Annotated in this window: 49 protein-coding genes, 3 tRNA genes and 1 pseudogene (1 of these 53 running past the window's edge); 28 read left to right on the top strand and 25 right to left on the bottom strand. The window is 39.3% G+C overall.

Annotated features, from left to right (window positions below; genetic code table 11):
* The 4 genes from J2T50_RS05775 to J2T50_RS05760 form a co-directional block, all read right to left on the bottom strand.
* Positions 1 to 882, bottom strand: the start of a protein-coding gene (locus J2T50_RS05775; RefSeq protein ID WP_253364630.1) for a glycoside hydrolase family 3 C-terminal domain-containing protein. It extends 1518 nt beyond the left edge of the window; the window shows 882 of its 2400 coding nt (coding positions 1–882); the start codon lies at positions 880 to 882; the stop codon falls past the left edge of the window.
* Between the two features lie 132 nt (positions 883 to 1014).
* Positions 1015 to 1827: a hypothetical protein gene (locus J2T50_RS05770; RefSeq protein ID WP_253364628.1), complete on the bottom strand. Its 813-nt coding sequence runs from the start codon at positions 1825 to 1827 to the stop codon at positions 1015 to 1017.
* An 85-nt stretch (positions 1828 to 1912) separates the two neighbouring features.
* Positions 1913 to 2392: a GtrA family protein gene (locus J2T50_RS05765; RefSeq protein WP_253364626.1), complete on the bottom strand. Its 480-nt coding sequence runs from the start codon at positions 2390 to 2392 to the stop codon at positions 1913 to 1915.
* Between the two features lie 178 nt (positions 2393 to 2570).
* Positions 2571 to 5471 (bottom strand): glycoside hydrolase family 3 C-terminal domain-containing protein, encoded by a 2901-nt coding sequence (locus tag J2T50_RS05760; protein WP_253364624.1) that lies wholly within the window; start codon positions 5469 to 5471, stop codon positions 2571 to 2573.
* A 179-nt stretch (positions 5472 to 5650) separates the two neighbouring features.
* On the opposite strand from J2T50_RS05760, the gene J2T50_RS05755 reads away from it, so the two are divergent.
* On the top strand, positions 5651 to 6364 hold the full coding sequence (locus J2T50_RS05755) for a LytR/AlgR family response regulator transcription factor (protein ID WP_253364622.1): 714 nt from the start codon (positions 5651 to 5653) through the stop codon (positions 6362 to 6364).
* On the top strand, positions 6361 to 7674 hold the full coding sequence (locus tag J2T50_RS05750; RefSeq protein WP_253364620.1) for a sensor histidine kinase: 1314 nt from the start codon (positions 6361 to 6363) through the stop codon (positions 7672 to 7674). Before J2T50_RS05755 ends, J2T50_RS05750 begins: the two co-directional genes overlap by 4 nt.
* 73 nt (positions 7675 to 7747) lie before the next feature.
* On the opposite strand, the gene rpsD is transcribed toward J2T50_RS05750, so the two are convergent.
* The 7 genes from rpsD to mnmA all read right to left on the bottom strand — a co-directional run bounded on the left by rpsD (position 7748) and on the right by mnmA (position 15899).
* Positions 7748 to 8359, bottom strand: a complete 612-nt coding sequence (rpsD, locus tag J2T50_RS05745) for a 30S ribosomal protein S4 (RefSeq protein WP_253364618.1) — start codon at positions 8357 to 8359, stop codon at positions 7748 to 7750.
* Between the two features lie 195 nt (positions 8360 to 8554).
* Positions 8555 to 8806 carry a Veg family protein gene (locus tag J2T50_RS05740; protein ID WP_253364616.1) on the bottom strand — a complete coding sequence of 84 codons (252 nt, stop codon included), beginning with the start codon at positions 8804 to 8806 and terminating at the stop codon, positions 8555 to 8557.
* A gap of 3 nt (positions 8807 to 8809) precedes the next feature.
* On the bottom strand, positions 8810 to 10165 hold the full coding sequence (gene dnaB, locus J2T50_RS05735) for a replicative DNA helicase (RefSeq protein ID WP_253364614.1): 1356 nt from the start codon (positions 10163 to 10165) through the stop codon (positions 8810 to 8812).
* A 32-nt stretch (positions 10166 to 10197) separates the two neighbouring features.
* Positions 10198 to 10650, bottom strand: a complete 453-nt coding sequence (rplI, locus tag J2T50_RS05730; protein WP_253364612.1) for a 50S ribosomal protein L9 — start codon at positions 10648 to 10650, stop codon at positions 10198 to 10200.
* A 1-nt stretch (position 10651) separates the two neighbouring features.
* The gene (locus J2T50_RS05725; protein WP_253364610.1) at positions 10652 to 12613 is read right to left on the bottom strand and encodes a DHH family phosphoesterase; all 1962 of its coding nucleotides are present in this window, start codon (positions 12611 to 12613) and stop codon (positions 10652 to 10654) included.
* 89 nt (positions 12614 to 12702) lie between these two features.
* On the bottom strand, positions 12703 to 14613 hold the full coding sequence (mnmG, locus tag J2T50_RS05720; protein ID WP_253364608.1) for a tRNA uridine-5-carboxymethylaminomethyl(34) synthesis enzyme MnmG: 1911 nt from the start codon (positions 14611 to 14613) through the stop codon (positions 12703 to 12705).
* A 164-nt stretch (positions 14614 to 14777) separates the two neighbouring features.
* Positions 14778 to 15899 (bottom strand): tRNA 2-thiouridine(34) synthase MnmA, encoded by a 1122-nt coding sequence (gene mnmA, locus J2T50_RS05715; RefSeq protein ID WP_253364606.1) that lies wholly within the window; start codon positions 15897 to 15899, stop codon positions 14778 to 14780.
* A gap of 261 nt (positions 15900 to 16160) precedes the next feature.
* On the opposite strand from mnmA, the gene sdaAB reads away from it, so the two are divergent.
* From sdaAB to J2T50_RS05695, 4 genes and pseudogenes are all read left to right on the top strand, one after another.
* Positions 16161 to 16832: an L-serine ammonia-lyase, iron-sulfur-dependent subunit beta gene (gene sdaAB, locus J2T50_RS05710; RefSeq protein ID WP_253364604.1), complete on the top strand. Its 672-nt coding sequence runs from the start codon at positions 16161 to 16163 to the stop codon at positions 16830 to 16832.
* An 11-nt stretch (positions 16833 to 16843) separates the two neighbouring features.
* Positions 16844 to 17716, top strand: coding sequence for an L-serine ammonia-lyase, iron-sulfur-dependent, subunit alpha (sdaAA, locus tag J2T50_RS05705; RefSeq protein ID WP_253364603.1), 873 nt, complete (start codon positions 16844 to 16846; stop codon positions 17714 to 17716).
* Between the two features lie 232 nt (positions 17717 to 17948).
* On the top strand, positions 17949 to 18551 hold the full coding sequence (locus J2T50_RS05700) for an NADPH-dependent FMN reductase (RefSeq protein WP_253364601.1): 603 nt from the start codon (positions 17949 to 17951) through the stop codon (positions 18549 to 18551).
* Positions 18552 to 18563: 12 nt separating this feature from the next.
* Positions 18564 to 20963 (top strand): annotated as a pseudogene (locus J2T50_RS05695) (FAD-dependent oxidoreductase).
* A gap of 49 nt (positions 20964 to 21012) precedes the next feature.
* Here J2T50_RS05695 and apf read toward each other — a convergent pair.
* From apf to yfmF, 8 genes are all read right to left on the bottom strand, one after another.
* Positions 21013 to 21564: an aggregation-promoting factor gene (apf, locus tag J2T50_RS05690; RefSeq protein WP_436300130.1), complete on the bottom strand. Its 552-nt coding sequence runs from the start codon at positions 21562 to 21564 to the stop codon at positions 21013 to 21015.
* 131 nt (positions 21565 to 21695) lie between these two features.
* On the bottom strand, positions 21696 to 22490 hold the full coding sequence (locus J2T50_RS05685) for an energy-coupling factor transporter transmembrane component T family protein (RefSeq protein WP_253364599.1): 795 nt from the start codon (positions 22488 to 22490) through the stop codon (positions 21696 to 21698).
* Positions 22483 to 23325 carry an energy-coupling factor transporter ATPase gene (locus tag J2T50_RS05680; RefSeq protein ID WP_253364597.1) on the bottom strand — a complete coding sequence of 281 codons (843 nt, stop codon included), beginning with the start codon at positions 23323 to 23325 and terminating at the stop codon, positions 22483 to 22485. Before J2T50_RS05680 ends, J2T50_RS05685 begins: the two co-directional genes overlap by 8 nt.
* Positions 23301 to 24137: an energy-coupling factor ABC transporter ATP-binding protein gene (locus tag J2T50_RS05675; protein WP_253364595.1), complete on the bottom strand. Its 837-nt coding sequence runs from the start codon at positions 24135 to 24137 to the stop codon at positions 23301 to 23303. Before J2T50_RS05675 ends, J2T50_RS05680 begins: the two co-directional genes overlap by 25 nt.
* A complete protein-coding gene (gene pgsA / locus J2T50_RS05670) occupies positions 24137 to 24676 on the bottom strand; it encodes a CDP-diacylglycerol--glycerol-3-phosphate 3-phosphatidyltransferase (protein WP_253364593.1) in 540 nt (179 codons plus the stop codon). The genes J2T50_RS05675 and pgsA overlap by 1 nt, the downstream gene beginning before the upstream one ends.
* Positions 24677 to 24688: 12 nt before the next feature.
* On the bottom strand, positions 24689 to 25522 hold the full coding sequence (gene rodZ / locus J2T50_RS05665) for a cytoskeleton protein RodZ (protein WP_253364591.1): 834 nt from the start codon (positions 25520 to 25522) through the stop codon (positions 24689 to 24691).
* 76 nt (positions 25523 to 25598) lie between these two features.
* On the bottom strand, positions 25599 to 26882 hold the full coding sequence (gene yfmH, locus J2T50_RS05660) for an EF-P 5-aminopentanol modification-associated protein YfmH (protein ID WP_253364589.1): 1284 nt from the start codon (positions 26880 to 26882) through the stop codon (positions 25599 to 25601).
* A 1-nt stretch (position 26883) separates the two neighbouring features.
* Positions 26884 to 28134, bottom strand: a complete 1251-nt coding sequence (gene yfmF / locus J2T50_RS05655; RefSeq protein ID WP_253364587.1) for an EF-P 5-aminopentanol modification-associated protein YfmF — start codon at positions 28132 to 28134, stop codon at positions 26884 to 26886.
* Positions 28135 to 28206: 72 nt separating this feature from the next.
* Here yfmF and yaaA point away from each other — a divergent pair, with 72 nt between their 5' ends.
* Positions 28207 to 28581, top strand: a complete 375-nt coding sequence (gene yaaA, locus J2T50_RS05650; RefSeq protein WP_253364585.1) for a S4 domain-containing protein YaaA — start codon at positions 28207 to 28209, stop codon at positions 28579 to 28581.
* A gap of 2 nt (positions 28582 to 28583) precedes the next feature.
* A complete protein-coding gene (recF, locus tag J2T50_RS05645; RefSeq protein WP_253364988.1) occupies positions 28584 to 29681 on the top strand; it encodes a DNA replication/repair protein RecF in 1098 nt (365 codons plus the stop codon).
* Between the two features lie 29 nt (positions 29682 to 29710).
* Here recF and guaB read toward each other — a convergent pair whose 3' ends face one another.
* The gene (gene guaB / locus J2T50_RS05640) at positions 29711 to 31192 is read right to left on the bottom strand and encodes an IMP dehydrogenase (protein ID WP_253364986.1); all 1482 of its coding nucleotides are present in this window, start codon (positions 31190 to 31192) and stop codon (positions 29711 to 29713) included.
* Positions 31193 to 31590: 398 nt separating this feature from the next.
* Positions 31591 to 32613, bottom strand: a complete 1023-nt coding sequence (gene trpS, locus J2T50_RS05635) for a tryptophan--tRNA ligase (RefSeq protein WP_253364583.1) — start codon at positions 32611 to 32613, stop codon at positions 31591 to 31593.
* 347 nt (positions 32614 to 32960) lie between these two features.
* Here trpS and J2T50_RS05630 point away from each other — a divergent pair, with 347 nt between their 5' ends.
* The 3 genes from J2T50_RS05630 (at position 32961) to J2T50_RS05620 (ending at position 38121) form a co-directional block, all read left to right on the top strand.
* A complete protein-coding gene (locus J2T50_RS05630; protein WP_253364581.1) occupies positions 32961 to 33830 on the top strand; it encodes a YitT family protein in 870 nt (289 codons plus the stop codon).
* Between the two features lie 67 nt (positions 33831 to 33897).
* Entirely contained in the window at positions 33898 to 35517 is a 1620-nt protein-coding gene (locus J2T50_RS05625; RefSeq protein WP_253364579.1) for an ABC-F family ATP-binding cassette domain-containing protein, read from the top strand.
* 51 nt (positions 35518 to 35568) lie between these two features.
* Positions 35569 to 38121, top strand: a complete 2553-nt coding sequence (locus J2T50_RS05620; protein WP_253364577.1) for a YfhO family protein — start codon at positions 35569 to 35571, stop codon at positions 38119 to 38121.
* Positions 38122 to 38196: 75 nt separating this feature from the next.
* Here the strand turns inward: J2T50_RS05620 and J2T50_RS05615 are convergent.
* Both J2T50_RS05615 and J2T50_RS05610 read right to left on the bottom strand, forming a co-directional pair.
* Positions 38197 to 38269, bottom strand: a tRNA-Asn gene (locus J2T50_RS05615).
* A 5-nt stretch (positions 38270 to 38274) separates the two neighbouring features.
* Positions 38275 to 38346 (bottom strand) — tRNA-Glu (locus tag J2T50_RS05610).
* A 118-nt stretch (positions 38347 to 38464) separates the two neighbouring features.
* Here J2T50_RS05610 and J2T50_RS05605 point away from each other — a divergent pair.
* Positions 38465 to 38538: transfer RNA gene (locus J2T50_RS05605), tRNA-Arg, on the top strand.
* A 71-nt stretch (positions 38539 to 38609) separates the two neighbouring features.
* Here J2T50_RS05605 and J2T50_RS05600 read toward each other — a convergent pair.
* Entirely contained in the window at positions 38610 to 39299 is a 690-nt protein-coding gene (locus J2T50_RS05600) for a YoaK family protein (RefSeq protein WP_253364575.1), read from the bottom strand.
* Between the two features lie 26 nt (positions 39300 to 39325).
* On the bottom strand, positions 39326 to 39805 hold the full coding sequence (gene rlmH / locus J2T50_RS05595) for a 23S rRNA (pseudouridine(1915)-N(3))-methyltransferase RlmH (RefSeq protein WP_253364573.1): 480 nt from the start codon (positions 39803 to 39805) through the stop codon (positions 39326 to 39328).
* A gap of 182 nt (positions 39806 to 39987) precedes the next feature.
* Between rlmH and J2T50_RS05590 the strand changes: the two genes are divergently transcribed.
* The 16 genes from J2T50_RS05590 to ftsH all read left to right on the top strand — a co-directional run bounded on the left by J2T50_RS05590 (position 39988) and on the right by ftsH (position 57581).
* On the top strand, positions 39988 to 41172 hold the full coding sequence (locus J2T50_RS05590) for a S1C family serine protease (RefSeq protein WP_301282815.1): 1185 nt from the start codon (positions 39988 to 39990) through the stop codon (positions 41170 to 41172).
* A gap of 67 nt (positions 41173 to 41239) precedes the next feature.
* Entirely contained in the window at positions 41240 to 41998 is a 759-nt protein-coding gene (locus tag J2T50_RS05585) for a ParB/RepB/Spo0J family partition protein (RefSeq protein WP_253364571.1), read from the top strand.
* Between the two features lie 203 nt (positions 41999 to 42201).
* On the top strand, positions 42202 to 43578 hold the full coding sequence (gene dnaA, locus J2T50_RS05580; RefSeq protein WP_253364569.1) for a chromosomal replication initiator protein DnaA: 1377 nt from the start codon (positions 42202 to 42204) through the stop codon (positions 43576 to 43578).
* A 152-nt stretch (positions 43579 to 43730) separates the two neighbouring features.
* Positions 43731 to 44867: a DNA polymerase III subunit beta gene (gene dnaN / locus J2T50_RS05575; protein WP_253364567.1), complete on the top strand. Its 1137-nt coding sequence runs from the start codon at positions 43731 to 43733 to the stop codon at positions 44865 to 44867.
* Between the two features lie 195 nt (positions 44868 to 45062).
* Positions 45063 to 45275 (top strand): DUF951 domain-containing protein, encoded by a 213-nt coding sequence (locus J2T50_RS05570; RefSeq protein WP_253364565.1) that lies wholly within the window; start codon positions 45063 to 45065, stop codon positions 45273 to 45275.
* 56 nt (positions 45276 to 45331) lie between these two features.
* On the top strand, positions 45332 to 46213 hold the full coding sequence (locus tag J2T50_RS05565) for a diacylglycerol/lipid kinase family protein (RefSeq protein WP_253364550.1): 882 nt from the start codon (positions 45332 to 45334) through the stop codon (positions 46211 to 46213).
* A 223-nt stretch (positions 46214 to 46436) separates the two neighbouring features.
* Complete coding sequence (gene ychF, locus J2T50_RS05560; RefSeq protein WP_253364548.1) at positions 46437 to 47552, top strand: redox-regulated ATPase YchF; 1116 nt, start codon at positions 46437 to 46439, stop codon at positions 47550 to 47552.
* A gap of 72 nt (positions 47553 to 47624) precedes the next feature.
* Positions 47625 to 48194, top strand: coding sequence for an aminoacyl-tRNA hydrolase (gene pth, locus J2T50_RS05555; RefSeq protein WP_253364546.1), 570 nt, complete (start codon positions 47625 to 47627; stop codon positions 48192 to 48194).
* Between the two features lie 2 nt (positions 48195 to 48196).
* The gene (mfd, locus tag J2T50_RS05550; RefSeq protein WP_253364544.1) at positions 48197 to 51697 is read left to right on the top strand and encodes a transcription-repair coupling factor; all 3501 of its coding nucleotides are present in this window, start codon (positions 48197 to 48199) and stop codon (positions 51695 to 51697) included.
* 42 nt (positions 51698 to 51739) lie between these two features.
* Positions 51740 to 52012, top strand: a complete 273-nt coding sequence (locus J2T50_RS05545) for an RNA-binding S4 domain-containing protein (RefSeq protein WP_253364542.1) — start codon at positions 51740 to 51742, stop codon at positions 52010 to 52012.
* Positions 51999 to 52370 carry an FtsB family cell division protein gene (locus J2T50_RS05540; RefSeq protein ID WP_253364540.1) on the top strand — a complete coding sequence of 124 codons (372 nt, stop codon included), beginning with the start codon at positions 51999 to 52001 and terminating at the stop codon, positions 52368 to 52370. Before J2T50_RS05545 ends, J2T50_RS05540 begins: the two co-directional genes overlap by 14 nt.
* Entirely contained in the window at positions 52367 to 52474 is a 108-nt protein-coding gene (locus J2T50_RS05535) for an SP_0009 family protein (protein ID WP_253364538.1), read from the top strand. The genes J2T50_RS05540 and J2T50_RS05535 overlap by 4 nt, the downstream gene beginning before the upstream one ends.
* 16 nt (positions 52475 to 52490) lie before the next feature.
* Entirely contained in the window at positions 52491 to 53774 is a 1284-nt protein-coding gene (locus J2T50_RS05530; protein WP_253364536.1) for a serine hydrolase, read from the top strand.
* Positions 53775 to 55046, top strand: a complete 1272-nt coding sequence (gene tilS, locus J2T50_RS05525) for a tRNA lysidine(34) synthetase TilS (RefSeq protein ID WP_253364534.1) — start codon at positions 53775 to 53777, stop codon at positions 55044 to 55046.
* 8 nt (positions 55047 to 55054) lie between these two features.
* On the top strand, positions 55055 to 55597 hold the full coding sequence (gene hpt, locus J2T50_RS05520; RefSeq protein WP_253364532.1) for a hypoxanthine phosphoribosyltransferase: 543 nt from the start codon (positions 55055 to 55057) through the stop codon (positions 55595 to 55597).
* A 19-nt stretch (positions 55598 to 55616) separates the two neighbouring features.
* Complete coding sequence (gene ftsH, locus J2T50_RS05515) at positions 55617 to 57581, top strand: ATP-dependent zinc metalloprotease FtsH (RefSeq protein WP_253364530.1); 1965 nt, start codon at positions 55617 to 55619, stop codon at positions 57579 to 57581.
* The last annotated feature ends 90 nt before the right edge of the window (positions 57582 to 57671 follow it).

Raw genomic sequence — 57671 nt, 5'->3', positions numbered from 1 at the left:
ACTTCGTTTTTCTTGTGCGGCTAGGTCCAAGACAACATTGAGCAATTCATCCACCCGCTCATCCAAAACGGCTTCTGACAGCTGACCATTTTTTACTGCGTCAATAATCTCTTTCTGCCCAACTGTCGTAGTCCCTGGCATTTCTAGATGACTTCCATTTTGTACACCGAGAACGTGGTCATTAGAGCCACCCCAGTCAGAGACGACAAATCCGGTAAAGCCCCATTCATCTCGCAAAATATCTCGTAGCAATCGCTTGTCTTCGTTGGCATAAATGCCATTGATTTTATTGTAGGCACTCATGATTGCCTTGGGATTACCCTCTTTGACAGCAATTTCAAATCCTGTCAGGTAGATTTCACGCAATGTCCGCTCATCCACAATCGAATCCGACGCCATTCGACGCAATTCTTGGCTATTGACCGCAAAATGTTTTGGTGTAGCAACCACACCTTGCGACTGGAGCCCACGAATCATAGCAGCAGCCATTTTCCCAGCCTGATAAGGGTCTTCTGAGTAATACTCAAAATTTCGCCCACAAAGTGGATTCCGCTTAATATTAAGTCCGGGGCCTAAGACCATGTTCACTCCCAAACTGCTGGCTTCCGCTCCAAGAGCGCTTCCTACCTCTTCGACCAAATCAGGATCCCAGCTATTGGCTAGAGTTGCAGCGGTTGGAAAGCAAGTAGCGGGAACAGAGGCGTTGAGCCCTAGATGGTCCCCTTCTCCCTCTTGCTTGCGAATACCATGCGGTCCGTCAGCCATAAAGATAGAAGGCACACCTTTTTCAAGGTAATCCTTGGTCTCCCAGACGGACTTACCAGTCATTAAAGCCGCCTTTTCTTCTAGACTTAATTGTTGAATAATCGCTTGATGTTTCATAAAAAATCTCCATTTATCCGATTCTGATAAGCTAATCATACCAAAGGAACTCGATAAATAAAACGCTTTCTTCATAACCTGCTCTATTCTTGACATAATTTGTAGAAAAAAGACTGACGACACGTCAGTCTATTAACTATGAGAATGTTTCCCAGACTTTCTACCGATAAGTTTTGGCAGTCTCGGATGTAGGTCCAACCCAAATACCATCCGCAACATCCAAAAGAAAAAGACGAAAACTAGGATTGGAATGACACAGGTCGTTACAATCAGCACTGCGACCGCATCCAACAAATTGCTCATGGTCACTTGCACCTTATCCATCGTATTTTCATAGGCATCTGTGACAAAACTCGTTGCCTTTGACCACCAATCTTCATTCTTTTCTGCTTCTTTTTGAAGTGATTTATTTTCCTTGGTAGCCTGCTTCACCGTCTGCTCAACTGAGATTTCATGCGTTTTTTCGATATGGTTGGAAATAGACACGCTCGTTGGAATCAAAGCAAAGGTCAAGAAGCCAAACAAGGCTAATTTGATTGCCAACTCTTTGACCTTATCTCGTGGAAAATACAGATTTCCGGCAAATAAAATAGCCGACAAAGGGAGACACAGTTTAAAGAAAAATTGTGCGGCAATCCCTACCAAGTACTTTTGTAGCCAGATTGCACCAAAAATCACCACAATATAGTTGGTCAAATCGGCAATGTTTTCTGCTACTGGCGAGCCGATATCGTTCGGTAGGAGTGTAATAGAAGTCGATGTCGCAACGGAAGTTGCTGCCAAAGCTGCAACCGTGTTTTTCTTGCCATCCAAAGAGCTAACTAGCCCTGCATTCAGCTCTCTTATAAAAGTAGAGTCCGCAATGACAAAGAAAGAAATTACCGCTAGTAAGACCAATAATCCTGCTTTCACCTCTTTTTTATATGTTTGAATAATTTGTTTCACGTGAAACCGTCCTTTCTAGATAAAATTATAAGGACATTTACACCCCATGTCAACTCGAAAAAGCTGGACATCCGCCCAGCCATTCTCACTTCATAATCACAAATTTCATCATTGGGTAGTTGACCGCTACTTGGACAAAGATATTGACCCAATTGGCACACGTCTGCGCCCAGCCCAGCCCCATTCCCAAAGATTGGAAAAGAGCCGTCGTATAGGGAGGCAGGACAATGGATAAAATCCCTGCCACAACTACCGTCAGCACATACCAGTGCAAGGTTTTTGAGATATCATTTTCCGCCCCAAAAACCAGCTTCCGCTGCACAATATAATTTACAACTTGAGCAGCTACATAGGCTAATAGGAATGACAAAAAGCCATTCAAGCCACCATTTTTTACAGGATAGTGAAAAATAAACCAGTCAAAGGCTTGTTTTGAAAAAGCGGTAAATAAAAAACTACTTCCCAACCACAAGACACAAAAATTAGTAATCGTTGCAATGTTTGACAAGACATTAAATTTGATAAATTCCCATAAATCAGGGTGTTCTTTGATCCATTCTTTCATGATTTCCTCCAAAAAATTCTTTTCTTTGGTCTTATTTTAACAAGAATACCAGCCAAAGAAAGCGTTTTTACACAATTTGTCTCTTTCCTTGCATAATTTGACAGATCAATCTTTTCATCAAAAGAAGCTACCTCAACGGAGGTAGCTTTATATCTAGGAGATCGATACTATTGGTTGATTAAGCTACTTCAGCTTCATCTTTCTTTTTACCTGTTAACTTAGCAAGTCCAAGACCAGCAAGGGCAATCAGTACCACATTGGCTACAAGGTAGACTACAAGCCACCATTTTGTCTTAGGTTTGTAAAGATCGAAGGCTGCAGAATGAGCAACTGTGTAGAGGATATTCTTAGTCGCACGACGGAGTGACTCGTTTCCTTCTTTAGTCGTTGAAGAAACTTGTGGCACGTCACCCAATGTTGACAACATCAAGTCACCACCGTTGCGAATTGATTGATCAGGATTCATGTATACTTGACCGTCATAGTCTGTTACAACCATACCCTTGAAGCCCCATTCGCCACGAAGAACATCGTTGAGAAGGTCACTATTTCCACCTGCCCAAAGTGTTCCAATACGGTTAAAGGATGACATAAGAGCAGTAGAGTTTCCATCTTTTACAGGAAGTTCAAACGCCTTCAAGTATACTTCACGGATAGCTTGTTCGTTTGACCATGTAGCTACCCCTTCGCGGTTGTCTTCTTGGTCGTTAAGAGCAAAGTGTTTTGTATAAGTGTAAACACCATTTTTCAATGTTGCTTGAGCCAATGCTGAAGCCATTTTCCCTGAAATGTATGGGTCTTCTGAGTAGTACTCAAAGTTACGTCCTGAAAATGGAGAACGGTGGATATTGACCGCTGGTCCATAAAGACCAACCACACCATGAGCAAGAGCTTCTTTAGCAAATGCATCACCCATTTTAGCTGCAAGGTCTGTGTTCCAAGTTGAGGCAACAACTACTTCTGAATTGTACTGAATCCCTTTAATACCTTGGAAGATACCATTGATACCTGCAGGGCCATCAATATCTAGGGTCGCTGGTTTGTCAATTGATTTGACAGCACCAGTTGCATAGCCACCAAATCCAATCAAGTTAGCCATTTCTTCTGATGTCATTTGGTCAATCAATTTTTCCCAACGTTCATCATCGTATTCTGCTCCGACAAGGTCTACTAAACGAAGGCCGTTATCAACTGCTTTTTGAGCTTTTGAAGCTGCTTCTGATTTTGTATCCAAGTGGAAGTTTGTGTCAGACATTTCATTAAGGATTTCCTTAGATGTCTTCTTGTCTGCTGTACGTTCTTTTGGAAGTGTACCTTCCCAATCCGCACGTGTCACGTAACCCACATCACCGATTGCATAGTCAAATTTGTTGGTTACTTCAGCTTTATCAGAAGAACGTTGATGAAGAACTTCTTTCTTAGCAACTGTATAGTCTTCTGAATCAAGTACGTCATGCGCATTGTTCATGAGTTTGATTTGGTATTTACCAGCATCAAGAACGTAGGCTTTTTCAGTCTTATAGTCGTATGAAGCCATGTCATCACGGTCATAAGAAATTGTCAATTCTTGGCTTTGACCAGGTTCTAGTTTATCTGTCTTATCAAATCCTGCAAGGACAACATGTGATTTTTCAACACCACCAACAGTATATGGCGCAGTGTAGTAAACTTGAGCAACCTCTTTACCAGCTACATCACCTGTATTTGTCACTTTAACCTTCACATCAATCTTGTCGCCATTTTCCTTAACAGACTCGATTTCTTGGCTGAAGTTCGTGTAGCTGAGACCATATCCAAACGGGTATTGAACTGTCTTATCATATGCAGCTTCATCAGTTGCACCAGTCTCATTGTTTACAAAACGAGTTTCGTAGTAACGGTAACCAACGTAAATACCTTCTTGGTAATTCACAAATTTTTGGAGACGAGTTTCTTTTCCTGCCCAACCTTGACGTTCAAATTCTGAATCAAGATAAGAGAAGTCACCTGTATTCCAGTACGTTGGATTTGATTCTAAATCATAGGCATAGGTGTCTACCAAGCGACCTGATGGGTTAACATCTCCTTTCAAGATTTCACCGATAGCTGTCAAACCTGACAAGCCAGATCCACCAATCCAAAGGGCTGCATCCACACCTTGGTCTTTCAAGAAGCCAAGTTCCATGGCATTTGATGAGTTAACGACAACGATGACTTTGCTGAAATTCTTTTCAACCATTGCCAACATTTCTTTTTCGACGTTTTGTAATTCGAGGTAATGTTTGTCTTTATCCCCTTTTTTATAATCCGCCATATTTTGTGGGAGATCTGCCCCTTCACCACCATTACGTGAGATGACAACGACCGCGGTATCTGAGAAGTCTTTTGCTTCTTTGATCAAATCATCTGAATATTTATCTTGTGTTGGCTCATAGATGTTGTAGTCACCACCATTAAGTGAGAAGACATTTCCACCTTCTTTTTTAGGAAGGTTTTTCTTGTAGAAATCTGTCAAGTCAGAGTTCAACTCAAAGCCTGCATCTTCTAAACCTTGTTGTAAAGTGACGTTTTTAGACTCGTCTGCCGCACCTGAACCTGAACCACCATAAGTGATGGATACAGATGAAATGCCAAAGACATTCAATTTTTTGGTGTCTTTCAAAGGAAGTGTCTTTTCCTTATTTTCAAGCAAAACAGAACCTTCACGTTGAATTTCTGATACCAACTCTTTTGAGTTTTTTTCAGCTTTAGCAATTTTTGCATCATCTGCATAGCTTGGTGCAAAGTAAGTATCAATTACTCCGACAAACATATTAACCGCATAATTAGCCCCGATGATAATCACACCGAGCAAGGCGAGCAAACCTGTCAAAATCTTACTTTTCTTGCCTGCAAAAGCTTTGTTTTTCACACCGCGGTAAATAAAATACGCAAACAAGGCTACGACGAGTACACTTGCGATGATGAGCGTATTTTTGACAATACTTGCTGCATCCCAAGATTGATACGAACTAGCATAATCATCTGCGAAAGCGGTAATCCCTGTGGATGCTACTGCTGCAGAAGCCAATGCTAGACCTGATTGTTTCCAAGTCTTCATAAGACCCCTCCTAAATTTTCCGAACAAGACTTTGTAAGCCTTTTCTTAATCATACACTTACTTTAGCAAAAGAAATTTTTTATGAAAACACTTTCTTCATAATTTGTCATTTTGAACACATAATCTGCAATCCTTTTCTTAAACTTCAATTTTTTCTGCAATTCTGCTATACTATCTATATGAAAATTGCAATCGTAGAAGACCAGAAGGTTGAACAAGAACGTCTAACATCCTATATCCAGTCCTATTGTCAGGAGCACGGTTTATCTGTCGATATTACCTGTTTCAACGATGGGATTGACATCACAAGCGACTACCAAAAGATGTTCGACGTGATTTATCTAGACGTGGAAATGGAAATCATGGACGGCATGACGACGGCTAAAAAAATTCGCCAAGTGGACCGCGACGTCCTCATCGTTTTTGTCACCAATCATTCACAAGTAGCCATCCAAGGCTATTCTGTTGAAGCCATCGACTTCCTCCTCAAACCATTGAGTCATTTCGTATTTGAAGAGCATTTCAAGAAAATTCTGCGAAAATTACCAAGTCCCGAAGAGGAAGAGGCCTACCTTTATATCAAAAACAAGGCTTCAACCTTTAAAATTGCACAAAAAGATATTTTTTACATTGAAAGCGAAGGCCACCACCTACATATCCATACCAAAGAAGAAACCATCACGACTAGCAATAGCTTGAAAAACATGGAAAGCTTGCTTGATAAGAAAAATTTCTTCCGATCAAATTCTGGCTATATTGTCAATCTCACTTATGTCGAGCGAATTGAAGGCAGCATCTCCTACGTCAACGGAGTTCCTCTCCAAATCAGCCGCCCTCGTAAAAAAGAATTCATGACCGCTCTGACCAACTATGTGGGAGATACTCTACTATGATCGTAACACATTTTCCAGACATCCCTCGGATTTATACAGCTCTTGCAGAATCCCTAGCCTGTCTCTTAGTCTGTCTCCCACTCATCCGAGAAATGGACTGGCTTCAGCGTCTCAAACGAATTCCTACTGTAATCCTTGGACAGCTCCTCCTACAATTACTAGCAGGACAACTCCCTCTCTTTTTCTGGACAATCGGCATGGCCATCAATGTAGCCTGGATGTTTTGTTCTATCCGCATCTTGGGCGTAACACATAAGAAAACAGCTCCCTACCTAACTGCCAAAGCCTTTATCTCAGCTGAACTAGCGGCCTCCATTTCCTGGCACCTCTACTGCCTGTTCATTCTGGGGACAAAAGCGGACTCCATGGTTAGTCAGGTGGCGACTATGGTCTTTATTTCCAGCCTTGTTTTCCTCGTTCTCTACTCTCAGGAAAGCAAACTCGATCTAGCAGACAGAGAAAAAAGTATTGAAAACCGCGATGTCTGGGTGGCTGCATTCACCTCTCTAACGATTTTTGTGCTCAGCAATATTGGTTTTATCTTCACAGGAACCCAGCCCTTTCAAGACTCGACCAGTATCTTCATCCTTCGAACAACGGTTAATCTCTCTGGTATTTTTCTCCTCTACGCACAGGAGTCTCAGCAGTACGACCGCTATTTACGGGACGAACTGTCCTCTATCAATAGTATTTTTCAGCTACAATACAAGCAATACCAAGCCTATCGTGAAAATAGCGAGCTAATTAGCCGCAAGGTACACGACCTCAAACATCAACTTTATATCATCCGCCAAGAAGCAGATAAAGAGAAGCAAAAGCAGTATCTAGACGAGATGACTCTGGCAATTCACAACTTTGAAGCAAAGATTGAGACTGGAAATCCTATCCTAGACACCATTTTGACACAAAAAAATCACTACTGCCTACAAAACGGTATCAACCTGACCTGCATCGTTCAAGGGGAGTTACTAAATTTTATGGATGTCATGGATATTTCCGCCCTTTTTGGAAATGCCATCGATAACGCCATCGAAGCCGTCGAAAAAATTACCGATCCAGAAAAACGACTGATTACCCTCAAAGTTTCTCAACACAGCCAATTCATCATGATTCGCTTGGATAATTATGACACGTCAGACCTTGACCTATACAGCACCGACTTCCCAAGAACATCCAAATCCGACAAAGACTACCATGGATTCGGCCTAAAAAGTATGGAATTTGTCGTGAAAAAATACAACGGAAATCTGCTGCTCAACAAAGAAAACAACTGGGTCCAGCTCAAAATTCTCTTACCACAAGCAAATTAAAAGAGCCGCTGGCTCTTTTTTATATATAAAAAAATACCTGCCGAGACAGGTACTTACAAAATGCAATAAAATATTACAACATTTTGTTGTAGAATTCAACGACAAGTGCTTCGTTGATTTCAGCGTTGATTTCATCACGTTCTGGCAAACGAGTCAATGAACCTTCCAATTTTTCAGCATCAAATGATACGAAAGCTGGACGTCCAACGATTGCTTCAACAGCTTCAAGGATAGCTGGAACTTTAAGTGATTTTTCACGAACTGAGATCACTTGACCTGGAGTTACGCGGTATGAAGGGATATCAACACGTTTTCCGTCAACAAGGATGTGACCGTGGTTTACGAATTGACGAGCTTGACGACGAGTAGTTGCCAAACCAAGACGGTAGACAACGTTATCCAAACGACGTTCCAACAAAAGCATGAAGTTGAAACCGAGTGTTCCTTCTTTGATTTTAGTTGCTTGCAAGAACAAGTTACGGAATTGTTTTTCACCCAAACCGTATGAGAAACGCAATTTTTGTTTCTCAGCCAATTGCAAACCGTATTCAGAAAGTTTGCTACGGTTGTTTGGACCGTGTTGACCTGGTACGTAGTTACGACGTGCCAATTCTTTACCTGAACCTGTAAGTGACAAGCCAAGACGACGTGATTGTTTCCATGACGGACCTGTATAACGTGACATTTTCATGTCCTCCTATAAATAAAATATATTTGTAGGAAATAACGGATTAGAAAACCCTGATTCGTGCAGAAACCCTTCGCCTAAACAGCCAAGGTTACTTGTTTTTCAAGGCCTCTGTTGACGAGTTTCATGTTTTCATGCTGTTATTTCACACAAAATTCAGTATAACATAAGAAAAAGGCATTGTAAAGCCTTTTAGTCTAAATAGTGAATCAAAATCTTCTCTGTTAGGATATCAGAGTAAGTGTAAGATTCTACAAAAGTGTTATTTGGATCTTCGTATTCCACGATAAAGAGAGATTGATAAACCTCAATAATGCGGCCTTGCTTATTTTTCTCACGTTTACGGCCGTTTTCAAGCGTTAACTCAACAACTTGACCTTCGTGCTCTTTGATTTCTTGTTTAATTTGTTTCATTTTGGCAACATCTGTAAATGCGTCACTCATAATTTATCCTTCCTCCATTTTGGAAATACTTGCAAATTTATTAAACTCTTTTTGGAACATGAGTTCCACGGTGCCACGCGCACCAGAACGGTTTTTTTCGATAATAACCTCAACTGTGTTATTAGGAATGCCGCCATCTTCTTGCTCCCCACGCTCATAGTAATCATCGCGGTAAAGGAAGGCTACGATATCCGCATCTTGCTCGATAGAACCCGACTCACGAATATCAGACAATACAGGACGTTTATCCTGACGCTGTTCCACTCCACGAGACAACTGACTTAAGGCAATAACCGGAACTTTTAACTCTTTAGCTAAGATTTTCAACTGACGAGAAATCTCAGAAACCTCTTGCTGACGGTTTTCACGACCCGTCCCTGTAATCAGCTGCAGGTAGTCAATGAGAATCAGTCCCAAATTACCCGTTTCCTGCGCTAATTTACGAGAACGAGAACGAATTTCCGTAATCTTAATACCTGGCGTGTCATCAATATAGATGCTAGCACGCGCTAGATTAGCCTGAGCAATCATAAGTTTTTGCCATTCTTCATCGTTCAATTGACCCGTACGAATGGCACGAGAATTGATGACCCCTTCTGAGGCCAACATCCGGTCCACAAGACTTTCTGCACCCATCTCCAAAGAAAAGATAGCTACGGTCTTGCCCAATTTGGTCCCAATATTTTGGGCAATATTAAGAGCAAAGGCCGTCTTACCAACCGCAGGACGGGCAGCAAGAATAATCAATTCTTCCTCATGAAGACCAGTTGTCATGGAATCCAAGGCTGGATAACCAGTCGCAATCCCCGTAATAGAAGACGTCTGCTGGGAACGGATTTCCAAATTCTCAAAGTTAAGATTGAGGACATCATCGATACGCTTAAAACCACTACGACTCGAACCTTCACTGACATCAATCAAGGCCTTCTCAGCCTGAGCAATAATGTCGTCAGAACCATCCGCACCTTCATAGGCTGCATTGACAGACTCTGTCAAACGGTCAATCAACTTGCGTAGATTAGCCTTTTCAGACACAATCTTGGCATAGTACTCAGCATTGGCTGACGTTGGAACAGAGTTGATGATTTCAGCTAAATAGCCCAAACCACCGACATTTTCTAAGTCCCCATGGCTAGCCAAGTAGTTCCGCATGGTGGTCGCATCGATGGCCTCGTTTCGATCCGCCAAGGCGATCATAGCTCGGAAAATGATCTTATGGGCATACTTGAAAAAGTCATCTGCCTCTATGTACTCTCGTACAAAGACCAGTTTCCCTTCGTCGATAAAAATTGCCCCCAAAACCGACTGTTCTGCTAAGATGTCTTGGGGTTGTACACGCAACTCATCAATTTCTGCCAAAATCTCACCTCCATTCCTTCTTCTTTTCTAGTTTAAGCTTCTTGTACGCTCAATTGAATCTTACCAACCACATCCTGATACAATTTCACAGTAACTTCCATCAAACCAATGGCACGCAAGGGATGATCCATCTGAATATGGCGTTTGTCCACTTTGATCCCAAATTGTTTTTCCAACCCTTCAGCAATTTTCTTGCTAGTAATTGAACCAAAAGTACGACCATCTGGGCCAACTTTTTCAATAAATTTTACAACAGTAGCTTCCTCAGCCAATTTTGCTTTCAAGGCCTCGGCTTCTGCAATCATCTCTGCATGTGCTTTTTCTTTTGATTTTTCTTGTCCACGCAAAGCACTAACGGCTTGATTTGTAGCTTCTTTTGCCAAGTTCTTTTTAATCAAAAAATTTTGTGCGTAACCAGTTGGTACTTCTTTGATTTCACCTTTTTTCCCTTGACCTTTAACATCTGCTAAAAAGATAACTTTCATCTTATTCTCCTTCTATTTCTGACAAAATTTTCTCACGTAATTGCAACTGTACCTGCTCAATAGATTTCCCTGAAATCTGCGCCGCGGCCAAGTTAAAGTGACCACCGCCGCCCATTTCTTCCATAATCCGCTGAACATTGACCTTGCTACGACTTCTTGCTGATATGGCCACATAGTCACTCGTCCGACGAGTAACGACAAAGGTCGCTTCTATACCAGCCATCTCTAAAATTGTATCTGCAGCCTTACTTGGCACAATATTGTCATAAAACTGATTTTCTTCGCCACAGACAATGACAATCTCTTCTGTCATCTTCTGACCTTTTAGAATCAATTCATTGACTTGCCGGTATTCTGCAAAATCCGTAGCCGCAATATGCTGAATTTCTAAACTATCACTACCTCTCGTTCTGAGATAACTAGCCACATCAAAGGTACGACTCGTTACCCGAGCTGTAAAGTTTTTCGTATCCAACATGATTCCCGCCATCAACAAACTGGCCTGTAGACGATTTAACTTATGGTGTTTGTCATTTTGGAACTGAATCAGTTCTGTCACCAATTCACTAGCCGAACTAGCACCACTCTCAATATAGGTCAAGATGGAATTGTTTGGAAAATCTGCATCCCGTCTATGGTGGTCAATGATGACAACCTGTGTAAACTTATCGTAAAGTTCTTTTGACAAGGTTAAGCCAATTTTTGAATGGTCAACCATGATTAACAAGGACTCATCACTAACCTCTTTCAAAGCCGCCTCAACAGTTATCAGGTTAGAGCAATTTTCCTCTGTCAACTTCTTAATCGCCCGCTCAATGTCCGGTCCCATTTCATCAGGATTATAGACTGTAAAGGCATTATTCATGACATTTTGAGCAAAATGCTGCATCCCAACAGCAGACCCAAGAGCATCCATGTCTAGGTTACGATGCCCAACTACAAACACTTTATCAACTGTTTTCAGTTTATCTGAAACAGCTGTCATCATGGCACGAGTACGAGTACGAGTACGTTTAACTGCAGACGCCGAACCGCCTCCAAAGAAGAGAGGTTGCTGTGTCTCGTTGTTTTCTTTCACAACAGCCTGGTCTCCACCGCGCACCTCAGCCATATTGAGATTTTGAAGAGCGACCTGACCAATTTGCTGATGGTTGTCATTTCCATAAGCAATCCCCATACTCAGCGTCAGTGGCAATTCTCGATTTTTTGCTTCTTCTCTAAACTTGTCAATAATCACAAATTTATTGTCAATTAGCAATTCTAGGATGGTGTAGTCTGTGAAAAAATAGAATCTGTCCATCGTTCCACGACGATAGTAAATCCCGTTTTCGTGAGCAAAATCAGATACAAACTGGGCCAAAAAACTATTGACCTGACTAATCTGTGAGTCTGTCAAACTATCTTCTAGCTCATCATAGTTATCAACGGAAATAATCCCAATAACCGGCCGACTACCAATCAAATTAGCTGTCGCATTGTATTCACTAGACGCATCAAAAAAGTAAAACAATCCTTGATTGTAGTCTACGTGAACCGCATACCGCTGTCCACCTAAAACTGCATAAGAGCGGTCATTATCTAGACCAACGTCAACGATTTCACGCAGCTTTTTCTGGTCAAATTCGCCATTTTCCTTAGCAAAAATCAACTCCGCATACGGATTAAACCACTCAACTTGATTATCCTCTTGTCGAATCTTAATTACACCGACTGGCATCTGATTCAGCAACTGCATCAAGCCAGAATTCGCCTCTTCATTGAGGCGTTCAATCTGCTCTAATTCGCTGATTTCATAGGATTTTTTTTGAAACAAAAACAAAGCCACAAGCAATGTTAACACTAAAAATAGTGAAATATGAATGATTGTTGAACCTTGAAATACGGTCGTAATGGCCGCTAAACTACCAAATAAGATGAGCCCAATCATTACAAAATGAAGGGTTGAAAATCGAAATTTTTTCATTATAAACCTCTGGTCGCCATTTTACCATAAAAAGGCTGAAAAATCCATTCTTTTTAGTCCTCAAACACCACAAAAAAGAGAGGCTAAGCCTACTCTTTTTCCTTATTTTTGGCAATTGAGCGACTACGTCCTTCCAGATAGACCATCAAAATTGAAATATCGGCCGGATTCACACCCGAAATCCGACTAGCCTGACCAATCGTTTCTGGATTGATTTTCTTAAATTTTTGTCTCGCTTCTGTCGCAATCGAGTCAATATCATCCCAGTCAATATCAGCTGGAATCCGCTTTTCTTCCATGCGTTTCATTTTAGCAACTTGGTCCAAAGCTTTTTCAATATAGCCCTCATATTTGACTTCCGTCTCAAGCAACTCAACAACCTTGCTATCCAGCTCTTCCGCTGCTGGTCCGATAAATTGCGTTATAACGGCGTGTGTGATATCTGGACGACGCATAAATTCTTTAGCTGTTAACGCATCCGTTAGTGGCTTAAAGCCCAATGAAACAACTTTTTCATTGACTTCCTTTACAGGTTTTAACTTAATAGTTGACAACCTTGTCAACTCGCTGTCAAACTGTTGCTTCTTGGCTTGAAACTTGTGGTAGCGCTCATCATCCACTAAGCCAACCTCGCGTCCGATCTCAGTCAAGCGCATATCTGCATTGTCATGTCGTAAAATCAGGCGGTATTCTGCTCGACTAGTCAATAAACGATAGGGCTCCAGGGTTCCCTTGGTAACCAAGTCATCAATCATTACCCCGATATAGGCATCGCTACGTTTTAAAATCAGTTCTGGCTTACCTTGAACTTTAAGCGCAGCGTTGATTCCCGCAACGATTCCTTGACCGGCTGCTTCTTCGTAACCAGAAGTACCATTGGTTTGCCCAGCTGTAAAGAGACCTGAAATTTTCTTAGTTTCAAGGGTTGCTCGCAACTGATGTGGCAAGACAATATCGTATTCAATAGCGTAGCCAGTCCGCATCATTTCTGCATTTTCAAGTCCTTTGATAGAATGAATCAAGCCAATTTGAACATCTTCGGGTAGACTCGTTGACAGACCTTGGATGTAAACTTCATTGGTTGTACGGCCTTCTGGTTCCAAGAATAATTGATGACGCTCCTTGTCTGCAAAACGAACGATTTTATCCTCAATAGATGGACAATAACGTGGTCCAACTCCCTTTACAATCCCGGAAAACATAGGCGCTCGGTGAAGATTCTGGTTAATGATATCATGACTTGATTGGTTTGTATAAGTTAGCCAACAAGGGATTTGATCTTTCAAATAATCTTCATCCTTAGACATGAAGGAGAAGTGGTTTGGCTTTTCATCCCCAGGTTGAATCTCAGTCTCATCATAATTGATTGACGACGCCTTTACACGAGGTGGTGTTCCAGTTTTGAAACGCCCAATCTCCAAGCCAAGATTTTTCAAGTTATCAGCTAGCCCGATTGAAGCCAAGCTATTATTTGGACCAGAAGAATACTTGAGTTCTCCTAGGATAATCTCCCCACGAAGAGCCGTTCCAGTCGTCACCACAACAGCTTTTGCCGCAAATTTTTGATTTGTAGCTGTACGGACACCGACAACTTTCCCGTCTTCTACTAAAATTTCTTCAATCATAGACTGACGAAGGGTAAGGTTTTCTTGATTTTCTACTGTTTGCTTCATTGTTTGCGAATAAAGGGCCTTGTCTGCTTGGGCACGCAAAGCACGTACAGCAGGCCCCTTACCAGTATTCAGCATCTTCATCTGAATATAGGTTTTATCAATATTTTTACCCATTTCACCACCCAAAGCATCGATCTCACGGACAACGATTCCTTTGGCGGATCCTCCGATTGAAGGATTACAAGGCATAAATGCCAGCATTTCCAGATTGATGGTCGCAAGCAAGGTCTTACAACCCATTCGGCTAGCAGCAAGGCTAGCTTCTACACCAGCATGTCCTGCACCGATGACAATAACGTCGTATTCTTCAGCAAATTGATGAGTCATCTTTTTCTTCCTTTATTTTTTTACATAAAAAATGGACAAAGCTAAGGACTGCATGCCAAAAAAGACCTGCAAGACCATGAGCTTTGACCATCATCGGTATTGTTACTGATATTCTATCATTTGTTGGTTAAAAGTCAAGAATTTTGCCAATCAAAACTGTCAACTTAGATGTACTGACAAAGTTCTTCATCACGGAAAGCCAAATCAATGATTCCTCCGCCCAAGCATTCTTGTTCATCATAGAAAACAACTGCTTGTCCTGGCGTAATAGCTCGTTGTGGCTCTGCAAAAATAACTTCTGCCTTGTCTCCTTTAACGTGGACTGTTACTTTACTATCTGGTTGACGATAGCGGAATTTAGCTGTACATTCTAAGGTAAACTCTTGCGGCATTTCACGGGTAAAATGAATTTCAGAAGCTGTCAAGCTAGTCGACATAAGGCTTTCATGGTAGAAACCTTGCCCAACATACAAAATATTTTGCGACAAGTCCTTACCAACAACAAACCACGGCTGGTTATCCCCTCCATGCTGTCCACCAATTCCAAGACCACCACGTTGCCCAATCGTATAGTACATAAGACCAGCATGTTCTCCCATATCACGACCGTCAACAGTCATCATACGTCCTGGTTTAGCTGGTAGATAATTACCCAAGAATTCTTTAAAATTCTTTTCGCCGATGAAGCAAATTCCTGTCGAGTCTTTTTTCTTAGCAGTAGCAAGACCAGCTTCCTCAGCTAGACGGCGTACTTCTGGCTTTTCCAAATGTCCTAGAGGAAACAGTGTTTTCTGTAATTGTTCTTGTGATAATTGGCTAAGGAAGTAGGTCTGATCCTTATTATTATCAGCACCACGAAGCATGTGTACGATCCCATCCTCATCGCGTGAAACTTGTGCGTAGTGACCAGTTGCCACGTAGTCGGCACCGAGTGTTAAAGCATAGTCTAGAAAGGCTTTAAACTTAATTTCCTTGTTACACATAACGTCTGGATTCGGCGTACGGCCGGCGCGATACTCTGCAAGAAAGTACTCAAACACACGGTCCCAGTACTCTTTTTCGAAGTTGACAGAGTAGTAAGGGATTCCAATTTGGTCCGCAACAGTAGCTACATCCTTGTAGTCCTCAGTTGCTGTACAATGACCAAATTCATCCGTGTCATCCCAGTTTTTCATAAAGACACCGATGACATCATAGCCTTGTTCTTTCAATAGTAAGGCAGTCACTGAAGAGTCAACTCCCCCTGACATACCAACGACAACACGTGTTTTCGAGTTATCTGTCATAATTTTCTCCCATCTTTTCGTAGAAATAACGATTTGAAGGTCGTATTTCAAATTTGATTTCAAAAAACGATTTGAAGGTCGATTTTGAAGCGCTAAGCGCAGAGAGTATTATAACATAATCTACCTCTAATTAAAAACAAATAGAATGAGGGAGAAGATAGTTCAGCACACTACTTTTATGCATTTTATTGAATGATTATAACCCCCTACTCCCTATCTATTTTTGTTATAATAACAGTAGAAAAAAATTCGAGGAAAACAATGAAAAATTTAAAATTTCAATCCGTATTTGACATTATCGGACCAGTCATGATTGGTCCTTCTTCTAGCCATACTGCTGGTGCTGTTCGTATCGGTAAAATTGTCTCATCTATTTTTGGAGAAGAGCCGACTGAAGTAGAATTTCAACTCTTCAATTCCTTTGCCAAAACCTACCGTGGACATGGTACTGACGTCGCCCTCGTTGCCGGTATCTTAGGCATGGACACAGATGACCCACGCATTCCTGATTCACTCGATATTGCGCACGAGCGTGGTATCAAAGTTTACTGGAAAATTAACAAAGATAGCAATACTCCGCACCCAAATACAACGCGAATTGTCATTAAAAATGATACAAAATCAATCTCTGCAACTGGTGTTTCAATCGGTGGAGGAAATATTCAAGTAACAGAACTAAACGGTTTTGCTGTCAACTTAAACATGAATACTCCGACGATTATCATTGTGCACCAAGATGTCCCTGGTATGATTGCCCATGTGACAGAGATACTGTCTACCTACAATATCAACATCGCTCAAATGAACGTTACACGTGAAAAAGCGGGTGAGAAAGCAATCATGATTATCGAAGTGGATTCCCGTCAATGTGATGAGGCTGTAAAAGAAATTGAAACGATTCCTCATTTACACAATGTCAACTTCTTCAACTAGAAAGGACACCTATGTTTTATACTGTAGAAGAGCTCGTTCAACAAGCTAATGACCGTTTTAACGGAAGCGTAGCGGAGCTTATGATTGAAACCGAAATTGAATTAACTGGACGTAGTCGTGAAGAAATAGTGACACTAATGTCAAGGAACTTGACAGTTATGAAATCCTCCGTAAAAGACGGTCTAACAGATAGCAAATCTGTTTCTGGATTGACTGGCGGAGATGCTGCTAAGCTTGATCGTTATATCCAGTCTGGAAAAACATTAGCAGATTCTACTATTTTATCTGCTGCCCGAAACGCCATAGCTGTCAATGAATTAAATGCAAAAATGGGACTTGTCTGTGCAACCCCAACTGCTGGTTCGGCAGGTTGTCTACCTGCAGTTATCTCCGTTGCGATTGAAAAGCTCGAATTAACAGAAGAAGAGCAACTTAATTTCCTCTTCAGCGCTGGAGCATTTGGACTTGTGATTGCTAACAACGCTTCTATCTCGGGGGCTGAAGGCGGATGCCAAGCCGAAGTAGGATCTGCCAGCGCTATGTCGGCCGCTGCCCTAACGCTTGCTGCAGGCGGTTCTGCTTATCAAGCTAGCCAGGCTATCTGTTTTGTCATTAAAAATATGCTGGGCCTCATCTGTGATCCTGTAGCTGGGCTAGTAGAGGTTCCCTGCGTGAAACGTAACGCCATGGGAGCTAGCTTTGCACTTGTAGCAGCTGATATGGCCTTGGCTGGCATTGAGTCTAAAATTCCAGTTGATGAAGTGATTGATGCCATGTACCAAGTTGGCTCTAGCTTACCGACTGCCTTTCGTGAAACAGCTGAAGGTGGACTTGCAGCTACTCCAACAGGCAAGCGCCTGGCCCAAGAAATCTTTGGAAATTAAGATAATTTTCATTACCTTTTTACAACTTTGTCAACATACTGTAAAGAGAATTAGGTTTTCGTAATTCTGCTCATTCATCTTTAAATCACGCTAATACAAATTAAAGATACTCCTTTAATCTAAGAAAGGAGTGTCTTTTTTGTAAAAATCAACATTTGTTTTTGAAAAGGTTTGCATTGCTTTTATATTTGGTGTATAGTTAGGTCAAATAAGAATTGAGAGGGTTTTCACAATGAAGTTAGTTGCTATTGTTGGAACCAATTCCAAGCGATCTACCAATCGTAAATTGCTACAGTTTATGCAAAAACATTTCTCAGACCAGGTAGAAATAGAGCTACTTGAAATTAGCCAACTTCCTGCTTTTAATGAGCCCGAAAATCGGATTGCGCTTACTCCTGTGGCAGATTTTTCAGAAAAAATACTAACGGCAGATGGTGTTATCATCGCAACACCTGAATACAATCATACCATTCCAGCTCCATTGGCAAGCGCCCTTGAATGGATTGCCTATACTAGTCGCGCACTAATCAATAAACCCACTATGATTGTTGGAGCTTCTTTGGGTGCCCTCTGTTCTTCTAGAGCTCAAGCTCATCTTCGTCAAATTTTAGATGCGCCTGAATTAAAAGCCCGAATTATGCCAGGAACAGAGTTTTTGCTTGGACACTCTGAACAAGCACTCGATGCTAACTCTAATCTAGTCATTCCTGAAAAAGTAGAAGAACTTGAAGAACACTTTACAGAGTTTACAACCTTTGTAAAGATGACGCAGGAATTAGTAACACAGGCAAATACTGATCAAAAACGGCAGTTTGCTTGGGAAAAAGAGTGCTAGGAGGCTTGTTTTATGAAATTTATTGGTATCGTTGGTACAAATGCACAGCGTTCTTATAATCGAAAATTGCTATCTTTCATGCAAAGACACTTTGTAAAAAAAGTTGACATCAAAATTCTAGAAATTACTGATATTCCTATGTTTGATGAGACAAATGATCAGACTGCTTCACCAGCTATCCAACTCTTCAATGAAAAAATTTCAAGTGCTGACGGCGTCATCATCGCAACACCTGAGCACAACCATACCATTCCTTCGGCTCTCAACAGCCTCTTAGAATGGCTTCCTTTCTCTATTCATCCACTCACTGGCAAACCAGTCATGATTGTGGGGCTTCTTATGATATCCAGGGCTCCTCACGCGCTCAGCTTCACCTCCGACAAATCTTAGATGCACCCGATGTCAATGCTGTTGTCATGCCAGGTAACGAGTTCTTACTAGGCCGTGCTCACCAAGCATTTGACGAAGAAGGAAATCTGATTTCCCAAGGAACGATTGACTTTCTTGAATCTTGTTTTTATAAATTTGTTCGATTTGCTACAATTACTAATCAACTAAACGAACCTGAAGAGGTGATTTTTGAACCTGGGACCTACTCGGTGACGACTGTTGGCCACAATGGAAATCTACCTATGCAGGTAACCTTGTCAGAAGAGCGAATTGAAAAGATTGATATCGACTCCTCTGGTGAATCAGCTGGTATTGCAGACATTGTATTTAGTCGTATCCCTGCTGAGATTATCGAAGGACAGACTCTCAATGTCGATGCCGTTTCTGGTGCTTCCGTGACCTCAAATGGTGTTCTAGATGGCGTAGCGCGAGCAATTCGTCTAGCAGGAGGCAATCCTGACTCCCTCCGCAAACGCCCTAAAGCACCTTCTGCTCTCGACAAAGAATATAAAACGTATGAAACAGACCTTGTCATTGTTGGTGGTGGAGGTGCGGGTCTTGCAGCTGCAGCTCGCGCTTTACAGTCTGGTAAACGTGTCATTGTTGTTGAAAAATTTCCGTCTGTCGGAGGAAATACCGTACGTGCTGGCGGGCCAATGAATGCCCCTGATCTAGCTTGACAGGCTACTTTTTCAGCAAATCCTGGTGAAACTCATAATTTACACGAACTTTACAATATGGATGAATCAAGCATTGACGCTGAATACCTAGAAGACTTCCATTCTCTTAAACGTGAATTAGAAGAATACCTAAACGACCCAAGCTACCTATTTGACTCCAAGCTCCTCTACCGTCTTCAAACCTATTTGGGAGGTAAACGAACAGACTTAAATGGACAAGAAATCCATGGAAATTCTGACCTTGTTTCAGTGCTGACAGAGCACGCCCTAGAATCTGTGCGTTGGCTAGAAGATGTTGGAGTCGAATTTGTTCGAGATGAAGTTACGATGCCTGTTGGTGCCCTATGGCGCCGAGGTCACAAACCCAAAATGCCAATGGGAGTTGCTTTCATTTCTGTTCTAAAAGACTTCGTTTTAAAACATGGTGGCATCATCCTGACCGACACACCTGTCAAAGAACTTTTAGTGACTGATGGAACGGTGACTGGTGTTGCAGGAACAGGTCGAAACGGACAAAATATTACCATCCATGGCAAAGCAGTCATTTTAACTACAAGCAAACACCAAAATGCTACAGCAATACAATACTTATTGGACAGAGATTGCAGATGATATTGCCACTTCAAATACACCAGCTGTGACAGGCGATGGCATCCTTCTTGGACAGTCTGTAGGAGCCGAACTTGTCGGTATGGGATTTAGTCAGCTAATGCCTGTATCGGATCCTATAACAGGCGCCCTCTTCTCAGGTTTACAAGTTCCCCCTGCAAATTTCATTATGGTCAACACTGAAGGAAAACGTTTTGTAGATGAATATGGCAGTCGTGACAAGCTTTCTCAGGCAGCAATTGACAACAGAGGTCTTTTCTACCTCATCGCCGATGATAACATCAAGGCTACAACCTATAATACCAATCAAGAAAAAATTGATGCTCAAGTAGCTGCTGGAACATTGTTCCTTGCTGATACTTTAGAGGATCTAGCTCACCAGATCAATATAGATCCTACTGTGTTAGTTGACACTATTGTCAAGTATAATTCCTATGTTGATGCCGGCTTTGATCCTGAATTTGATAAAGGTGGCTTTGATTTGAAGTATGAAAAAGCACCATTTTATGCAATTCCTCGTAAACCTGCTGCCCATCATACTATGAGCGGTCTGAAGATTGATACAAAGGCCCATGTCTTGAATAAATCTGATGCCATCATCAATGGACTCTACGCTGCTGGTGAAGTTGCTGGTGGACTACACGCGGGAAATCGTCTTGGAGGTAACTCGCTTACAGACATCTTTACCTTTGGGCGTATCGCTGCAGATACTGCTATCCAAGAACATTGTTAACATCAAAAAAAACGAGTTTAATCACTAAACTCGTTTTTTTGTCTAATTTCTAATACCAACCATTTGCATTCCAGAATGCAAGAGCTACTGACCATGAACCGTAACGACTTGCAACATATGCATCAGCTACACGTTCTTGGTTTTCAGGAGAATAGTCTCCATTCAAGTAAGTATTTGTCAACTGATAACGGCCATAATATTGACCATTTTGTGCAGTGTAAGAACCACCTGACTCACGACGAGCAATTTCTTCTTTTGCAGCTGCTTCGCTACCAGTTGCTGTTGAAGTATAGCTTGTTGTAGAAGCCGCTGTTGTTTCAGATGATGCAGTAGCTGCCTCAGTTGTCTGTGCTTGAGCGCTTGTTTCTTGTCCCGTTGTAGCATTGATTTCCAATACTTGACCAACATGAATCAAATCCGCATTGACAATCTTATTAGCAGCAACAATTTCATCAACGGTTGTTGAATACTTTTCTGCTAACTCTGATAGAGTGTCGCCTGATTGAACAGTGTAGGAATCCGCACTAACGGCTCCTGCCATAAAAAGAGAGACTGCAGCAATAACTCCTGCAAATGTTGTTTTCAAATAATTGATTTTCATACTATAAATTCCTTTCTTAACAACTGTCCTTTATCATACCCTCTTTATATTACTTTCATATTGGTATATGATTACAATTGTTACAGTCTTATTGGAATTAGACGAAAAAACGCCATTTCTGGCGTTTTTCTTTAAGTTTTTAAGAAATAAAGTAGGATTCCTAGTCCAATCATAATAGCAATTGTACAAGTATCCGACCACTTCCAGTGAAGCATGCGATACTTACTACGCCCTTCACCACCTTGATAACCACGTACCTCCATGGCTGTGGCTAGAGCATCTGCACGCTTAAAACTAGATGCAAATAAAGGAATGAGAATTGGAATAACAGATTTTACCTTTTGGATAATATTCCCCTCACCAAAATCCACACCACGCGCCCGCTGAGCATTCATAATACGCGTCGTGTCGTCCATTAAAGTCGGTACGAAACGCAAACTCATAGAAAGCATGAGGCCAATTTCATGAACTGGAACCTTGATGTATTTTAATGGAGCCAACCCTGCCTCTACTCCGTCTGCAAGGCTTAATGGCATAGTTGTCAAAGTCAGCAAGGTTGAAAAGAAGACAATCAGGACGAAGCGCATGAAAATTATCCCTGCCTGCTGCAAACCTTCCAAGGTAATCGTGATAAACCAGAATTTAACTAGAACTTCTTGTCCACCTGCGAAAAATACTTGAAATAGGGTTGTAAATAAGATAATGCCAATCATGGGCTTTAATCCACTAATGAAAAAGGAAATTTTGATCTTAGACACCAAAACCAAGCCCAGTACAAAAAATAGTAATAGTAGATTTGTTACTAGATTATTTGCCCAAAAAATAATGAGCAAAAAAAGAAACATGGCTAAAAGTTTGCTACGAGGATCTAGTCGATGAATAATGGAATCCCCTGGAATGTAACGTCCCAAAATCAATTTATCCATGGCCAATCACCTCCACAAATTCATCCATTGTGATAGGGAGTTGCTCAAACACAAAGCCACGTCGCTCTAAATTAGCCGCAAATTTAGTAATTTTCGGGACTCCTAATTGAATATTTTCCATAAAATCAACTTGTTGAAAGACTTCTCTCGGTTGACCCGATAGGACTACTTTTCCCTTTTCCATCACATAGACGTAATCAGCAAAATTAGCCACGTCATCCATCAAATGAGTTACCAAGACAATTGTCATTCCTTGGGCATGCAACTGCTTGAAAATAGCCATTAATTCCTTACGACGGGCAGGGTCTAAGCCTGCTGTCGGCTCGTCTAATACGAGCACACTTGGTTCCATGGCTAAAATACCCGCAATGGCAACGCGTCGCATTTGACCACCGGAAAGCTCAAATGGGCTACGCTCAAAAAGTTCTTCTGAAATACCAACTAGAGCAAGTTTCTCACGCGCAATTTCCTCTGCCTTTTCCTTTGAAACACCAAAATTTTGCGGACCAAAAGCTACATCTTTCAAGACAGTTTCATCAAAAACTTGGCTCTCCGCAAATTGAAAGACTAGCCCAACTTTTTTACGTACCTGCTTGATATCTTTATTGACAGAATCAGGAGAAATAATCGTTTCATCAATCAGAACACGACCAGACGTTGGCATATTAAGACCATTCAATAGCTGTAGAATAGTTGATTTTCCTGAGCCCGTATGCCCAACTAAGGCCGTATAGGATCCATCCTTAATCTCCAAATCCACGCCAAAAAGCGCACGACCCTCGAAGGGCGTGCCTGCTTGGTAGGTATAACTTACTTGTTGGAGAGTAATTCCCATAACGTTTTTTCTAGTTCCTCTTCTGTAAAATACTGGTGTGGTAAGGTTAACCCCTTTACTTTCAACTGATCCAGCAGTTCAATTGTAAATGGCTTATCCATATCCAACTCTTCCAAATCTTCTCGGATAAATAGCTGAGCCGGTGTGCTAGTTGACTCAATTCGACCTGATTTCATAACAAGTACACGATCGCTCAAGGCCACCTCGTCCAAATCATGTGTGATAGAAATCACCGTCATTCCATAGGCAGTTTTAATCTGCTTCACAATTCGAATCAGCTCCAGACGACCTTCAGGATCCAGCATACTAGTCGCCTCATCCAGGATGATAATGTTTGGACGCAATGCTACCACACCTGCAATGGCTACCCGTTGCTTCTGGCCACCTGAGAGACGTGCTGGCTCACGTGTTTTAAACTCAGCCATACCAACCAGTTCAAGGGCTTCTTGTACGCGTTGCACCATCTCTTCATAAGGCAATCCTTGATTTTCCAAGCCAAAAGCCACGTCATCTTCTACCGTTGCACCGACAAATTGATTATCTGGATTTTGAAATACAATCCCAATCTGCTGCCGCTTTTCCCAGACATTTTCTGCTGTCAATTTATCTCCAGCAATAAAAATATCTCCGGATTCAGCTTCTAAAAGACCATCTATCAACCGAACCGTCGTAGACTTACCTGACCCATTATGACCGATGATGGACAACCATTCTCCCTGTTTCACGTGAAACGAAACATCATTTAAGGTGTAATGCTCATCCTCTTCATCATATTTGTATTTGATATTTTTTACTTCGATAATATTTGTCATTACTTAAAGGTATCTTTGAAAAGGAAGCTCGCTCTCTTGAAATAATCATAACCTGAATAGATAGTGAAAAATAGAGCGATATAGAGTGTGATTTGGCCTAAAACTGTCCAGTGAAGGAGAAGGAAGATAATAGAGAACATTTGTGAAAATGTCTTAATTTTCCCCGGCATAGCTGCTGCTAGAACTGTTCCCCCATTTTCAACCAATAGCAAACGCAAACCAGTAACAGCTAATTCTCGACAAATAATCACTGCCGTCACCCAAGCTGGTACAAAACCAAGTTCAACCAACATGATAAAGGCCGTCATAACCAAAATTTTATCGGCCATCGGATCTGCAAATTTACCAAAATTGCTGACAACTTTCCATTTTCTAGCTAGATAACCATCCAGATAATCTGTGATACTAGCAAGAGAAAAAAGCACCGCAGCAAAAACATGCATTCCTACACTATTCCACACGGTCAAGACCAAGATGAAAATTGGAATGACACAAATTCTTGCTAGAGTAAGGGCATTAGGTATATTTTCTTTTTTCATTTTCTCTTCCTTCTATTCAATTGTGAGTACGATTGTTCCCGATTGATTGGTTAATAGCGATGTGTCCAATTTTTGACTACCAATTTCAATCGTAACTCCCTGAACCACTCCAAGAGTAATCGTCGTCGTTTGTACACCAGTAGGTAGGGTTGTCATAGCTGATTTGTTTTCAGCAGACAGGATAGAACCAGTAGCCAAATCCGTATCACTAACACTAATCCAACTTGTCACATCTGTAACAGAAAGTTTGATGTCTAGTGGTTCTGTTGCATTTGTCACTTTGACAGTCAAGCTATCTCCACCACCTGATACCGTTAGCCCTACTTTAGGTGTTGTACTTGAACTAGTCGTTGAGCTTGCTGTTGTACTTGAACTAGAACTACTTTTACTTGTTGACTGACTCACAACCTTGTAGGAACTATTTTCAGACAAGGTCGCTTGATTTTGAATGCGGCTGTGCACGATATAGGTGATAAAAATCAAAATTGAACAAGCTGCTAGGAGTAAATAAATCATCGGTAGGTAATTCGATACCCCTTTTTTCCCTCGCTGGCTTCTACTTAATTTTTCATCAAAATCTTCTTCTTCACCTACACCATAGTAAACCACTAAACTATCTGTATCATAAGCTTCTAAAAGGATCTCACTATCCAACTCTAAGACATGTGCATAGCGCTCTAAGAAATTACGCGCGTAATCCTTATCAGGAATGAAAGCAAAATCATTATATTCCAAAGCTTGAAGATATTTAGCCTGAATCTGTGTTAGGCGCTGCATCTCAGCAAGACTCCAACCGCGACTTTCACGTGCAGTCTTCAGAACCTCACCGATACTTTTTTGCCTCATACGATTTCACTCTCTCTCTTTTAATTTTCAATACATTATTTTATCAGATTTTCATATAAATTTCGATGCTTAGTCCTTATTTATTTGGAAAAATTGTAAAATCTGTCATATCACAGCTATCAATAAATAAATGCCCAGCCTTAGTGATATCTTCCAAAGTTATCTCATTTAGCAACCTTGGCACATCCAGCATCGTTTCAAACTCAGAATACTGAGCTGCAAACTGACTAGCTGTTCCCTCTAGCGAATTTAGACCACGAAGAAATTCCCCATAAGCCTCTTTCTTCAATATTTCAAAATGTTCTTCTGTCAAATCAGGGCTGGTTTCAAAATTTTTCAATATTTTACGGATGGAAGATGACAAGGCAATTGGTTCTTCCGTATCTGCCGTAACAACTAAGAAGTGATACTCAGGTCGTACCTCTAAATGCAGTGTAAAGGAGCCGTCAATCTTTCCAGCATCGTAAAACGTTTGATAAGTCTGCGAAGTCCAACCAAAAAGCATAGAAAATAGAAAGGATAATGACAAGCGATACTTTGGAATCTCCTCATCCTTCAATTGACTATTTCCACGTAAACCAACTGCCAATTTGGGAGAAGCGACCTGTAAAGTTACATTTCGATGCTCCAATATTGGATGATGCTCAATGGGCAACCTTTCTATCTCTGTAAACTTATTGTCAACATTTTTTTGAAAAACCTCAATAGAATGAATCACTTCATCCACTATAAAATTTCCAATGACAACTAAATGCATCCGGTTCGGTTGATAAAAGAATTGGAAATTTTCATATAAATTTTCAACAGTTATCTCCTGAATAGACAAAACAGTCCCAGCTATATCTTGGGCTAATGGTGTATTAGGATATAAGCTAGCTAAAATTTCCATATACAAGCGATAATCTGGATCATCTAGATACATCTCAATTTCCTGCTCAATAATTCCCTTTTCTTTCTCTATAGAATAAGGGGTAAAGTGGGCTTCCGAAACAATCTTTTGTAGTAATTCTAGGGACTCCACTACTTTTTCAGTTGTTGAAAACAGGTAGCTTGTCTGGTATAAACTGGTGTAGGCGTTGGCACTCGCACCAATTCTTGTAAAGTCTTGTAAACTATCATTCCCCGAAGCGTCTTCAAACATCTTATGTTCTAAAAAGTGGGCAATTCCGGATGGATAATTTTTTAATATTCCATCTACTTTAATATTGGTATTGATAGCTCCAAATCTAGTAGTTACAATGCCATACACTTCATTAAAGTTTTCTTTTGGCATCAATACGACTGTCAATCCATTGTCAATCTTATATTCAAAAACTGGATCCATCAAATAAGGGTATTCTGTTTTGATAAGTTTGGTCAATTTACTCTACTCCTTCCATAAAGTAAACTGCTTGTAAACGTAGCATTTGGCTAACCCTTACAATGTCTTCTTTTTTCACTTCTTGGATTTTTTCCATAAATTCTTCTACCGAGATATTTCGTTCCTGGAACACCAATTGATTGTAAACTTGTTCAATCAAGTTTTGTCCTCTATCTTGAGCGATTTGAGCAGAATGTAGATACATTTTCTTTGTCGAGTTAATTTCTTCCTCAGAAAAGTGTCCTTGCTTTAATCTCAACAATTCGCGATGAATCCCTTTTAAGGTTTTCAATCGATTTTCTCTATCAATTCCCGCATATACCTTTAAAGTTCCTGCAAAGATGTTCAATTGCGAACCAATTGTATAGGCTAAGCTTTCTTTTTCCCTCAGCTGAGTAAACAATCTTGAATGTGAAAAAGAGCCAAACAAGCCATTCAAAATCAACAAAGGATAATAGTTGTCATCATTGTAAAATATTTGTAAATGATAAGCTAGCTGCAATATGGACTGTTTTGCATATTTTCTCTCTGATTTTTCGCGTAAAACAGGTGAGAATTCTTGGCTATACTCAAAAAATAATTTTGGATTTCGATAGGTAAACGGAAATTTTCTAAATAATTTTTCTGTCAACTCTTCGTCAACTTCCCCTAACACAAAAATATCAATCCAATCTAAACTTAACATGTCACGTAATGCCTGATAGGCTGTTTCCGCAGTCACTTTCTCTGCCAATTCAAGATTAGATACCCGAGAAATTTGTAAATTTTCATCTTGAAAATACAGCTTGTTTAACTCCAAGTCTGCATGATAAAAATTATCTTCAACTTCTGATTCTAAATAAGAAAGAAGATTCCTTTTTTCGATTTCAAAAATTTCTTGCTGGAAAGCGCCTTTTTTCGCCAACGGTTTTTGCAACGTTGACAACAATAAGGTCACAATTTCTTCCGTCAGATTCTCTTGCGAAAGCAAGTGCCGTTCTTTTATATAAGAAACGGAAATATCAACAATATGGACCAATCCTCTTTTGGAAACACTTGTAGAAAAAGTCGCACCATATAGTTCGGCTAATTTTCGTCGTAATGCCTGATTGGATGGATAGTCCTGATTACCCATTTCAAGTAAATTGGCTACCAGCACACGATTGGCTACCGATTTTTTATCCATAGGAGCCGTGAAGCGGATTTTAATTTGATTAGTCGTAAATTTTTCTGAAGGAATAAAGTGAAGATTCACACCCTCTTGTAATTTCATAGGAACCTCTTTCAAGCGTAGTAAGCCTTATTATACCATTTTGTGATATAATTATCTGTAATGAGGTGAACTATGGAATACAAATTATTTGAAGAATACATTACACTGCAAGCACTACTGAAAAATACGGGAATTTTATCTTCTGGTGGTGCAATCAAGGGATTTCTAACTGAGAATACCGTTCTTTTCAATGGTGAAGATGAGAAAAAACGTGGTAAAAAAATTAGAGTCAATGACGTGGTCACATTGCCCGCACAAAATCTAAAAATTACTGTTATCGCCCCAACTCCTGAGGAGATGAAAGAACATCAATTAGATTTAGAAGAAAAGGCGCGTGTCGCAGCTCTCGTTAAAGAAATGAATAAAAAAGTAAAAAAGACGAATCCTATTAAGCAGGCTAGCAAGCCAAAAGAAGCTAAAAAACCTGTCCGTTTCCCAGGTACTTAATGATGTGGATTGAAGAATTAAGTTTACAAAATTTCCGCAATTATCATCAGCTTTCTGTCAACTTCCATAATGGTTTGAATGTATTTTTAGGGAAAAATGCACAAGGAAAAACAAATATTCTAGAAAGTATCTACTTCCTTGCCTTAACAAGAAGTCATCGTACTCGTACTGACAAAGATTTGTTGCCTTTTGATGGGGGGAATCTAACTGTTAGCGGGCTCATTCATCGTACAAGTGGTAAACTTCCACTTGACATTGAGTTGACAGATAGAGGACGGACGACAAAAGTAAACCATCTAAAGCAAACTAAATTGTCTGATTATATTGGCCACATGAACGTTGTCTTGTTTGCGCCTGAAGATCTTCAACTAATCAAGGGTGCTCCTGCACTCCGTAGAAAATTTATTGATGTGGAGTTGGGACAAATCAAACCTCTCTATCTCTCTGATCTTTCGAGTTACAATCACGTTTTAAAGCAACGAAATACTTACTTAAAACAAGAAAAAGCGATTGATGAGAATTTTTTAGATGTCCTAGATATGCAACTCGCCGATTATGGCAGTAAGGTGATCCAGCATCGATTAGAGTTTCTCGAGAGATTAGAAAACTACGCTAAACAAAAGCATTTCAATCTTTCTAATGATACAGAGGAGCTCTCACTACGATATGTCTCTAGCTTTAGATTTACAGACAATGTCAATCTAGTTGACATTTTTTTGACAGAGTTGCAAAGAAGTCGTAAACGTGACTTGTTCAAAAAAAATACCGGAATCGGTCCGCACCGAGATGATATCGAATTTTTCATAAATAATATGAACGCTCATTATGGTAGTCAAGGGCAACATAGGAGTTTAGTATTGTCCGTAAAATTGGCCGAAATTGAACTTATGAAAGAAGTCACTAGAGAATATCCAATCCTCCTGCTTGACGATGTTATGAGTGAACTTGACAACTACCGTCAAGAACAGCTTCTAGATACAATTTCTGAGAAAATCCAAACATTTATCACCACTACTTCTTTGGAACATCTACACCAACTTCCCGAGGAGTTGAAAATTTTTCATATTGAATCAGGACAACTGACAGAAGAAACAACATAAAAGAGGACTCTAGAGTCCTCTTTTATTGTTTAATGTACTGAATAGTTTGGCGCTTCATTTGTAATTTGAACATCATGTGGGTGACTTTCTTTCAAGCCAGCACCTGACATTTCAATGAATTGTGCCTTTTCACGTAGTTCTTCCATGGTACCAGCCCCTACATAGCCCATACCTGAGCGAAGACCACCAACCATTTGGAAAATCATATCTGCAACGGAGCCTTTATAAGCCACGCGTCCTTCAATTCCTTCGGGAACCAATTTATTTGCTTCGTTCACTGAAGATTGGAAGTAACGGTCTTTGGAACCTTGTTTCATCGCTGCGATAGAGCCCATCCCACGATAAGTTTTGAACTTCCGACCTTGGAAAATCTCTGTTTCGCCAGGTGCTTCGTCCGTACCAGCAAACATAGAACCAAGCATAACTGCGTGTCCACCTGCTGCTAATGCTTTGACAATATCACCTGAATACTTGATCCCACCGTCAGCAATGATAGCTTTACCATACTCACGTGCAACGCTAGCAGCATCGTAAATCGCAGTTACTTGAGGCACCCCCACACCTGCTACAACACGTGTAGTACAGATAGAACCTGGTCCAATACCAACTTTGACAACATCTACACCAGCCTCATAAAGAGCACGTGCTCCCTCAGCAGTCGCAATATTTCCTGCAATCAAGGTACGATTTGGAAAATGCTCACGAATTTCAGCAATCTTGCGAAGAACACCAGCTGAGTGACCATGGGCAGTATCGATAACAATCGCATCAGCACCCGCTTCAAACAAAGCCTCTGCACGTTCGAATGTATCAGAAGTTACGCCGACCGCACCAGCTACTAAGAGACGACCAAATTCATCCTTAGCTGCATTTGGAAATTCAATAACTTTTTCAATATCTTTAATCGTAATCAAGCCTGCCAATCGCCCTTCTTCATCGACCAAAGGAAGTTTTTCGATGCGGTGCTCGTGAAGAATTTTTTCAGCAGTTTCAAGATCTGTTCCAACTGGTGCTGTTACCAAGTTATCACTTGTCATATTAGCTGAAATTGGCTGCGTATAGTCTGTAATAAAACGCATATCGCGGTTAGTGATAATCCCAACCAATTTCCGATTTTCAATCGTTTCAACAATTGGAACACCTGAAATACGGTAAGTTGCCATCAAGTTTTCAGCTTCTTCAACAGCATCTTCTGGAGTGAGGAAAAATGGATCAATAATAACACCATTTTCAGAACGTTTCACCTTACGAATCTCTTCTGCTTGAGCTGCAATAGACATATTTTTATGAACAACACCTAAACCTCCAGCACGCGCCATAGCAATGGCCATTTTGCTATCAGTAACAGTGTCCATAGCAGCAGAAATAATTGGAATATTTAAAATCAAATTAGGCGCGAGTTGTGTTCTCAAATCAATATCATTTGGCAAAACATGACTTTCTGCTGGAATGAGCAAAACATCGTCGAATGTATAGCCTTTTTTCAAAAATTTCGTGTCCCAATTTGACATGGTATCTATTCCTCTTTTCATTTTTGTTGTGCTTATTATCATATCATTTTACAGCCAATTGTCAACAAAAACAAGGCTTTTTCCGAACTTAAAAATAATTAAAAAAATAAAAACAAAATTCAATCCACAAAAAACGAATACTATTTGTAAAAAATATGATTTTTGTACGATTTTCATCCTAATTTATGCACTACTACTTGTTTATCATTCGAATCCCTTTTTCTTATGATTATCAGTTCTACACCTCATATCATTCAATAGGCATTTCTTTTATTAATAATCATCCTATTTCTAAGTATACTGTCAACAAAGTTGACAATTTCTGTAAACTAGAACTTTACAAAGTAAATAAAAAGGAGACAATTTATAACAAACGCCTCCATTTTTTTCTAGTTTATTTAAAAGTAATTGATCCCCATTGCAGCTTTAACTTCTGATAAGGTTTGTCCGGCAACTGCACGCGCTGCTTCACTTCCTTTTTCAAGCATACGGAAAACTTCTCCCATATCTTTAGCATACTCCAAACGACGTTCACGGATTGGTGCCAATTCACGCTCTAATACTTCTAGCAAATAACGCTTAGTCTTCACATCTCCCAAACCACCACGCTGGTAGTGTTCCTTCATGTCAGCGATTGTCGCCGCATCTTCTGCTGTTCCAAAAATATCCAAATAATGGAAAACCATATTTCCTTCAATTTGCCCCTGATCTTCTACACGGATGTGATTTGGATCAGTATACATGCTCATAACCTTTTTACGTACAGTATCAGCATCATCTGATAAGTAAATGCCATTTCCTAGGGATTTGGACATTTTAGCATTTCCATCTAAGCCAGGCAATCGCCCTGCCTTTTCATTTTCTGGATAAATGCCTTCTGGCTCTACTAAAACGTCACAGTTATAGGTGTGATTAAAGCTGCGTGCAATCTCACGCGTTTGCTCAATCATCGGTTTTTGGTCATTCCCAACGGGAACCAAGTTAGCTTTAAAGGCTGTAATATCAGCTGCTTGTGAAACTGGGTACACCAAAAATCCAGACGGAATGGATTCACCAAATCCTTTTTGAGCAATTTCAGTCTTAACCGTTGGGTTTCGCTCCAAACGTGCTAATGAAACAAGGTTCATATAGTACATGGTCAACTCAGCCAACTCTGGAATCTGACTCTGAATAAAAATCGTTGATTTGCTTGGATCAAGACCAACTGATAAGTAATCTAGAGCTACATTACCGATAGATTCCTTGATAATCTCTGATTCTTTTGCATGATCTGTCAAGGCTTGTTGGTCCGCCAAGAAAACGAACATCTCATACTTGTCCTCGTTTTGCAACATCACTCGGTTCTTCAATGAACCAACATAGTGACCCAGATGTAGCTTACCTGTTGGACGATCACCCGTTAAAATAATTGGTTTTGTCATAAATTCTCCTTTATCAATAAAAAACTCACACGAAAATCGTGTGAGGGCGTCTTTGAGTCTACGCGGTACCACCTCAATTAGCATCTGTTATGCTATCTCTTCTGCACGGTAAGGGGTGCCGACCTGAAACTTATGTATTTGTTTCACATGAAACATCAGCCCATTTCATCTATCCAAATACTGACTTCCAGCACCGTCAGCTCTCTATTATTTGGAGAAAGATTGCTCTTTCTGAATCCCTCTCATTTTAAGATTTTTCACTATAAAAGTCAAGATATTTTCACTTGACGGTTGTCTATCTTTTCGTCATAATAATATGTGGACTTTTTTAGAAAAGAGATGAGATTATGAAGGAAAAATTAAAAGATTTTGCTCTAGTAACCGTTGGTTCGTTTATTGCAGCTATTGCTTATAATACCTTATTTGTTGAGAACAATATTGCTTCTGGGGGCGTTGGTGGACTCGCAATCAGTCTTCATAGTTTGCTCGGTTGGGATACATCAAATTTTGTCCTTTATTCAAATATCCCTCTACTCTTGATTTGCTGGTTCTTATTGGGAAAATCAACCTTTATCAAAACGATTTATGGAGCCTGGATTTATGCCATCTTTATTAAGTTGACAGATGGTCTTCCAACTCTTTCTCACAATACATTGCTAGCTGCTATCTTCGGTGGCATCATTCTTGGGTTTGGAATTGGACTAGTCTTTCTCGGACATTCATCCACTGGCGGTACGGGAATTGTCGTACAGGTTCTCAATAAATATACTCCTATTCCGTTTGGACTTCTAGTATTTCTAGTTGACGGATTTATCGTTGGACTCGGTTTTGTCGCTTTCGATGTAGACACGGTTATGTATTCTATCCTATCTCTGATGACCATTACTTATGTCATCAATCTCATGATGGCTGGAACCGATTCTCATCGCAATGTCATGGTGATTTCACAAAAATATGAAGACATCAAAAATTATATTACAACCATTATCGATCGTGGAGTAACTGAGCTTCCCGTCCTAGGGGGATACACTGGTACAGAAAAACACATGCTCATGATTACCATTTCTCGACCAGAGTTACAAACGATTGAAAAAGAAATTCTCTCCATTGATGAGACAGCATTTATCATCATCATGCCGGCTACCCAAGTTCGTGGTCGTGGTTTTAGCCTTCAAAAAAATCATGGTAGCAAAGAGGATATTCTCTTCCCAATGTAGTTTTCATTGATAAATCAGCTTTTTTCTAGTAAAATATCAGATAGATAAAGAACAAGAGGTATACATATTGCTTACAGTATCAGACGTTTCACTCCGGTTTAGCGACCGTAAACTTTTCGATGATGTCAACATCAACTTTACAGCAGGTAACACATATGGTTTGATTGGTGCCAACGGTGCTGGTAAATCAACTTTCTTAAAAATCTTGGCTGGAGATATTGAACCATCTACAGGTCATATCTCACTCGGTCCTGACGAACGCTTGTCCGTACTCCGTCAAAATCACTTTGACTACGAAGATGAGCGCGTGATTGACGTTGTCATCATGGGAAATGAAACACTTTACAGCATCATGAAAGAAAAAGATGCTATTTACATGAAAGAAGATTTCTCTGAAGAAGATGGCGTTCGTGCAGCTGAACTCGAAGGAGAATTTGCTGAACTTGGTGGTTGGGAAGCTGAAAGTGAAGCATCTCAATTGCTCCAAAACTTGAATATTTCTGAAGACCTACACTACCTCAACATGAGTGAATTGGCAAATGGTGACAAGGTTAAAGTCCTCCTCGCTAAAGCACTCTTTGGTAAGCCAGATGTCCTTCTTCTTGACGAGCCTACCAATGGTTTGGATATTCAGTCTATTACTTGGTTGGAAGATTTCTTGATTGACTTTGAAAATACCGTCATCGTCGTATCCCATGACCGTCATTTCTTGAACAAAGTATGTACACACATGGCTGACCTTGACTTCGGTAAAATCAAACTCTTCGTTGGTAACTATGATTTCTGGAAAGAGTCATCAGAGTTGGCTGCGCGCTTACAAGCAGACCGCAATGCTAAAGCAGAAGAAAAAATCAAACAATTGCAAGAATTCGTTGCTCGCTTCTCTGCCAATGCATCAAAATCAAAACAAGCTACATCTCGTAAAAAAATGCTGGATAAAATCGAATTGGAAGAAATCGTGCCATCAAGCCGTAAGTATCCATTCGTTAACTTCAAAGCAGAACGAGAAATTGGTAATGACCTTTTGACCGTTGAGAACTTGTCTGTCACAATCGATGGTGAAAAGATTCTTGATAATATCAGTTTCATCCTTCGTCCAGGCGATAAGACAGCCTTGATTGGACAAAATGACATCCAAACAACCGCCCTTATCCGTGCCATCATGGGAGAAATCGAATATGAGGGTACTGTCAAGTGGGGTGTTACAACGAGTCAATCTTACTTACCCAAAGATAACAGTGCCGACTTTGCTTCTAGCGAATCAATTTTGGATTGGCTTCGTCAATTTGCTAGCAAGGAAGAAGATGACAACACATTCTTGCGTGGTTTCTTGGGACGGATGCTCTTTTCTGGTGATGAAGTTAACAAGTCTGTCAATGTCTTGTCAGGGGGAGAAAAAGTACGTGTGATGCTGTCTAAACTCATGCTCCTCAAGTCAAATGTTCTCGTGCTCGATGACCCAACCAATCACTTGGACTTAGAATCAATCTCAAGTTTGAACGATGGCCTAAAAGCCTTCAGAGAATCCATCATCTTCGCCAGCCATGACCATGAATTCATTCAAACATTAGCAAATCATATCATTGTTATTTCTAAAAATGGTGTAATTGACCGTATTGATGAAACTTATGATGAATTTTTGGAAAATGCTGAAGTACAAGCTAAGGTACAAGAACTCTGGAAATAAAAAGCGACACTGTCGCTTTTTTTCTATTTGTAAACGTGATACAATATGCCTATGAATTATCCTAAGAAAAAAACAGTTCTCTATCACCTAATCTCATTTCTACTACCTTTGACTATCATGGGTATTTTGTTAGCTACCCACGGAATCTGGTGGGGAAGTAAAACGACTATCCTTGCAAGTGATGGATTTCATCAATATGTGATTTTTAATCAAACTTTACGAAATGCTTTACACGGCCAAGGTTCTATTTTCTATACGTTTACAAGTGGTCTAGGTCTTAACTTCTACGCCCTTTCTGCTTATTACTTAGGCTCATTCCTATCACCACTTGTTTACTTCTTTAGCCTTTCAAGCATGCCTGATGCATTCTACCTTTTTACAATTGTCAAGTTTGGATTGACGGGTCTGTCAAGTTATTATTCCCTCACTCGTATCCATAAAAAATTGTCTCCTACACTGGGGCTCTTGCTGTCAACTGGTCTATCTCTCATGAGTTTTTCAACTAGCCAGCTAGAGATTAATTCGTGGTTAGATATTTTTATCCTTGTTCCACTTATTTTGCTAGGTTTGCACAGGTTGGCTACTAAACAAGGGCGAACTCTTTATTACATTTCCTTGACCTGTCTCTTTATTCAAAGTTATTATTTTGGATATATGACTGCTATTTTTTTAGTACTATACTTTTTCTTAGAAATTTCTTGGGATATAAAAGGACGAATTTCAACATTTATCGACTTTACAGTTGTGTCACTGTTGTCAACCTTGACCAGTATGATTGTTCTCTTACCAACTTATCTAGATTTAAAAACACATGGTGAGAGCTTTACAGCTATATCTAGTTTAAAAACTGAAAATTCATGGTTTCTAGATATTTTTGCAAAAAATATTGTGGGAAATTTTGATACTACAAAATTCGGTGCCATTCCGATGATCTCGGTTGGACTCCTTCCACTCATACTAGCCCTGCTTTTCTTTTTCCTACCAACCATCAAACGCGTAACGAAATTGACTTACAGCCTTGTTCTTGCTTTTATTGTAGCTAGTTTTTACCTACAACCACTCGATTTATTTTGGCAAGGTATGCATGCTCCAAATATGTTCCTACATCGGTATGCCTGGGTATTTTCATTTTTAATTATTTACATGGCAGCAGAAACTTGCATCCGCCTGAAGGAAATCAAGCGCTGGAATTTCCTTGCAGTGGGTATTTTTCTCATTGCTGGATTTGTTACAACCTATTTATTTAAAGAGCACTATAGTTTCTTAGATAATAGCCTATTTTTATTAACAGCAGAATTTGTAATTGTGTATGGACTCCTATTTTTAGCGAATATTTCAAATAAAATTTCACTACAATTTTTTACAATTTCCCTATTACTTTTTTTTATCTTCGAGATTGGTCTTCATAGTCATTACCAGATTCAGGGACTGGCAGACGAATGGAATTTCCCAAGTAGGGAAAATTATGCTCGAGATATAAAAGATATTGACAATCTTGTAAAGGATGTTGACAATAATTATCGAACAGAGCGACTTCTCCCTCAAACTGGAAATGATAGTATGAAATTCAATTACAATGGAATTTCCCAATTTTCTTCTGTCCGTAATCGCTCTTCTAGCTCGACACTAGATAAACTCGGCTTCCGCTCTGATGGAACAAATCTGAATTTACGCTACCAAAATAATACTCTCATCGCGGATAGTCTATTTGGAATCAAATACAACATTGCCTCGACAAATCCTAATAAACTTGGTTTTTCTCTCTACAAAAATGGAACAAGCTTAAATTTATACCAAAATCACAATGCCCAACAAATAGGTATCCTAACTACTGGACTTTACAAAGATATAAAGTTTACAAATCTTACTTTGGATAATCAGACCAATTTTTTGAACGCCCTAACCGGACTGAATCATCATTACTTTACAAGTCTTGAACCAACCTCATCCAGTCAGACAAAATTGTTTGAAAATCGTGTTTCTCTTCAAGCAAAAACTGGTCAAGAAACTGCCTCTGTTCAATATACACTTACAATCCCTAAAAATGGACAACTGTACGTTAGCCTGCCAAATATCCGTTATTCGAATGAAAATAGTAAAAACATTCTCATTACTGTAAACAATCAGTCAAGTGAGTTTACAATGGATAATACCTTTGCATTCTTTAATGTTGGCTATTTCAAGGATCAAGAAGAAGTTACTTTGACAATTAGTTTTCCAAAAAATCAAACGATTTCTTATGACCTCCCACAATTCTATATATTAGATCAGGCAGCCTATCAAGAAGCCATCTCTACCTTGTCTGAAAAAAATATCCATACAACATTAGACAAAAATACGGTTAAAACAACCTATAGTACCACAGAGGATGCATCTATCTTCTATACCATTCCATATGATAAGGGATGGATAGCCACGCAAAATGGAAAGAAATTGACCATTTCACGCGCACAAAATGGCTTTATGAAAGTAAATGTTAAAAAAGGCAGTGGCACGATTATATTGACATTTATTCCGAATGGATTCTATATTGGTTGCCTTTGTTGTGTAGGTGGACTACTATTCTTCTTCCTTTATGAGAGACTAAGAAAAAAGCAACAATGATTGAAAAAGTCTAGATTCAATTGAGTCTAGACTTTTTTGGTAATAAAAAAACGCCGTAAATTCGACGTTTGAATACTCCGCCAACAGGGCTCGAACCTGTGACATCATGATTAACAGTCATGCGCTCTACCAACTGAGCTATGGCGGAAGATATAGTCCGTACGGGATTCGAACCCGTGTTACCGCCGTGAAAAGGCGGTGTCTTAACCCCTTGACCAACGGACCATAAACAAGACAATATCTAGTATAATATAGCCTTCTTTTTTTGTCAACCGTTTTTTTCTAGAATTTTGTGATATCTTGACATTTTATTTTCTTTAAGGTAGAATAGTGGAGTTGAGTAGGTTCCATAGCTCAGCTGGATAGAGCATTCGCCTTCTAAGCGAACGGTCGCAGGTTCGAATCCTGCTGGAATCATTATAAAAAAGCTGGGAAAATATTTCTCAGCTTTTTCATTTTTTTTATGGAACTATAGCCAAGATATACTCCTACGAAACAACCGATTTTTGTCCTATCCTTTTTTCTTTCCAAAGTTGAAAACTGGTATAGGATAAAGGAAGAAGGCAAAATAGAAGAGCATCTTCTTGAAAACAATCAACCAAAATCGTAGCTAGATACACTCCCAGCATAAATGTAAGAATGATTAAAAGGATGTGATAGCCTTTTTTTCTTAATTGAGCATCTTGTTCAACCACCCCCTTAAAACAAAGATGAGCTGCATTCTTAACATTACCAGTCATCATAACATTTGCATAAGGAAGGCCTCGGATATTACGGAAACTTTCTACCTGAATAGAGGCTACAAAAGCAAGTATAGCGATGGTCATAGATGGACCTAAAATAGGGTTCAATACACAAGCTAGTAAGACTAAACCTAAAATAACAAGGCTGCTACTCAAATGCCACGGCCACTTATTTTTTACAAAATACTTCCGCATCAAATAGGTAAAACACTGACCTAAAGCAAAAAATGCGATTGGGACTAAAAATTGAAAAGCCTGATGTATCTGCCCTTTGGCCAGATAAAAAGCCATATAAACGACATTCCCAGATTGAATGCCTGCAAAACGGCCTCCTTGTGTAATAAATGTAAAAGCATTGAGAAAACCACTCACAAAGGTCAAACAAGTGGCAATTCGCAATCCTTCAAAGATACGATAATTTTTCTTTTTTGACATCTCTACTTTTCTCGTTTCACGTGAAACTACTTATGATAAGGACTTCCCTGTTGAATCATGAAAGCTCGATAAATTTGCTCAACTAAGACTAATTTCATTAGCTGATGGGGCAGGGTCAACTTTCCAAAACTCATCAAAAGATTAGCCCGTTTTTTGACAATCGGAGCTAATCCCAAACTTCCTCCAATGACAAATGTAATGTCTGAAAAACCTCTGACGGTAATATCCGACAAGATTTGGCTGAATTTTTCTGACGGAAACTGCTCTCCTTCAATTGCTAAGGCAATGACATAATCACGGTCCGCAATTTTTCCCATGATACGTTGCGCTTCCTTCTCAAGAATTTGCTCATTTTCAGCTTGGCTAGCTTTATCCGGCGTTTTTTCGTCCACTAGCTCAATCAATTCTAATTTGGTAAAACGAGACAGCCGCTTGCTATATTCAGCAATACCATCCTTGAGATATTTTTCTTTTAATTTTCCAACGGTGATGACTTTTATTTTCATGAATACATTGTAACATATCCACAGGAAGTTTTAAAATAGATTCTGATAAATAGGGGATAAATCAGCAGATTATTCACATATCCACAAAAGTTATCCACAGGTTGTGGATTGATTTTTGAAAGATTTAAGTTATAATTAAGAAAATAGAATTAAGATACAGGTAAGTAATAAGGAGGATTTCCATGAAAAAATACATAAAACTTGCTATTATTTTTGTCGTCGGTTTTCTAGGAGGACTTGCAGGAATGCTGGTTTATCCTCTCTTGCAGCCAGCCACTACCAATACTAGCACTGCGACCACAAGTAAATCTACCTCAGTTAGCAATGTAACCTATGACAATCAGACGTCTGTGACAAAAGCTGTAAAAACAGTACAAGATGCAGTTGTCTCAGTCATCAATTACCAAGCTAATAAGAACAATACTGAGTCGATTTTCGGGACAAATAATGAAGCTTCTGATGAGCTTTCTGTCGCTAGTGAAGGATCCGGTGTGATTTATAAAAAAGACGGTAAATACGCTTATATCGTAACCAATAATCACGTCATTGCAAACGCACAAAAAATTGATATCCAACTTGCCTCTGGTGAAAAAATTAGTGGCGAACTGGTTGGAGCTGATACATATTCTGATATCGCTGTTATTAAAGTTGCGGCCGACAAGGTTTCTACTGTGGCAAAATTTGCTGATTCCGACTCTATCAATGTAGGGGAAACAGCTATTGCAATCGGTAGCCCTCTTGGTACAACTTATGCAAATTCTGTTACACAAGGAATTGTCTCCAGTCTCAGCCGCACCGTCACTTCAAAATCTGAAGATGGCCAACCTATCTCAACCAATGCTATCCAAACCGATACAGCTATCAACCCAGGGAATTCTGGCGGCCCTCTGATCAATATTGAAGGTCAAGTCATCGGTATCACATCAAGTAAAATTACTACATCTAGCTCTAGCGTCTCTGTCGAAGGAATGGGATTTGCAATCCCCGCAAATGATGCCGTTCAAATCATCAACCAACTAGAAAAGAACGGGAAAGTTACTCGCCCAGCACTTGGAATTAAAATGGCAAATGTAACGGATCTATCTACAAGTCAGATGCAAACTGCTGGTTTGTCAGACAGCAAAGTCAAATCAGGTGTTCTCGTCATTTCAACTCAATCAGGACTTCCAGCTGATGGAAAACTGGAAAAATACGACGTCATTACCAAAATCAATGACACTGCTATCTCGACAACTAGTGACCTTCAGAGTGCTCTTTACAAGCATGCAATTGGAGATACCATCACCATCACCTATGTACGCAATGGAAAAGAAGCAACTGTCAAGATTAACTTGACAAAATCTACTGAAGAACTTTCTTCAAATTAGCTGTCAATATTGTCAATGTAACTTTACAATATTGTAAAGTTACATTTTTTTTGCTAGAATAAGCCTTATGGAAGCACTTGAATACCTCTCATTAACTGATATTACACCAAATCCTTATCAGCCCAGATTGCATTTTGATGATGAAAAACTAGCTGAACTAGCTCAATCTATCCGAGAAAATGGACTCATTCAACCCATCATCGTTCGAAAATCAGCTATTTTTGGCTATGAGCTTCTAGCTGGAGAACGACGATGGCGAGCTAGCAAACTAGCAGGAATTGAAACCATTCCAGCAGTTGTCAAAGAATTGTCAGATACGGATATGCTTTATCAGTCCATTATCGAAAACTTGCAGCGAGCTGATCTCAATCCCATTGAAGAAGCTCGTTCTTATCAAAAACTCCTCCAAAAAGGGCTCACCCATGATGAAATTGCTCAAATCATGGGAAAATCACGGCCTTACATCACAAATATACTCCGCCTGCTTAATCTTTCTCAGGCATTGATTGATGCAGTAGAGAATGGGAAGCTATCCCAAGGGCATGCTCGCTTGCTCATTCCTCTTGATGAAAAAAGCCAACTTGAGTGGCTAGACAAGCTAACTGCCTCCGATATCAGTGTTAGAAAATTAGAGCAGCTCTTGGCTGAAAAAAAACAAAAAAAAGTTGCAAAACAAAATCTCTTCATTCAGGAAGAGGAAAAAGAACTTAGAAAAAAACTAGGTACAGCTGTAAAAATCAAACAGCAAAAAAACGGACAGGGAAGTCTGACTATTTCCTTTTCAACTAGTGAAGAATTGGAAAGAATTATCCAAAGCTTAAAATAAGCCTGTGGAGAAAAAATCCGTATAAACAGTTTTATACACAATAAATCAGCCCGAAAAAGCCAATCATACTGGCTTTTTCTTTGTTTATTCACATTCTGTGGAAAACTTTTATAAACAGTGTGAAAAACTTTTTATCTTGTGGAAAACTTTTTGATTTTGTGATAAACTAGAAGAACCAAAAATGAAAAGAAAGGGGGGCAAGTATGAATCCTGAACAATTATTTTGGGAGCGAATTATCCAATTAGCCAAAGAACATTTGAATCTCAATCAAGCAGCATATGATTTTTACATTTCAGAAGCACGATTGGTTCAAATTAGTGGCTCAACAGCAACTATCTTTTTAGATAGCTCGGTGAAGCAATATTTTTGGGAGAAAAATCTCAATGATATTCTCCTAACAGCTGGTTTTGAAGTATACAATGCACCTCTAGAAGTCCAGTATGTCTTTGAACTACCAAACGACAGTCAGCTGGAAAGCCAACCAGTAGCAACGCCTGTCGTCCAAGTCATCCTCCCTGAGCAGCAAAATAACCAGCCGATTGTTCAACCCGTTCATTCTGATATCAAACCACAATATCAATTTGAAAATTTTGTGCAAGGTGATAACAATCAATGGGCAAAAGCTGCAGCATTAGCTGTTTCAGATAATCTTGGGGAACTTTATAATCCTCTCTTTATCTTTGGAGGACCCGGGCTTGGAAAAACGCACTTGCTCAATGCTATCGGAAATAAGGTTTTACAAAATAATCCGAATGCTCGCATTAAGTATGTGGCTTCTGAAACATTTATCAATGATTTCTTGGAGCATCTTCGCCTCAATAAAATGGAGGCTTTCAAGAATACCTATCGTAACCTAGATTTATTGCTGATTGATGATATTCAGTCTCTCAGTAACAAGGCGACGACACAGGAAGAATTTTTCAATACCTTTAATGCCTTGCACGATAAGAGTAAGCAAATTGTTCTGACGAGTGACCGCAATCCTGATCACCTAGAAAATCTGGAAGAACGCCTTGTCACGCGCTTTAAGTGGGGCTTAACGAGTGAGATTACACCGCCAGATTTTGAAACTCGAATTGCTATCTTGCGTAATAAATGTGAAGATTATCCCTACACCTTTGCCGACGATACTTTAGCCTATCTAGCTGGTCAATTTGACTCCAATGTCCGTGACCTTGAAGGAGCTCTAAAAGATATCCATCTCATCGCAACGCTGCGACAATTAACAACGATTACAGTTGATGTAGCAGCAGAGGCCATTCGTTCACGAAAACAAACTAGCCCTCAAAATATGGTCATCCCTATTGACAAAATTCAGGCAGAAGTCGGAAATTTCTACGGAATTAGCGTCAAGGAATTAAAAGGTGCTAAACGTGTTGCAAACATCGTTCATGCCCGTCAGGTCGCCATGTATCTAGCGCGTGAAATGACCGATAACTCGCTTCCAAAAATCGGGAAAGAATTTGGTAATCGAGACCATACAACGGTGATGCATGCTTACAATAAGATAAAAACAATGTTGCTTGATGATGAAAATCTAGAGATTGAAATTAGCACCATTCGGAACAAGATTCGGTAGTTGTGGATAATTCTTGAAAAATAGAGCGACTTTTCCACAAGTTGTGAACAAGTCATTTTTCTTGCTATTAGTGGGCTTAGTACACTTTTCCACAGATTTCACAGACACTACTATTACTATTAACCTTAACAACCATAAATAAAGGAGAATTCATGATTCAATTTTCAATTAACAAAACTATTTTTCTACAGGCTTTAAATATTACCAAAAGAGCTATCAGTCATAAAAATGCTATTCCTGTTTTATCAACTGTAAAAATTGATGTTCATAAAGAAGGAATTACATTGACAGGGTCTAATGGTCAAATTTCAATTGAAAACTTCATTTCTGTTCAGGATGAAAATGCAGGTCTCTTGATTTCGACAACAGGTTCTATTCTGTTAGAAGCTGGCTTCTTCATCAATGTCGTATCCAGTCTCCCAGACCTCGTTCTTGATTTTAAAGAAATTGAGCAAAAGCAAGTCGTTTTGACAAGTGGTAAATCAGAGATCACCCTAAAAGGAAAAGAAGCAGAGCAATATCCACGTTTGCAAGAAGTTCCAACTTCTAGTCCATTGGTATTGGAAACAAAAGTGTTGAAACAAACAATCAATGAAACAGCCTTTGCAGCCTCAACGCAAGAAAGTCGTCCTATCTTAACAGGTGTGCATTTTGTCTTGACAGAAAATACAGCTCTTAAAACAGTAGCGACAGATTCTCACCGTATGAGCCAACGTAAACTAACTTTGGAAAAAGCCGGTGACAATTTTGATGTTGTAATCCCAAGTCGCTCTCTACGCGAATTTGCAGCTGTTTTTACAGACGATATTGAAACCGTAGAAGTATTCTTCTCAAATAACCAAATGTTATTCCGTAGCGAGCATATTAGCTTCTACACACGTTTGCTAGAAGGAAGCTATCCTGATACAGACCGCTTGATTCCAAAAGAATTTAATACGATTGCTATTTTTGATACAGCTAACCTGCGACAAGCGATGGAACGTGCTCGTCTTTTGTCAAATGCAACACAAAATGGAACTGTAAAATTAGAAATCGTCAATCAGCTGGTATCGGCTCACGTAAATTCACCAGAAGTGGGACGTGTTAATGAAGAATTAGATACCTTAGAAGTTGTAGGAGATGATTTGGTCATTAGCTTTAACCCAACTTATCTGATTGAAGCATTGAAAGCTATTGATAGCGACCAAGTTAAAGTCAGCTTTATCTCGCCTGTACGTCCATTTACTTTGGTACCAAATAATGAGACAAATGACTTAGTGCAATTGATCACACCAGTTCGTACGAACTAAGAATAGGAACTTAGGACAAAATTTTATTATTTTAGCGTAGTGGTTGACTGAAGGTTCTTCTCCCTTGTTACACAAGGAGTTTCGACTAATCTAGTCAACTGTGCGGAGGTGGGACGACAAAATTGATTTCTATGAAATCACAATTTTTGTCCCACTCTCTTTTTGTTATAATCAGTTAGGTAGGAGGAAGAAATCATGTATCAACTAGGAAGTCTTGTAGAGATGAAAAAGCCTCATGCTTGTACGATAAAGTCTACTGGGAAAAAAGCCAATGAGTGGGAAGTGAAACGCTTGGGAGCAGATATCAAGATTCGCTGTACCAACTGTGATCACTTGGTCATGATGAGTCGGCATGATTTTGAAAAACGCTTGAAAAAAGTATTGAAGGATGATGTTAATTCAAAATAAAACATAAATTAGAAAGATTTCCGTTGGAAGTCTTTTTTTGTTATAATAACCCCATTATGACAGTCTATATTATTGCAAATCCACATGCAGGAGCGCAGCTAGCTGTTGACATTGTGGAAGAAATTCAAGTCAACTATCCTCATCTCGAAAAGAAAATTTTCTTTACAACTTGTCCCAATGATGAAAAAAATCAAGTTCAATTGGCTTTGCAGACTTGGCAAGAAGGAGATACTTTTCTGGTGATTGGTGGTGATGGGACTCTTTCAAAAGTTCTCTACCATCTTCCTCAGAACATTCCTTTTTCCTATTACCCAGTTGGGTCAGGAAATGATTTTGCGCGTGCCTTGCAGTTACCAGATTTAGCAGCCACTATTGCCAATATAGAAGCAGGAAATACGCGAGAAATTACGATTTTTGCAGCTGAAGAGGGAATTTTATTAAATAGCTTAGACCTCGGATTTGCATCCTGGGTGGTCAATGAAGCGGCTCATTCAACATTAAAACGTCTCCTCAATCGCTTATATTTAGGCAAGTTGACTTATATTTTTATTGCTATTTTATCTTTGCTTAAAAATCCAGTCGCTAGCGTGAAGATTCAAAAAAATAATCAGGAAATACTTGAGTTGGATCATGTTTACTTTTTCTCAGTTGCCAATAATACTTATTTTGGTGGTGGGATTATGATTTGGCCGACTGCGACTGTCTATGATTCTCAATTGCACATGATTTACGCAAAAGGAGAAACCTTCTGGAAGCGACTGGCTATCCTATTGACACTGGTCTTTAAACAACATCAGCAGTCTTCTTATCTCCAACATGAGGTGCTAGAAACAGCTCACATCAAGATACCTAGAGAAAGTATCGTTGAGGTTGATGGAGAAATCATCTCTAGCCGTGAGCTAACATTAAAAGCCCAAAAACGGAAAATTTATCTCTGAAATAAGACGCAACCTCAGGTTATTTTGGTAATCTGGTCAAACTAGCTGAGTTAGTTTTAGGGAAAAAATCAGACGTGAGGTAGAAGAAATATTGAACAGCCAATGAATAGTTGGGAATATTTTTCATCGTTCATATTTTAATTAGCTTGCTATTCAGCAAGCTTTTTTTCTATTTTTTTGCTATAATCGTAATGATTGAATATTTTGAACGGAGACTAGAAGAATGGCCTTAACAGCAGGTATCGTCGGTTTGCCAAACGTTGGTAAATCAACCCTATTTAACGCAATTACAAAGGCAGGTGCAGAGGCTGCTAACTATCCCTTTGCAACCATTGAACCAAACGTTGGTATCGTCGAAGTGCCTGACGAACGTTTACAAAAATTAACCGAACTAATCACACCTAAAAAAACTGTTCCAACCACTTTTGAGTTTACAGATATCGCAGGTATCGTCAAAGGAGCATCAAAAGGTGAAGGACTCGGAAATAAATTCTTGGCCAACATTCGTGAAGTAGATGCGATTGTCCATGTGGTTCGTGCGTTTGACGATGAAAATGTCATGCGTGAACAAGGACGTGAAGACGCATTTGTTGACCCGTTGGCAGATATTGATACCATCAATTTAGAATTGATTTTAGCAGACTTGGAGTCGGTGAATAAACGGTATGCGCGTGTTGAGAAAATGGCGCGTACTCAAAAAGACAAAGACTCGCTTGCTGAATTTAATGTTCTTCAAAAAATCAAGCCAGTTCTTGAAGATGGTAAATCAGCTCGGATATTAGAATTCACTCCAGAAGAGCAAACAGTTGTGAAAGGTCTGTTTCTTCTAACAACAAAACCCGTTCTTTATGTGGCCAATGTCGATGAAGATAAGGTAGCAGATCCAGATAGTATTGACTATGTACAGCAAATCCGTGATTTTGCCGCGACAGAAAATGCAGAAGTTGTTGTTATCTCAGCGCGTGCCGAGGAAGAAATTTCGGAGTTGGATGACGAAGATAAGGCAGAATTCTTGGAAGCGATTGGTTTGACAGAATCCGGTGTCGATAAATTGACGCGTGCTGCCTATCACTTGCTTGGCCTTGGTACTTACTTTACAGCTGGTGAAAAAGAAGTGCGTGCATGGACCTTTAAACGCGGCATCAAAGCACCACAAGCAGCAGGAATCATTCACTCTGACTTTGAACGCGGCTTTATCCGTGCGGTCACCATGAGTTATGATGACTTGATGCAGTACGGGTCTGAAAAAGCTGTAAAAGAAGCAGGACGCCTTCGTGAAGAAGGAAAAGAGTATGTGGTTCAAGATGGAGACATCATGGAATTCCGCTTTAACGTATAAGAATCTAGAATAGTCATAGGAGGTTGGAAAGTTATTTCCAGCCCTTTTGGCTTTATTTGAGAAAGGAAGAGTATGGTAAAAATGATTGTAGGTCTTGGAAATCCAGGATTAAAGTACAAGGAAACAAAACACAATATTGGTTTTATGGCAATTGACAGAATTGCAAAGGAACTTGACATTAAATTTACAGAAGATAAAATTTTCAAAGCTGAAATTGGCTCTGCTTTTCTCGATGGTGAGAAGATCTATTGTATCAAGCCAACCACTTTTATGAATAAATCAGGTGAAGCAGTTCATGCCTTGCTGTCCTACTATGGATTAGATTCAAGTGATTTGTTGGTCATTTATGATGACCTTGATATGGAAGTTGGCAAACTTCGTTTTCGTCAAAAAGGCTCTGCTGGTGGTCATAATGGTATCAAGTCAATTATCGCCCATATTGGTAGCCAAGAATTTGATCGTGTCAAGGTTGGAATCGGTCGTCCTCAAGGAAAAATGTCCGTCATTGATTATGTCATGAGTAAGTTTCATGGAGATGATGCCATTACGATTGATCAAACATTGGAAAAAGTTGACCAAGCTATCAAGTTTTATTTACAAGAAGATGACTTTGATGTTGTTATGAGAAAGTTTAATGGATAAGCATGAATATCATTGATTTAATTAGCCAAAATAAACAAATGATGACATGGCAGGCTAACCTAAATAAGTCAAGTCGTCAATTGATAACTGGACTTTCTGGAAGTAGTAAGGCCTTAGCGATTGTATCAGCCTTTGAGCAGGTTGACGATAAGCTGGTTGTTGTTACTGCAACTCAAAATGAGGCGGATAAGCTCAGTAATGAGTTGACAAATTTATTAGAGCAGGAGTACATTTACAACTTCTTTACAGATGATAGTCCAATTGCTGAATTTGTCTTTACCTCAAAAGACCGGACACAGGCCAGAGTTGAAGCCTTGAATTTTTTATGTGATAAAGGAAAAACAGGGATATTGGTTGTCAATATTGCTGCATTTCGCATTTTATTGCCCCAAAAAGAAACCTACCAAGAATCAATCTTCTCTCTCGAAGTAAATCAAGAAAAAGAAGTTGACAGCGTTGTAAAAAAACTGTTGCAAATAGGCTATAAAAAAACATCCAGAGTCCTAAGTCAGGGTGAATTTAGCATTCGTGGAGATATTTTAGACATCTACGAAATCAACAGTGAGCAGCCTTATCGGATTGAATTTTTTGGTGATGAAATTGATGGGCTACGGATATTTGATGTAGAAAAACAGATATCTTTACAAAATGTTGACAGTATTCTCATCAGTCCAGCATCAGAGTTGATTTTTTCTAGTGAAGATTTTGAGCGTGCCAGTCAAAAAGTAGAAAGTGCGATTCAACATGTTAATAATGAGACACAGATTTCTTATTTGAAGGAGGTTTTAGCAGATTTTCAAACTCAATATCGTCATCCAGATAGTAGGAAATTTCGTTCTTTCTTCTATGAGCAAAAATGGGCCCTGTTAGACTATTTACCAGCGCATACACCTATCTTTTTTGATGATTTTCATAAGTCAATGGATAGTTACGCTTTTTTTGAAAAAGAAGCAATGGAACTATTGACACAAGATTTACAAAACAGTAAATCCATTTCTAGTCTAGAATACTTTGCAGCCCCCTATCAAGAACTACGGACCTATAAGCCAGCTACCTTCTTTTCAACTTTTCAAAAGGGATTAGGAAACCTTAAATTTGATGCAATTTATCAATTTAATCAGCATCCAATGCAGGAATTCTTTAATCAAATTCCTTTATTGCAGGAAGAAATTAGACGATTTGAAAAATCGGGTTATACTTTGATTCTTCAAACGGAGAATGAAGCTAGTTTACAAAATTTACAAAAAACTTTACAAGAATACCAAATCACAATTCCCTTTACAGACCCTAACCATCTAGAACCAGGTAAGAGTCAGATTAGTTTTGGGAATTTAAGTTCAGGTTTTCATTTTTTAGATGAAAAAATTGCGATTATTACAGAACATGAAATTTTTCATAAAAAGATTAAAAGAAAAATTCGAAGGAAAAATATTTCCAATGCTGAGCGATTAAAGGATTACAATGAGCTAGAAAAAGGAGATTATGTTGTCCATCATGTTCATGGAATCGGTCAATTTTTAGGAATTGAAACGATTGAAATTTCAGGAATTCATCGTGATTATCTAACGATTCAGTATCAAAATTCAGATCGTATTTCTTTGCCGATTGATCAGATTGACTTGCTGTCAAAATACACCTCTTCGGACGGAAAAACTCCTAAAGTCAATAAATTAAATGATGGACGATTCCAACGGACACGGCAAAAAGTTCAAAAACAAGTTGAGGACATTGCAGATGATTTAATCCAATTGTATGCAGAGCGTACCCAATTAAAGGGCTTTGCTTTTTCGGAAGATGATACCAATCAAGAAGAGTTCGATAATCATTTTGCTTATGCAGAGACTGAGGACCAGCTTCGTTCGATTGACGAAATCAAAAAAGACATGGAAAAGCCTGCTCCTATGGATCGTCTTTTAGTCGGAGATGTTGGATTTGGTAAGACAGAAGTAGCCATGCGAGCAGCTTTCAAAGCAGTCAACGATGGAAAGCAAGTTGCTATTTTGGTACCGACAACAGTTTTGGCACAACAACACTATGCAAACTTCTTAGAACGTTTTTCAGAATTCCCTGTAAATGTTGATGTATTGAGTCGATTTAGGACTAAGGCAGAGCAGACAAAAACGTTGGAAAATCTTAAAAAGGGTCGCGTAGATATTCTGATTGGAACCCATAGAATCTTGTCTAAAGACGTTGAGTTTGCTGATTTAGGACTCTTAATTATTGACGAAGAACAGCGATTTGGTGTCAAGCATAAAGAGAGTTTGAAAGAGTTGAAAAAACGAGTGGACGTATTGACATTAACTGCTACTCCAATTCCTCGTACTCTGCACATGTCGATGCTAGGAATTCGAGATTTGTCAGTTATTGAAACGCCACCGACCAATCGCTATCCTGTCCAAACTTACGTTTTAGAAACAAATCCTACTGTTATACGAGATGCGGTACTAAGGGAAATGGATCGCGGAGGACAAATTTACTACCTTTACAACAAAGTTGACACTATCGAGCAAAAAGTTTCAGAGCTAAAAGAACTGATTCCTGAAGCAAGTATAGGATTTGTTCATGGTCAGATGTCAGAAATCCAATTAGAGAATACCTTATTTTCCTTTGTAGAAGGCGAGTATGACATTTTAGTTACCACAACAATTATTGAGACAGGTGTCGATATTCCAAATGCCAATACGCTGTTTATTGAAAATGCGGATCATATAGGTCTGTCAACCTTGTATCAACTTCGTGGTAGGGTTGGAAGGTCCAATCGGATTGCCTATGCCTATCTCATGTATCGTCCAGATAAGAGCCTGACGGAAATTTCTGAGAAAAGACTGGAAGCCATAAAAGGTTTTACAGAACTTGGTTCGGGCTTTAAAATTGCCATGCAAGATTTATCAATTCGAGGTGCTGGTAACATACTCGGTGCTGCTCAGAGTGGATTTATTGATTCGGTCGGATATGAATTGTATTCTCAGTTGCTGGAAGAAGCTATTTTAGTCAAACAAGGCAAACAAAAAATACGTGAAAAATCGAATGCTGAATTGAATTTACAGATTGATGCCTATCTACCATCTGATTATATTTCAGACCAACGTCAAAAAATTGAAATCTACAAGAAAATCAAAGAGATTGACAGTCGTGTCAATTATCAGTATCTTCAAGATGAGTTGATAGATCGATTTGGTGAGTATCCAGATGTAGTGGCCTATCTGCTAGAAATAAGCCTGCTGAAGTATTTTGCAGACCAAATGTTCACAGAAAAAATGATCAGAAAACAGAACCAAATTCTTGTCAACTTTGAGGCACGAGCAGGACAGATATTCTTGACCCAGGACTATTTCCAAGCGCTCTCGCTTGTCAATCTTAAAGCAAGAATAGCAGAAAATAGTGGACGGATGCAGTTAATTTTTGATATTCGGAAGAAAAAAGATTTTGAAATTCTAGAAGAATTGATGAAATTTGCCGAAAAAATGCTTGAAATAAAGCTTTCCAAAGAGAATAAACTGTAAAAAACGGTTAAAAGTGATAGAATAGAGAAATGAGGTGAAAATATGAGACTAGATAAATATCTGAAAGTTTCCCGGATTATCAAACGCCGCACAATTGCGAAGGAAGTGGCAGATAAAGGGAGAATTAAAATCAACGGAGTTTTGGCCAAATCATCAACAGATGTCAAACTAAATGATACGATTGAAATTCGTTTCGGTAACAAATTGCTGATTGTAAAAGTACTTGAAATGAAAGACAGTACTAAAAAAGAAGACGCTGAGAAAATGTATGAAATCATCAATGAAACAAGGATTGAAAACAATGAAGAAATCTAAAGTTTTACAGCTCAATAATGACTATATTCAGTCACAAAAAAGTAAAAGTCAGCAAAAACAGGATGAAAATCGTCAAAAAAATCGTTTTATGGGATCTATCCTTATTCTGGTTGTCTTTCTGTTTGTTTTGCCAACCTATAATTTGGTGCAGACCTATCATACATTGAAAGAGAAGGAGCAACAATTGGTTGACTTGCAAAAGCAATACGACAAATTGGCTGCGGATGAAAAAATAGAATCTTCACTTGTTACTAAACTGAAAGACAAGGATTTTGCAGCTAAGTATGTCCGTGCAAAATACCAGTTTTCAAAAGAGGGAGAGTTTGTTTACAACATCCCAGGACTATTACCAAAATGACAGACAATATTTTAGAAATCGTTGAAAAGTTCTTGTCACATTCAGATCAGAAGCTAGAAGAACTTTCAGAGAAGAATCGAACACTAAATTTGGAAGAAGAGTAAGTGGAAAGGAGGAAATATGCTGCGAAAAGAACTGCTTTTTTGGATATTGCCAATCTTTTTTATCAGTAACCAGGTAGTCAGCACAGAACTATCTGTAGAATTGACTAATGAAGAAGCCTACCAACTGACCAGCATGTCCTACCAGCCCCAGTTTACTGAAATTCCAACGAATCCTAATGTCACTAAAGAAATCCAAACTTATGTTGACAAAGAGTTGACAGTTGAAGAAGCAACTATTCGTCCAAACCAAACCTTTCAAATCCAATCTATTCTTGTAAATAATCAGAATAAACAGGTTTTTCAATTGAGCAATGGAAATTATATACTTGCAGATACTGAGGTAATTTATGATGATGTGATTGTTCAGCAAGAAACTGTACAACGAGATTATTGGTTGACAGATAACTTTACAGTTTACTCTAGTCCAATAGAAAATCAAGCTCGAAAATTAGCGACAAACTTGAACCCTTATCAATCAGTTGTAGCCACAGAGATTATCAGCAGTCATTGGGATACATTTGCCAAGATTTCGGGTGTTGGGTGGATAAAATTAAAGCAACTTTCTGAAGAAGATAATCGCATAGAATCCGTTCAAAAACTGCTAGATCAACGTTATCAATCTGATAAATTCTCCATCTATGTAAAACAATTATCGACAGAGAAGGAAGCCGCAATCAACGCAGATAAGCAGATGTATGCGGCCAGTATTTCTAAACTACCTGTCCTTTACTATAGTCAAAAACAAGTTGATAAAGGACAATATAATTTACAACAAGGTTTACAATATATTGACAAGGTGACAAGTTTTAAAGGCAGTTATAGTCCAGAAGGTAGCGGATCCCTATCTAAAATTGCGGATAATAAGCATTATCGAATTGATCAGTTGATGGACCTAACCGCTAAGTATTCTGATAATGCAGCGAGTAACTTGCTAGCCTACTACCTAACAGATCAATTTGATGAAGCATTCTATTCAGAGATTACAAATATTACCAAAGAAAAGTGGGATATGCAGACTCGTTTGGCAAGTAGCAAGATGGCGGGACTTATGATGGAAGCCATCTATTATCAAAATGGTTACGCTCTCCAAAGTTTAACAGGAACAAATTTTGATGACCAACGAATTGCCAAGGATATTCCTACAAAGATTTCTCATAAAATTGGTGATGCTTATGATGTGAAGCATGATGTCGCAATTGTCTACACAGATTCACCATTTATCTTGTCGATTTTTACGGATAAATCTGATTATGATACAATTTCACAAATTGCCAAGGACATTTACGATATTTTGAAATAAATGAAAAAAACAGATTTTTTAAAAGTGGTAGAAAAGAACCATTTTTTTGACCAACACGCAAAGGTTTTAGTAGCTGTATCAGGTGGAAAAGATTCTCTTAATCTTTTTCATCTGCTTTTTGATTTACGCCATAACTTGAATATTGAATTGGGAATGATTCACGTGAATCATCAGCAGCGTCCTGAGTCTCAAGAGGAGGAAAGGTATCTAGCATCATTAGCTAGGGAGTTTGGAATTCCGTTTTTTGTCGATTATTTTTCTGAAAAATTTAGCGAAGCCAAGGCTCGAGAATTTCGGTACGAATTTTTTAAAAAAATCATGATACAGGAAGATTATACGGCACTGGTGACGGCGCACCATGCAGATGATCAGGCAGAGACTATTTTTATGCGGATTCTTCGAGGAAATATCTTACGGAATCTAGAGGGCATAGAGGCCGTTCAACCATTTGGTGCAGGACAGTTGATTCGTCCCCTTCTGTCTTTTAAAAAGTCAGATTTAGCAGATATTTTCCATTTTGAAGACAGTAGTAATGCCAGTCAGCATTATTTTCGAAATCGTGTTCGAAACACCTATCTTCCACTCTTAGAAAAGGAAAATCCTAGATTTTCTACTGCTCTGATAGAGCTGGGTGACGAGACCATGCAGCTGTTCACCGCCTTGCGCGATTTGACAAATGAAATTACCGTTACAAACTGTCAAGAATTTCTTAACCAAACACCAGCTGTTCAGTATTTTTTGTTGCAAGAGTACGTAGCTCAATTTCCAGACTTGCAGTTAACAAAAACTCAATTTCGAGAAGTACTAGCTATTCTTCAAAGTAAGAAAACGTATCAGCACTTTTTGAAAAATGGTTATTATTTATTGAAAACAGAAACAGAATTTTCAATCACCAAAATCATACCCGAGACGGATGAAAACTACCATCATTTAGTGATAAAATCAGAAGGAATTTATCATTATAAGGATTTGGTGATAGGAGTAGATGTTCCATTAGAAGGTACGCAACAAATTCTCTATTTAAAAAAGGAATTTCCTATTATCCTTCGTTCACGACAAGCAGGGGATAAAATTTTGTTAAATGGTGTTCGTAAAAAGCTTCGTCGCTATTTTATAGACGAAAAAATCCCACAAGAAAAGCGACAAAAAGCAACCATAGTAGAACAATGTGAAAATATCTATGGAATTGCAAATATCGTTGCTAGTGATTTGAGTAAATCTACTAAAAATGATACAATAAATGTTACATTATATATAAAAATGAAAGTGTAAATTCGATTATGTTGGAAAAAGACATCAAAAAAGTTTTGATTACTCACGAGGAAATTGCAGCTCAGAGTGCGATTTTAGGAAAGCAGCTAACAGAAGATTATAAAGATAAAAATCCTCTCTTAATTGGTATTTTGAAAGGATCAATCCCATTCATGGCGGAACTAGTGAAACACATTGATACCCATTTAGAAATGGAGTTCATGGTTGTGTCTAGTTACCATGGGGGTACTGAAAGTAGCGGGACTATCAAAATTATCAAAGACATTGACGCTGATGTGGCAGGACGTGATGTTATCTTTGTTGAAGATATTATTGATACAGGCCGTACATTGAAAGAATTGAAAGAATTGTTTGAACTGCGCCGTGCGAAATCACTTCGTATTGTGACGATGTTGGATAAACCAGAAGGTCGTGTCGTTGATATCGATGCAGACTACACATGTTTTACAATTCCAAATGAATTTGTAGTTGGATTTGGTCTAGACTTCAAAGAAAACTATCGTAACTTACCCTATGTAGGAGTTCTAAAAGAGGAAGTCTACTCAAACTAGAAAAAGGTAACTAGAGTTTATGAACAAACAACCCAATAAAGGATTTATTCGAAATCCTTTTCTCATTATTCTATTGATTGCAACTGTCATTACTGGATACCAATTCATGAAGGCGGGTAGCCAAGTTTCAACACAAGAAATCAGCTATTCACAAGTTGCCAAAGCATTGCAAGATGGGAATGTTAAGGATATTACTTATCAGCCAAATAGTAGTGTTATTCAAATCACTGGTACGTATGAAAAAGCAGTGACAGAAAAAAGTGATTTATCAAGTACAATTCGACTATTTTCTGTTAGTGAAAAAGCAACTTACAAGAAGTTTTCTTCTATTATATTAGCATCAGATTCGACTATTTCAAATCTTCAAACTTTAGCTGAAAAACACAATGTCAAAGTTACGGTTAAACCAGAAAGTTCAAATAGTCTGTGGTTCAATCTTCTAATCAATCTGCTTCCTCTTGGTCTTGTCATGGTAGTCTTTTTCATGATGATGAATCAAGGCGGTGGCGGAGGTGCCCGTGGAGCTATGAACTTTGGTCGTAACAAAGCCAAAGCTCTTGAGAAAAATAACATTAAAGTTCGTTTCTCAGATGTTGCAGGTGCCGAAGAAGAAAAACAAGAACTAGTAGAAGTTGTTGAGTTCTTGAAAGATCCAAAACGATTCACTAAATTGGGTGCACGTATTCCGGCAGGTGTCTTGTTAGAAGGCCCTCCTGGAACAGGTAAAACACTCCTTGCAAAAGCAGTAGCTGGTGAAGCCGGAGTACCATTCTTTTCTATTTCAGGTTCTGACTTTGTTGAGATGTTTGTTGGTGTCGGTGCTAGCCGTGTTCGTTCTCTTTTTGAAGATGCTAAAAAATCTGCTCCAGCCATTATTTTCATCGATGAGATTGATGCTGTTGGTCGCCAACGTGGTGTCGGTATGGGCGGAGGAAATGATGAGCGCGAGCAAACTCTTAACCAACTCCTTATTGAAATGGATGGATTTGAAGGGAATGAAGGAATTATTGTTATTGCTGCTACCAACCGTAGTGATGTGTTAGACCCAGCTCTCTTACGTCCAGGGCGTTTTGACCGTAAAGTCCTTGTTGGTCGTCCAGATGTGAAAGGCCGTGAAGCGATTCTTAAAGTTCATGCTAAAAACAAACCATTAGCTGAAGATGTGGATTTGAAATTGGTCGCTCAACAAACACCAGGTTTTGTGGGTGCCGATCTTGAAAATGTATTGAATGAAGCGGCTCTCGTTGCAGCTCGTCGCAATAAAACAGTTATTGATGCTTCTGATATTGATGAAGCTGAAGATCGTGTCATTGCTGGTCCATCTAAAAAAGATCGTACAATTTCACAAAAAGAACGTGAAATGGTGGCCTATCACGAAGCAGGACATACAATTGTTGGACTTGTTCTTTCAAACGCACGTGAAGTTCATAAGGTTACAATTGTCCCACGTGGTCGTGCAGGTGGTTACATGATTGCCTTACCCAAAGAAGATCAAATGCTACTTTCAAAAGAAGATATGAAAGAGCAATTGGCAGGCCTCATGGGTGGCCGTGTTGCTGAGGAAATTATTTTCAATGCCCAGACAACAGGCGCATCTAACGACTTCGAACAAGCTACACAAATGGCTCGTGCTATGGTTGCCGAATATGGTATGAGTGAAAAAATGGGTCCGATGCAGTATGAAGGAAGTCATGCAATGTTTGGACAATACACTACTCAAAAGCATATTTCTGAACAGACCGCATATGAACTAGATGTTGAAGTACGTGAGTTACTCAATGAAGCTCGCAACAAAGCAGCCTCGATCATCCAAGAGCATCGCGAGGTGCATAAATTGATAGCAGAGGCGTTGTTAGAGCATGAAACGCTGGATAGCGTGCAAATTAAGTCCTTGTACGAAACAGGTCATATGCCTGCTGAAAAGTCAGATAACGAGGAACCACATCCTTTATCCTATGATGAAGTCAAATCGAAACTAGATTAAGAAGAACAGCTTATTGCTGTTCTTTTTTGTAGCAGGATGACAAGTATGACATGTACGTTATTCCATATGTATTATATACTTTATGTAAAC

Source organism: Streptococcus gallinaceus (assembly GCF_024170225.1).
Classification (GTDB): domain Bacteria; phylum Bacillota; class Bacilli; order Lactobacillales; family Streptococcaceae; genus Streptococcus; species Streptococcus gallinaceus.
The sequence above is the reverse complement of the archived record's forward strand: the minus strand, read 5'-3'. Positions and strand labels throughout refer to the sequence as shown.

What these genes read in the sequence shown, in the direction of transcription:
- rodZ (WP_253364591.1), bottom strand. Translation starts at nt 25,522, where the DNA reads ATGAGGCAAAAAAGTATCGGTGAGGTTCTGAAGACTGCACGTGAAAGT.
- J2T50_RS05590 (WP_301282815.1), top strand. Translation starts at nt 39,988, where the DNA reads ATGAAAAAATACATAAAACTTGCTATTATTTTTGTCGTCGGTTTTCTA.
- yfmF (WP_253364587.1), bottom strand. Translation starts at nt 28,134, where the DNA reads ATGAAATTACAAGAGGGTGTGAATCTTCACTTTATTCCTTCAGAAAAA.
- J2T50_RS05630 (WP_253364581.1), top strand. Translation starts at nt 32,961, where the DNA reads ATGAAGGAAAAATTAAAAGATTTTGCTCTAGTAACCGTTGGTTCGTTT.
- J2T50_RS05750 (WP_253364620.1), top strand. Translation starts at nt 6,361, where the DNA reads ATGATCGTAACACATTTTCCAGACATCCCTCGGATTTATACAGCTCTT.
- yaaA (WP_253364585.1), top strand. Translation starts at nt 28,207, where the DNA reads ATGGAATACAAATTATTTGAAGAATACATTACACTGCAAGCACTACTG.
- sdaAB (WP_253364604.1), top strand. Translation starts at nt 16,161, where the DNA reads ATGAAAAATTTAAAATTTCAATCCGTATTTGACATTATCGGACCAGTC.
- J2T50_RS05530 (WP_253364536.1), top strand. Translation starts at nt 52,491, where the DNA reads ATGCTGCGAAAAGAACTGCTTTTTTGGATATTGCCAATCTTTTTTATC.
- J2T50_RS05540 (WP_253364540.1), top strand. Translation starts at nt 51,999, where the DNA reads ATGAAGAAATCTAAAGTTTTACAGCTCAATAATGACTATATTCAGTCA.
- J2T50_RS05765 (WP_253364626.1), bottom strand. Translation starts at nt 2,392, where the DNA reads ATGAAAGAATGGATCAAAGAACACCCTGATTTATGGGAATTTATCAAA.
- J2T50_RS05725 (WP_253364610.1), bottom strand. Translation starts at nt 12,613, where the DNA reads ATGAAAAAATTTCGATTTTCAACCCTTCATTTTGTAATGATTGGGCTC.
- mnmG (WP_253364608.1), bottom strand. Translation starts at nt 14,613, where the DNA reads ATGACTCATCAATTTGCTGAAGAATACGACGTTATTGTCATCGGTGCA.
- hpt (WP_253364532.1), top strand. Translation starts at nt 55,055, where the DNA reads ATGTTGGAAAAAGACATCAAAAAAGTTTTGATTACTCACGAGGAAATT.
- J2T50_RS05760 (WP_253364624.1), bottom strand. Translation starts at nt 5,471, where the DNA reads ATGAAGACTTGGAAACAATCAGGTCTAGCATTGGCTTCTGCAGCAGTA.
- ftsH (WP_253364530.1), top strand. Translation starts at nt 55,617, where the DNA reads ATGAACAAACAACCCAATAAAGGATTTATTCGAAATCCTTTTCTCATT.
- rlmH (WP_253364573.1), bottom strand. Translation starts at nt 39,805, where the DNA reads ATGAAAATAAAAGTCATCACCGTTGGAAAATTAAAAGAAAAATATCTC.
- J2T50_RS05570 (WP_253364565.1), top strand. Translation starts at nt 45,063, where the DNA reads ATGTATCAACTAGGAAGTCTTGTAGAGATGAAAAAGCCTCATGCTTGT.
- J2T50_RS05620 (WP_253364577.1), top strand. Translation starts at nt 35,569, where the DNA reads ATGAATTATCCTAAGAAAAAAACAGTTCTCTATCACCTAATCTCATTT.
- recF (WP_253364988.1), top strand. Translation starts at nt 28,584, where the DNA reads ATGTGGATTGAAGAATTAAGTTTACAAAATTTCCGCAATTATCATCAG.
- mnmA (WP_253364606.1), bottom strand. Translation starts at nt 15,899, where the DNA reads ATGACAGATAACTCGAAAACACGTGTTGTCGTTGGTATGTCAGGGGGA.
- apf (WP_436300130.1), bottom strand. Translation starts at nt 21,564, where the DNA reads ATGAAAATCAATTATTTGAAAACAACATTTGCAGGAGTTATTGCTGCA.
- J2T50_RS05755 (WP_253364622.1), top strand. Translation starts at nt 5,651, where the DNA reads ATGAAAATTGCAATCGTAGAAGACCAGAAGGTTGAACAAGAACGTCTA.
- tilS (WP_253364534.1), top strand. Translation starts at nt 53,775, where the DNA reads ATGAAAAAAACAGATTTTTTAAAAGTGGTAGAAAAGAACCATTTTTTT.
- J2T50_RS05680 (WP_253364597.1), bottom strand. Translation starts at nt 23,325, where the DNA reads ATGGGAATTACTCTCCAACAAGTAAGTTATACCTACCAAGCAGGCACG.
- J2T50_RS05585 (WP_253364571.1), top strand. Translation starts at nt 41,240, where the DNA reads ATGGAAGCACTTGAATACCTCTCATTAACTGATATTACACCAAATCCT.
- pth (WP_253364546.1), top strand. Translation starts at nt 47,625, where the DNA reads ATGGTAAAAATGATTGTAGGTCTTGGAAATCCAGGATTAAAGTACAAG.
- J2T50_RS05545 (WP_253364542.1), top strand. Translation starts at nt 51,740, where the DNA reads ATGAGACTAGATAAATATCTGAAAGTTTCCCGGATTATCAAACGCCGC.
- rpsD (WP_253364618.1), bottom strand. Translation starts at nt 8,359, where the DNA reads ATGTCACGTTATACAGGTCCGTCATGGAAACAATCACGTCGTCTTGGC.
- J2T50_RS05685 (WP_253364599.1), bottom strand. Translation starts at nt 22,490, where the DNA reads ATGGATAAATTGATTTTGGGACGTTACATTCCAGGGGATTCCATTATT.
- ychF (WP_253364548.1), top strand. Translation starts at nt 46,437, where the DNA reads ATGGCCTTAACAGCAGGTATCGTCGGTTTGCCAAACGTTGGTAAATCA.
- dnaN (WP_253364567.1), top strand. Translation starts at nt 43,731, where the DNA reads ATGATTCAATTTTCAATTAACAAAACTATTTTTCTACAGGCTTTAAAT.
- sdaAA (WP_253364603.1), top strand. Translation starts at nt 16,844, where the DNA reads ATGTTTTATACTGTAGAAGAGCTCGTTCAACAAGCTAATGACCGTTTT.
- dnaA (WP_253364569.1), top strand. Translation starts at nt 42,202, where the DNA reads ATGAATCCTGAACAATTATTTTGGGAGCGAATTATCCAATTAGCCAAA.
- rplI (WP_253364612.1), bottom strand. Translation starts at nt 10,650, where the DNA reads ATGAAAGTTATCTTTTTAGCAGATGTTAAAGGTCAAGGGAAAAAAGGT.
- guaB (WP_253364986.1), bottom strand. Translation starts at nt 31,192, where the DNA reads ATGTCAAATTGGGACACGAAATTTTTGAAAAAAGGCTATACATTCGAC.
- J2T50_RS05675 (WP_253364595.1), bottom strand. Translation starts at nt 24,137, where the DNA reads ATGACAAATATTATCGAAGTAAAAAATATCAAATACAAATATGATGAA.
- J2T50_RS05600 (WP_253364575.1), bottom strand. Translation starts at nt 39,299, where the DNA reads ATGTCAAAAAAGAAAAATTATCGTATCTTTGAAGGATTGCGAATTGCC.
- J2T50_RS05565 (WP_253364550.1), top strand. Translation starts at nt 45,332, where the DNA reads ATGACAGTCTATATTATTGCAAATCCACATGCAGGAGCGCAGCTAGCT.
- J2T50_RS05700 (WP_253364601.1), top strand. Translation starts at nt 17,949, where the DNA reads ATGAAGTTAGTTGCTATTGTTGGAACCAATTCCAAGCGATCTACCAAT.
- J2T50_RS05740 (WP_253364616.1), bottom strand. Translation starts at nt 8,806, where the DNA reads ATGAGTGACGCATTTACAGATGTTGCCAAAATGAAACAAATTAAACAA.
- trpS (WP_253364583.1), bottom strand. Translation starts at nt 32,613, where the DNA reads ATGACAAAACCAATTATTTTAACGGGTGATCGTCCAACAGGTAAGCTA.
- pgsA (WP_253364593.1), bottom strand. Translation starts at nt 24,676, where the DNA reads ATGAAAAAAGAAAATATACCTAATGCCCTTACTCTAGCAAGAATTTGT.
- mfd (WP_253364544.1), top strand. Translation starts at nt 48,197, where the DNA reads ATGAATATCATTGATTTAATTAGCCAAAATAAACAAATGATGACATGG.
- J2T50_RS05535 (WP_253364538.1), top strand. Translation starts at nt 52,367, where the DNA reads ATGACAGACAATATTTTAGAAATCGTTGAAAAGTTCTTGTCACATTCA.